Annotated in this window: 58 protein-coding genes and 1 tRNA gene (2 of these 59 running past the window's edge); 37 read left to right on the top strand and 22 right to left on the bottom strand. The window is 41.6% G+C overall.

Annotated features, from left to right (window positions below; genetic code table 11):
- Together RE474_RS06935 and RE474_RS06930 are read left to right on the top strand one after the other, a co-directional pair.
- Nucleotides 1-390, top strand: partial view of a stage II sporulation protein M gene (locus RE474_RS06935; RefSeq protein WP_309309664.1) — the 3' end only. 633 nt of this gene lie to the left of the window's left edge; only the last 390 of its 1,023 coding nucleotides appear in the window; the start codon falls outside the window, past its left edge; its stop codon occupies nucleotides 388-390.
- Nucleotides 391-480: 90 nt separating this feature from the next.
- Nucleotides 481-2,397 carry a S8 family serine peptidase gene (locus RE474_RS06930; protein WP_309309663.1) on the top strand — a complete coding sequence of 639 codons (1,917 nt, stop codon included), beginning with the start codon at nucleotides 481-483 and terminating at the stop codon, nucleotides 2,395-2,397.
- Nucleotides 2,398-2,441: 44 nt separating this feature from the next.
- On the opposite strand, the gene RE474_RS06925 is transcribed toward RE474_RS06930, so the two are convergent.
- From RE474_RS06925 to RE474_RS06915, 3 genes are all read right to left on the bottom strand, one after another.
- Complete coding sequence (locus RE474_RS06925; RefSeq protein ID WP_309309662.1) at nucleotides 2,442-3,476, bottom strand: methionine synthase; 1,035 nt, start codon at nucleotides 3,474-3,476, stop codon at nucleotides 2,442-2,444.
- Nucleotides 3,477-3,628: 152 nt separating this feature from the next.
- A complete protein-coding gene (locus RE474_RS06920) occupies nucleotides 3,629-3,943 on the bottom strand; it encodes a hypothetical protein (RefSeq protein WP_309309661.1) in 315 nt (104 codons plus the stop codon).
- A gap of 225 nt (nucleotides 3,944-4,168) precedes the next feature.
- Entirely contained in the window at nucleotides 4,169-6,100 is a 1,932-nt protein-coding gene (locus tag RE474_RS06915) for a sodium:solute symporter family protein (protein ID WP_309309660.1), read from the bottom strand.
- A gap of 298 nt (nucleotides 6,101-6,398) precedes the next feature.
- On the opposite strand from RE474_RS06915, the gene RE474_RS06910 reads away from it, so the two are divergent.
- The 4 genes from RE474_RS06910 to RE474_RS06895 all read left to right on the top strand — a co-directional run bounded on the left by RE474_RS06910 (nucleotide 6,399) and on the right by RE474_RS06895 (nucleotide 9,958).
- The gene (locus RE474_RS06910) at nucleotides 6,399-7,682 is read left to right on the top strand and encodes a DNA double-strand break repair nuclease NurA (RefSeq protein ID WP_309309659.1); all 1,284 of its coding nucleotides are present in this window, start codon (nucleotides 6,399-6,401) and stop codon (nucleotides 7,680-7,682) included.
- Nucleotides 7,672-9,498 carry an ATP-binding protein gene (locus RE474_RS06905; protein ID WP_309309658.1) on the top strand — a complete coding sequence of 609 codons (1,827 nt, stop codon included), beginning with the start codon at nucleotides 7,672-7,674 and terminating at the stop codon, nucleotides 9,496-9,498. Before RE474_RS06910 ends, RE474_RS06905 begins: the two co-directional genes overlap by 11 nt.
- Before the next feature lie 84 nt (nucleotides 9,499-9,582).
- Nucleotides 9,583-9,656 (top strand) — tRNA-Lys (locus tag RE474_RS06900).
- A gap of 131 nt (nucleotides 9,657-9,787) precedes the next feature.
- Nucleotides 9,788-9,958, top strand: a complete 171-nt coding sequence (locus RE474_RS06895; protein ID WP_023845152.1) for a ribbon-helix-helix domain-containing protein — start codon at nucleotides 9,788-9,790, stop codon at nucleotides 9,956-9,958.
- 65 nt (nucleotides 9,959-10,023) lie between these two features.
- Here RE474_RS06895 and RE474_RS06890 read toward each other — a convergent pair whose 3' ends face one another.
- The 3 genes from RE474_RS06890 to RE474_RS06880 all read right to left on the bottom strand — a co-directional run bounded on the left by RE474_RS06890 (nucleotide 10,024) and on the right by RE474_RS06880 (nucleotide 11,852).
- Nucleotides 10,024-10,797: a sugar phosphate isomerase/epimerase family protein gene (locus RE474_RS06890; protein ID WP_309309657.1), complete on the bottom strand. Its 774-nt coding sequence runs from the start codon at nucleotides 10,795-10,797 to the stop codon at nucleotides 10,024-10,026.
- A gap of 1 nt (nucleotide 10,798) precedes the next feature.
- On the bottom strand, nucleotides 10,799-11,242 hold the full coding sequence (locus RE474_RS06885; protein WP_309309656.1) for an RNA-binding domain-containing protein: 444 nt from the start codon (nucleotides 11,240-11,242) through the stop codon (nucleotides 10,799-10,801).
- A gap of 73 nt (nucleotides 11,243-11,315) precedes the next feature.
- Entirely contained in the window at nucleotides 11,316-11,852 is a 537-nt protein-coding gene (locus RE474_RS06880) for an AAA family ATPase (RefSeq protein ID WP_309309655.1), read from the bottom strand.
- Between the two features lie 126 nt (nucleotides 11,853-11,978).
- On the opposite strand from RE474_RS06880, the gene dusB reads away from it, so the two are divergent.
- The 6 genes from dusB to nth all read left to right on the top strand — a co-directional run bounded on the left by dusB (nucleotide 11,979) and on the right by nth (nucleotide 17,005).
- Nucleotides 11,979-12,935, top strand: coding sequence for a tRNA dihydrouridine synthase DusB (dusB, locus tag RE474_RS06875; protein ID WP_309309654.1), 957 nt, complete (start codon nucleotides 11,979-11,981; stop codon nucleotides 12,933-12,935).
- Between the two features lie 271 nt (nucleotides 12,936-13,206).
- Complete coding sequence (locus tag RE474_RS06870) at nucleotides 13,207-13,755, top strand: pyruvate ferredoxin oxidoreductase subunit gamma (RefSeq protein ID WP_309309653.1); 549 nt, start codon at nucleotides 13,207-13,209, stop codon at nucleotides 13,753-13,755.
- On the top strand, nucleotides 13,752-14,012 hold the full coding sequence (gene porD, locus RE474_RS06865) for a pyruvate synthase subunit PorD (protein WP_309309652.1): 261 nt from the start codon (nucleotides 13,752-13,754) through the stop codon (nucleotides 14,010-14,012). Before RE474_RS06870 ends, porD begins: the two co-directional genes overlap by 4 nt.
- Nucleotides 14,013-15,227 (top strand): pyruvate synthase subunit PorA, encoded by a 1,215-nt coding sequence (porA, locus tag RE474_RS06860; RefSeq protein ID WP_309309651.1) that lies wholly within the window; start codon nucleotides 14,013-14,015, stop codon nucleotides 15,225-15,227.
- Complete coding sequence (porB, locus tag RE474_RS06855; protein WP_309309650.1) at nucleotides 15,224-16,099, top strand: pyruvate synthase subunit PorB; 876 nt, start codon at nucleotides 15,224-15,226, stop codon at nucleotides 16,097-16,099. Before porA ends, porB begins: the two co-directional genes overlap by 4 nt.
- A gap of 252 nt (nucleotides 16,100-16,351) precedes the next feature.
- Nucleotides 16,352-17,005 carry an endonuclease III gene (nth, locus tag RE474_RS06850; protein ID WP_309309649.1) on the top strand — a complete coding sequence of 218 codons (654 nt, stop codon included), beginning with the start codon at nucleotides 16,352-16,354 and terminating at the stop codon, nucleotides 17,003-17,005.
- Nucleotides 17,006-17,058: 53 nt separating this feature from the next.
- Here the strand turns inward: nth and RE474_RS06845 are convergent, their stop codons facing one another.
- Nucleotides 17,059-17,781 carry a flavodoxin family protein gene (locus tag RE474_RS06845; RefSeq protein ID WP_309309648.1) on the bottom strand — a complete coding sequence of 241 codons (723 nt, stop codon included), beginning with the start codon at nucleotides 17,779-17,781 and terminating at the stop codon, nucleotides 17,059-17,061.
- 388 nt (nucleotides 17,782-18,169) lie between these two features.
- Here RE474_RS06845 and RE474_RS06840 point away from each other — a divergent pair, with 388 nt between their 5' ends.
- Both RE474_RS06840 and RE474_RS06835 read left to right on the top strand, forming a co-directional pair.
- The gene (locus RE474_RS06840; protein ID WP_309309647.1) at nucleotides 18,170-18,454 is read left to right on the top strand and encodes a DUF3303 domain-containing protein; all 285 of its coding nucleotides are present in this window, start codon (nucleotides 18,170-18,172) and stop codon (nucleotides 18,452-18,454) included.
- Between the two features lie 132 nt (nucleotides 18,455-18,586).
- Complete coding sequence (locus RE474_RS06835; RefSeq protein WP_309309646.1) at nucleotides 18,587-19,648, top strand: GNAT family N-acetyltransferase; 1,062 nt, start codon at nucleotides 18,587-18,589, stop codon at nucleotides 19,646-19,648.
- A gap of 30 nt (nucleotides 19,649-19,678) precedes the next feature.
- Here RE474_RS06835 and RE474_RS06830 read toward each other — a convergent pair whose 3' ends face one another.
- The 4 genes from RE474_RS06830 to RE474_RS06815 all read right to left on the bottom strand — a co-directional run bounded on the left by RE474_RS06830 (nucleotide 19,679) and on the right by RE474_RS06815 (nucleotide 21,835).
- Entirely contained in the window at nucleotides 19,679-20,386 is a 708-nt protein-coding gene (locus RE474_RS06830) for a DNA alkylation repair protein (protein ID WP_309309645.1), read from the bottom strand.
- Entirely contained in the window at nucleotides 20,383-20,595 is a 213-nt protein-coding gene (locus tag RE474_RS06825) for a hypothetical protein (RefSeq protein WP_309309644.1), read from the bottom strand. The genes RE474_RS06830 and RE474_RS06825 overlap by 4 nt, the downstream gene beginning before the upstream one ends.
- A gap of 489 nt (nucleotides 20,596-21,084) precedes the next feature.
- Complete coding sequence (locus tag RE474_RS06820; protein WP_309309643.1) at nucleotides 21,085-21,531, bottom strand: PKD domain-containing protein; 447 nt, start codon at nucleotides 21,529-21,531, stop codon at nucleotides 21,085-21,087.
- A 148-nt stretch (nucleotides 21,532-21,679) separates the two neighbouring features.
- Nucleotides 21,680-21,835 (bottom strand): hypothetical protein, encoded by a 156-nt coding sequence (locus RE474_RS06815; protein WP_309309642.1) that lies wholly within the window; start codon nucleotides 21,833-21,835, stop codon nucleotides 21,680-21,682.
- A gap of 367 nt (nucleotides 21,836-22,202) precedes the next feature.
- Between RE474_RS06815 and RE474_RS06810 the strand changes: the two genes are divergently transcribed.
- From RE474_RS06810 to RE474_RS06800, 3 genes are all read left to right on the top strand, one after another.
- Nucleotides 22,203-23,864, top strand: coding sequence for a SulP family inorganic anion transporter (locus tag RE474_RS06810; protein WP_309309641.1), 1,662 nt, complete (start codon nucleotides 22,203-22,205; stop codon nucleotides 23,862-23,864).
- An 80-nt stretch (nucleotides 23,865-23,944) separates the two neighbouring features.
- Nucleotides 23,945-25,621 (top strand): SulP family inorganic anion transporter, encoded by a 1,677-nt coding sequence (locus RE474_RS06805; protein ID WP_309309640.1) that lies wholly within the window; start codon nucleotides 23,945-23,947, stop codon nucleotides 25,619-25,621.
- Nucleotides 25,622-25,645: 24 nt separating this feature from the next.
- The gene (locus RE474_RS06800; protein ID WP_309309639.1) at nucleotides 25,646-26,356 is read left to right on the top strand and encodes a 4Fe-4S double cluster binding domain-containing protein; all 711 of its coding nucleotides are present in this window, start codon (nucleotides 25,646-25,648) and stop codon (nucleotides 26,354-26,356) included.
- A 330-nt stretch (nucleotides 26,357-26,686) separates the two neighbouring features.
- On the opposite strand, the gene RE474_RS06795 is transcribed toward RE474_RS06800, so the two are convergent.
- The 4 genes from RE474_RS06795 to RE474_RS06780 form a co-directional block, all read right to left on the bottom strand.
- On the bottom strand, nucleotides 26,687-28,081 hold the full coding sequence (locus RE474_RS06795) for a hypothetical protein (protein ID WP_309309638.1): 1,395 nt from the start codon (nucleotides 28,079-28,081) through the stop codon (nucleotides 26,687-26,689).
- Nucleotides 28,082-28,091: 10 nt separating this feature from the next.
- On the bottom strand, nucleotides 28,092-28,808 hold the full coding sequence (locus RE474_RS06790) for an ABC transporter ATP-binding protein (protein ID WP_309309637.1): 717 nt from the start codon (nucleotides 28,806-28,808) through the stop codon (nucleotides 28,092-28,094).
- An 87-nt stretch (nucleotides 28,809-28,895) separates the two neighbouring features.
- The gene (locus RE474_RS06785) at nucleotides 28,896-30,101 is read right to left on the bottom strand and encodes an aldo/keto reductase (protein WP_309309636.1); all 1,206 of its coding nucleotides are present in this window, start codon (nucleotides 30,099-30,101) and stop codon (nucleotides 28,896-28,898) included.
- A 33-nt stretch (nucleotides 30,102-30,134) separates the two neighbouring features.
- Nucleotides 30,135-31,334 carry an aldo/keto reductase gene (locus RE474_RS06780; RefSeq protein WP_309309635.1) on the bottom strand — a complete coding sequence of 400 codons (1,200 nt, stop codon included), beginning with the start codon at nucleotides 31,332-31,334 and terminating at the stop codon, nucleotides 30,135-30,137.
- Between the two features lie 105 nt (nucleotides 31,335-31,439).
- On the opposite strand from RE474_RS06780, the gene RE474_RS06775 reads away from it, so the two are divergent.
- Entirely contained in the window at nucleotides 31,440-32,141 is a 702-nt protein-coding gene (locus RE474_RS06775) for a class I SAM-dependent methyltransferase (RefSeq protein WP_309309634.1), read from the top strand.
- Between the two features lie 202 nt (nucleotides 32,142-32,343).
- Complete coding sequence (locus RE474_RS06770; protein ID WP_309309633.1) at nucleotides 32,344-33,636, top strand: hypothetical protein; 1,293 nt, start codon at nucleotides 32,344-32,346, stop codon at nucleotides 33,634-33,636.
- Between the two features lie 73 nt (nucleotides 33,637-33,709).
- Here RE474_RS06770 and RE474_RS06765 read toward each other — a convergent pair whose 3' ends face one another.
- On the bottom strand, nucleotides 33,710-34,864 hold the full coding sequence (locus RE474_RS06765; protein WP_309309632.1) for a baeRF10 domain-containing protein: 1,155 nt from the start codon (nucleotides 34,862-34,864) through the stop codon (nucleotides 33,710-33,712).
- A 128-nt stretch (nucleotides 34,865-34,992) separates the two neighbouring features.
- Here RE474_RS06765 and RE474_RS06760 point away from each other — a divergent pair, with 128 nt between their 5' ends.
- From RE474_RS06760 to RE474_RS06725, 8 genes are all read left to right on the top strand, one after another.
- Entirely contained in the window at nucleotides 34,993-35,436 is a 444-nt protein-coding gene (locus RE474_RS06760) for a hypothetical protein (protein WP_309309631.1), read from the top strand.
- A gap of 117 nt (nucleotides 35,437-35,553) precedes the next feature.
- Nucleotides 35,554-36,516 (top strand): serine O-acetyltransferase, encoded by a 963-nt coding sequence (locus RE474_RS06755; RefSeq protein ID WP_309309630.1) that lies wholly within the window; start codon nucleotides 35,554-35,556, stop codon nucleotides 36,514-36,516.
- Between the two features lie 22 nt (nucleotides 36,517-36,538).
- The gene (gene cysK, locus RE474_RS06750) at nucleotides 36,539-37,507 is read left to right on the top strand and encodes a cysteine synthase A (RefSeq protein ID WP_498371326.1); all 969 of its coding nucleotides are present in this window, start codon (nucleotides 36,539-36,541) and stop codon (nucleotides 37,505-37,507) included.
- A 233-nt stretch (nucleotides 37,508-37,740) separates the two neighbouring features.
- The gene (locus RE474_RS06745; protein ID WP_309309629.1) at nucleotides 37,741-38,799 is read left to right on the top strand and encodes a GNAT family N-acetyltransferase; all 1,059 of its coding nucleotides are present in this window, start codon (nucleotides 37,741-37,743) and stop codon (nucleotides 38,797-38,799) included.
- Between the two features lie 96 nt (nucleotides 38,800-38,895).
- Complete coding sequence (locus RE474_RS06740; protein WP_309309628.1) at nucleotides 38,896-39,105, top strand: TOBE domain-containing protein; 210 nt, start codon at nucleotides 38,896-38,898, stop codon at nucleotides 39,103-39,105.
- Between the two features lie 107 nt (nucleotides 39,106-39,212).
- Nucleotides 39,213-40,301 (top strand): DNA polymerase IV, encoded by a 1,089-nt coding sequence (dinB, locus tag RE474_RS06735; protein ID WP_309309627.1) that lies wholly within the window; start codon nucleotides 39,213-39,215, stop codon nucleotides 40,299-40,301.
- 8 nt (nucleotides 40,302-40,309) lie between these two features.
- Nucleotides 40,310-41,164: an ion transporter gene (locus RE474_RS06730; protein WP_309309626.1), complete on the top strand. Its 855-nt coding sequence runs from the start codon at nucleotides 40,310-40,312 to the stop codon at nucleotides 41,162-41,164.
- Between the two features lie 359 nt (nucleotides 41,165-41,523).
- On the top strand, nucleotides 41,524-43,077 hold the full coding sequence (locus tag RE474_RS06725) for an ATP-binding protein (protein WP_309309625.1): 1,554 nt from the start codon (nucleotides 41,524-41,526) through the stop codon (nucleotides 43,075-43,077).
- 47 nt (nucleotides 43,078-43,124) lie between these two features.
- Here the strand turns inward: RE474_RS06725 and RE474_RS06720 are convergent, their stop codons facing one another.
- Together RE474_RS06720 and RE474_RS06715 are read right to left on the bottom strand one after the other, a co-directional pair.
- Nucleotides 43,125-43,922, bottom strand: coding sequence for a ribonuclease HI family protein (locus tag RE474_RS06720; protein WP_309309624.1), 798 nt, complete (start codon nucleotides 43,920-43,922; stop codon nucleotides 43,125-43,127).
- 86 nt (nucleotides 43,923-44,008) lie between these two features.
- Nucleotides 44,009-44,638 (bottom strand): 4Fe-4S binding protein, encoded by a 630-nt coding sequence (locus RE474_RS06715; protein WP_309312188.1) that lies wholly within the window; start codon nucleotides 44,636-44,638, stop codon nucleotides 44,009-44,011.
- Nucleotides 44,639-44,782: 144 nt separating this feature from the next.
- On the opposite strand from RE474_RS06715, the gene cooS reads away from it, so the two are divergent.
- Together cooS and RE474_RS06705 are read left to right on the top strand one after the other, a co-directional pair.
- Nucleotides 44,783-46,687: an anaerobic carbon-monoxide dehydrogenase catalytic subunit gene (gene cooS / locus RE474_RS06710; protein ID WP_309312218.1), complete on the top strand. Its 1,905-nt coding sequence runs from the start codon at nucleotides 44,783-44,785 to the stop codon at nucleotides 46,685-46,687.
- A 24-nt stretch (nucleotides 46,688-46,711) separates the two neighbouring features.
- Complete coding sequence (locus RE474_RS06705; RefSeq protein WP_309312187.1) at nucleotides 46,712-48,928, top strand: copper-translocating P-type ATPase; 2,217 nt, start codon at nucleotides 46,712-46,714, stop codon at nucleotides 48,926-48,928.
- Between the two features lie 61 nt (nucleotides 48,929-48,989).
- On the opposite strand, the gene RE474_RS06700 is transcribed toward RE474_RS06705, so the two are convergent.
- Nucleotides 48,990-49,184, bottom strand: coding sequence for a hypothetical protein (locus RE474_RS06700; protein ID WP_309312186.1), 195 nt, complete (start codon nucleotides 49,182-49,184; stop codon nucleotides 48,990-48,992).
- Between the two features lie 213 nt (nucleotides 49,185-49,397).
- Between RE474_RS06700 and RE474_RS06695 the strand changes: the two genes are divergently transcribed.
- Together RE474_RS06695 and fhcD are read left to right on the top strand one after the other, a co-directional pair.
- Complete coding sequence (locus RE474_RS06695; RefSeq protein WP_309312185.1) at nucleotides 49,398-51,074, top strand: hypothetical protein; 1,677 nt, start codon at nucleotides 49,398-49,400, stop codon at nucleotides 51,072-51,074.
- 107 nt (nucleotides 51,075-51,181) lie between these two features.
- On the top strand, nucleotides 51,182-52,075 hold the full coding sequence (fhcD, locus tag RE474_RS06690) for a formylmethanofuran--tetrahydromethanopterin N-formyltransferase (protein ID WP_091710715.1): 894 nt from the start codon (nucleotides 51,182-51,184) through the stop codon (nucleotides 52,073-52,075).
- Between the two features lie 246 nt (nucleotides 52,076-52,321).
- Here fhcD and RE474_RS06685 read toward each other — a convergent pair whose 3' ends face one another.
- Together RE474_RS06685 and RE474_RS06680 are read right to left on the bottom strand one after the other, a co-directional pair.
- On the bottom strand, nucleotides 52,322-52,852 hold the full coding sequence (locus tag RE474_RS06685; protein WP_309312184.1) for a hypothetical protein: 531 nt from the start codon (nucleotides 52,850-52,852) through the stop codon (nucleotides 52,322-52,324).
- Nucleotides 52,853-52,880: 28 nt separating this feature from the next.
- Complete coding sequence (locus RE474_RS06680) at nucleotides 52,881-53,297, bottom strand: hypothetical protein (RefSeq protein WP_309312183.1); 417 nt, start codon at nucleotides 53,295-53,297, stop codon at nucleotides 52,881-52,883.
- 273 nt (nucleotides 53,298-53,570) lie between these two features.
- Between RE474_RS06680 and RE474_RS06675 the strand changes: the two genes are divergently transcribed.
- From RE474_RS06675 to RE474_RS06665, 3 genes are all read left to right on the top strand, one after another.
- Nucleotides 53,571-53,954, top strand: coding sequence for a hypothetical protein (locus RE474_RS06675; RefSeq protein ID WP_309312182.1), 384 nt, complete (start codon nucleotides 53,571-53,573; stop codon nucleotides 53,952-53,954).
- Between the two features lie 44 nt (nucleotides 53,955-53,998).
- On the top strand, nucleotides 53,999-54,370 hold the full coding sequence (locus RE474_RS06670; protein WP_309312181.1) for a hypothetical protein: 372 nt from the start codon (nucleotides 53,999-54,001) through the stop codon (nucleotides 54,368-54,370).
- 116 nt (nucleotides 54,371-54,486) lie between these two features.
- Complete coding sequence (locus tag RE474_RS06665; protein WP_309312180.1) at nucleotides 54,487-55,320, top strand: hypothetical protein; 834 nt, start codon at nucleotides 54,487-54,489, stop codon at nucleotides 55,318-55,320.
- 55 nt (nucleotides 55,321-55,375) lie between these two features.
- Here RE474_RS06665 and RE474_RS06660 read toward each other — a convergent pair whose 3' ends face one another.
- Nucleotides 55,376-56,185: a winged helix-turn-helix transcriptional regulator gene (locus RE474_RS06660; RefSeq protein ID WP_309312179.1), complete on the bottom strand. Its 810-nt coding sequence runs from the start codon at nucleotides 56,183-56,185 to the stop codon at nucleotides 55,376-55,378.
- 220 nt (nucleotides 56,186-56,405) lie between these two features.
- On the opposite strand from RE474_RS06660, the gene RE474_RS06655 reads away from it, so the two are divergent.
- The 3 genes in view from RE474_RS06655 to RE474_RS06645 are tightly spaced (at most 37 nt apart) and all read left to right on the top strand, a layout consistent with a single transcriptional unit that may run on beyond the window.
- Complete coding sequence (locus RE474_RS06655; RefSeq protein ID WP_309312178.1) at nucleotides 56,406-57,005, top strand: transglutaminase-like domain-containing protein; 600 nt, start codon at nucleotides 56,406-56,408, stop codon at nucleotides 57,003-57,005.
- A gap of 29 nt (nucleotides 57,006-57,034) precedes the next feature.
- Nucleotides 57,035-57,394 carry a nuclear transport factor 2 family protein gene (locus tag RE474_RS06650; protein WP_309312177.1) on the top strand — a complete coding sequence of 120 codons (360 nt, stop codon included), beginning with the start codon at nucleotides 57,035-57,037 and terminating at the stop codon, nucleotides 57,392-57,394.
- Nucleotides 57,395-57,431: 37 nt separating this feature from the next.
- On the top strand, nucleotides 57,432-57,671 hold the 5' portion of the coding sequence (locus RE474_RS06645; RefSeq protein ID WP_309312176.1) for a DUF2238 domain-containing protein. 1,068 nt of this gene lie beyond the right edge of the window; the window shows 240 of its 1,308 coding nt (coding positions 1-240); the start codon lies at nucleotides 57,432-57,434; the stop codon falls past the right edge of the window.

Here is a 57,671-nt window from a genome sequence, read left to right as displayed (position 1 = left end):
TTTGATTTGTTTGGTACCAGAGGAATACTCCTTGGACTATTCTATAATGTAGTGTATTTCTTTATTTCGATAATACCACATGGAATCATTGAAATCCCTACAATCCTTGTGGCAGGAGCAGTCGGATATCATTTTGCTTATATCCAGGCACATGAGGTTATCAAAAACAAGCTTTTTACCGGGGATGAGATTGAAAGTCTTCTGCGAGATTCCAGGTACGTTTTTAAGACAACAAAAGATTACCTTCTTTCAACATATACATGGAAAATGGTAGTATTGATTATTGTGGCGCTTCTTCTTGCAGCTTATATAGAGACCTATGTAACACTTGGAATCGTGGATAAAGTGATGACGACAATTGATGGAAGTCTTGAACCATTTCTTGCATGATAGTTGATAATTATATTTGTAAGCTATAAAATTAGGTATTTATATTTGATTCAACAAATTGCTTAATGAACATCTATTAAGGTGGTAGAGTTGGATAGGTACTTAAAAACATTTTTCATAGCTCTAGCTATCAGCATGCTAGTAGCAGGAACAATGACATCCGCCATGGCTGCCAGTTCCAAAGCGTACAGTTTTGAAGATAATCTTGAAGTTGCATTGCCCAATGTTGCGTATGAGCTGCCTTACGTGCCGGGAGAAATAGTAGTACAGTTCAATCCTGGGGTGTCCGAGGCAAAGATAAACGCTATGAACTCTAAGAACGGAGCAACTGTAACTTACACAAGTCAATATGCAGACTTCAAGGTTCTAAAGATACCAAAAACAAAGTCTGTTGAAGAGATGGTGGAGATTTACAGCAAGAATCCTAATGTGAAGTCTGCTTCACCGAATTCCATTATGTATGCAGCAATGGTGCCTGATGATTCATATTATCCTTATCAGTGGAACTTCAACACAGAATATGGTATTAACGTTGAACCTGCATGGGACATCTCAACTGGTATCGGTGTCATTGTAGCGGTATTAGATACTGGGGTTGCCAAAAATGCTCCTGATCTCGATGGAACTTCATTTGTACTAGAGAAAGATTTTGTTAACAATGATGGTGATGCAAGCGATGACAATGGACATGGAACACACGTCACTGGAACAATAGCTCAGAGTACCAATAATGGAAAAGGTGTTGCAGGAATTGCATATGATTGTTCTATCATGCCAGTAAAAGTCCTTGACAATGAAGGAAGCGGAGAACTCACGCAACTAGTGGAGGGTATAAAATATGCAACCGATAGTGGTGCAGATGTTATAAGCATGAGCCTTGGTTGGTCTCCAGGATACGACCCAGATGGAGAGAATGGTATACTAGATCAGGCACTTGATTATGCACACGATAACGGAGTCACCATTGTTGCAGCTGCAGGAAATGATAAAAAGGGAATAGTAGCCTATCCTGCTGCCGATGAGAACTGTATTGCTGTTGGTGCAACCGATTATTCGGGTCGCCGGGCATACTATTCAAATTATGGAGAAGCTCTTGATGTAATGGCACCTGGCGGAGATATTCGCAAAGATCTAAATAAAGATGGTTATGGCGATGGTATACTCCAAAATACTTTTGGCGTGAATGATGATGAAACCACATATTTCAACTACTTCTTCTATCAGGGAACATCTATGGCAACACCACATGTTGCAGGTGTTGCAGCCCTTCTTATTGCAAATGGAGTTAGTGGTCCAGACAATGTAAGAGCTGCAATAGAGAACACTGCCAAGGATATTTACACGGATGGATGGGACATCTATTCAGGATACGGAATTGTGGATGCTTATGCTGCTCTGAATTATTTCAATGAACTACCCGTTGAAGAAAACCAAGCACCTATAGCATCAATGGCAATCTCAACTACAACTGCAGAAGTTGGTGATACAATCAGATTTGACGCTTCTAATTCAGATGATCCTGATGGAACAATTGCTTCATATTCATGGGACTTTGATGGCGATGGAAATGTAGATACTACTACTGATACCCCAATAATAGAGTATTCATATTCTGAACCTGCAAACTATAATGTAATTCTAACAGTTACCGATGATGATGGTGCAATAGATACTGCAACAGGAACTATAAGCATAAGTGAATCTGGAACACCCCAGCCGGAAGTTATTGTTACTGTTGACGTAGGTGTCCCGATAATAACTAAAAGTGCAGGAACAAATGTTTTTGCTCATGTAGAAGCAACGATCACTGTAAAGGATAATAATGGAAACCCGATTTCAGGTGCAGATGTTCACGGACACTGGGAAGGTTTAACAAGTGATGTCGACGAGGGAACAACAGATGGAAATGGACAAGCAATTGTTATCTCAGATACAGCAAAGTATCCAGATGGAACAGACCCTAATTTCGACTTTGTGGTTGATAGTGTGAACGGAGTGACTGTGTAATAATCCAATAAAACAAGTAGTGTCCAAAAGGGCACTAACTTTTTTTACAACCCTTTCCTGAAATCACTCATTCCTTCTGCAACATTACTCAATAACTGAGCAGCTATCTCCTGGGAAGGCCATGCTCCAAGGCCACAATCCGGACCTGCATATTTGATAGCTTCTCCGAATATGGAATATGCCTTTGAGAGTCTCTTTGAGATAATCTCCGGGGTTTCCATATCAGTTATTATCTCAGGGAAATACTGGGTTTCTTTCCAGACATTTGTGCTGTATTTATCATTAAGTACAGAAACAAGATTGAAAACATCTGTTCTTGCAATTCCAACCCTGAGATAGGAATCGGTGGCTTCAAGTTCTTTTTTGTCTATAAGATCAAGATAAGAAGGTGTAGCTGCTGATTCGACACCTATGACACTGATGTTCTCTGTCTGACAGGCAAGTTTGTAATGCAGTGGTGAATGAAGGTGGATTTCCACGTCGCAACCGGCCTTTTTAGCTGAACTGCATGCAATGTCCATGGCTTTTGTGAGATCATTATCAGAGAACATTACCTGTGGATTTATGCCTATACTTGGCTCGTCAATTGAAACTGTTTTAATATTGAAATCTTTGGCAACAGAAAGTGAGTTCTTAACGAAGCGGTCAACACTTTCTCCAAGAAGGTTCAATATGTCCACATATTCAGTTCCGCCAAACTCCTTAAGATAGAGTTCCAGTGGACCGGTCACACATACACGGACATTGAGCTTTTCTCCGCTTTCTTCCCTGTAGGCTTTTGCAACTTCAGAGATGGCTTCGAGTTCAATTATACGGGCATCTGATACTTTGACTTTGAAAGGTTCTTCTGTACACTCTGGATCCCTGATGATAGAAAGGAACTGCTCGTTCATGTCCTGATACTGTGGATATGTTGGTACCTCTACACCAGCTTCCACTTTCATCATGAAAGCATCATTTATGACCTTAAAAAGATCTGCATCACTTTTCTTCTCAGAGAACTTTCCAGCCATCCACTCTTTGGATGTACCTGCCGGAAGAGGAAAACTGCCAATGTCATCAAAGATAATCTCTGCCATGCCAATCTTATTAGCCAGTATTTAACTTATAAGTTTTGAGTGTAGTTTGTAAAAACAGAGTTTAGAACCAGCATGCAAGCTGTTGAAAATGAGATTTAAAAAGTGAGTTCAAAAATGTAAAATAAAAAGGAAATGAAAATGACAAAAGTCAGTTATTTTCTAAGGGTCGCTGAAATCTTTGACACGTAATAATTGATACACATCTGGGAATAGTCCAGTGATTTAGGTGACATGTGAGAGATAATCTCATCTGCATCTCTTTTTGGAGCCTGGCTGCTGTCTGGCATTCCATACTTTTCACGGTGTTTGGAAACTTTTTGCAGCATTATATTCTGGAAATCGATAACATCGATCTTTTCTTCTGCGTTGAGCTCTTCAAAGCCCTTCTTCATGGAAGTAAACTGTTCCCTGTTCTCTTCGGTCATTTCAATATCTAATATAGGGTTTTTTAGTTCCATAGGTACCACAAAAAAAGATATAAGAGTAACATTAGATATAGTTTTAGTAATTATATTTATTTAATATATACGAAGTAAATATTTACGTAGCATACTGATTTTTGACATAAATACCGTAATTAGGAGAAAATAACCACAGAATATACAATAATAGATGAAATCAATCATGCATGAAAAAATAATTGCTTCGGATAAAAATACCGAAGCTTAATTTTGTTAGAACTATTTGTTCCGTTAATTGTCAGAAGGCAATGTCAGCAACAATCCAATGTTTGCAAATGCCTCTGCAACCTGCTTGAAAGCAATAAGGAACTCTTTTTCACTCAGGTCAAAATCGGTTGCCATTGGTTCTGCTGCAAACCATATCTCTTTCTCACTGTCTCCACGGGTAAGTGAAACACATGCAAGCATATCGGCCTTGGTGAGCCTGTAAACAGAATCCCTACCTGTAGGAGTTACCCATGATGGGTGAATGTTTTTGAGTTCATTTACAAACCTGTCCCAGTTGATCGTTGCAGATGCTTCGAGGTTGAGTTTGACAATTGCACGGTCTCCGGTAACTTCCTTTTCAATCACCTTGACAAGCTTCTTGTATTCCGGATCAGACTCATCAACAATAAGAGCCTCTTTCTCAAGCTTCTCTGCTTCATCAGCAAAGAACGGAGCAAGGTTTACAGTATCAGATGGCTTTGTTGCAAGAGATACACCAAAGAAAGCAACTCCACTGAGCGCCATTCCTACAATAACACCGTGATTTGAGAGTACAGGGTGAATTGTATCAAGATAAGCTGTTGCAAATGGAGCAGTATTTGCAAGATCAATAGCTGTCAGTCCTATCTGTACAACTGCACCAACAATAAGCCCTGCAAGAGCACCCTGCTTTGTTGCACGCTTCCAGTAGAGACCTCCCATAAGAGGGAAGAAGTAGGCTGCACTTGCAATGAAAGTTGCAATATGGATTACATCGATGATACTGTCAATGTAGAATGAAAGAACAGTTGCCAGTGCTACAATAATAAGGACACTTATCCTGTTTATTGTCATCATCTGCTTCATTGTTGCGTCAGGTTTTATGTATCTCTGGTAAATGTCACGTGAAATACATGAACCACCTGATGTTGCAAATGTATCTGCAGAAGACATTGCAGCGGCTGCAAGACCCACTGCACAAAGACCAATTGCTACTGGTGAAAGTGAGCTTACAATGTAGACAAGAAGAGCTGGTTCTGCTGCTGCCATTGCACCCATTCCGATCTCTGAGAACGAAGCTGGAATTTCAGGGTAAATGTGGTTAAGACTTACTGCAATTGCTGTACATGCCACACCGAAAATAAGGAAGATTAGGAAGGAACCAAGGATCATACCGTTCCTTGCAGATTTTTCATCTTTTGCTGCCCAGATTCTCTGCCATGGGTCCTGTTCTGTGATCCATCCAGGAATGATAGCAAAGATTGCGATAAGGACTGCCGGAACACCTACTATTAATGGATTCCACCATCCAGAAGGCATGTCACCGAAAAGGTCTGAAGTTGACATTGCAGAAACATCGGCGGAACCGGATGTTGCTGCACCCACGAGCACGAAGGCAATGATAAGTGAGAATGTAGCAAGCATCACAAACTGTACCACATCAGTCCAGATAACTGCTGAGAAACCTCCAAGTGTTACATATACTGAAATTGCAAGAGCTACAATTGCTGCTGCATAGATAGGTTCCAGACCGAAGAAGATGCTGAGAACCAATGAGAATCCCTTAATGTCAGCAACTGCAAAGAGAGCCATAACAATAGCAATGATTATTGCCACAGGAGCACGGATAGAGCTGCTGAACCTCTGCTCAAGAAGTTCAGGTTGTGTGATCGCAGGCAGATGTTTTATTTTACCTACAAACAGGGCAATCAATAACAGTGCAAGAATGTTAGGTGCTACGAAACTCCAGATGGAACCCATTCCAAGCACCATGTAAAGACCAATTACGGCCAGTATGCCACCTGCAGTCATCCATGAAGATGCTGCTGAGAAACCAATACCTAATGCACTGATCTTACGGCCTGCAAGCCAGAAATCAGTTACAGACTTCTGTTTTTTTGTGAAATATAATCCTATACCTATCAGTCCAAGCAAATAGACTGCCATTAATATAAGGAATATCTGATAACTTTCCATAATAACTACCTCTTATAATGATGAACAGCCCCGACAAAAACTATCAAAGGGCTTTATATACGTGATATTACTCTTATTATGGTAACTATATAAGGGTTTTCAAAAAATCCATTTTATGTTTAATCAATTTTATTTACCTACTATGATTTAACAGAATCTATTGATAGCTATTTTACCAGAAACCAATATGAAATTCAAAATTAAGTTGAGTTAAGATAATGATAATTTGTCTACCTTTAGAGCTATAATTCAATACTCAATCCAAAATAATATTATCATTCAGATACTATTTCCTAGCATGACCCTTGAGCCGGTTCACATAAAAGAGATACATGAAATCGTCGACCGCATCGATAAATGTTTCAAAAAAGATGATAACGACAGCGATGATAATGAAAAAGTGAGAAATATACTTGAAAGGCTCAGGAAACTTGAATACAATGACAAGGTGGTTTTAAAGTCAATAGGACCTGTCAGACGTGGAAAAGCAAGCATAGAGAAAATGCTGCAATCTGAAGACCCATATCCTGTCTCTTATTCCTGCGACAGTGGAAGCACTACTGCCAAGACATTTGATAATGGGCTGTATATCGATTTCTGCCATTGTGCAATAGCCTGTACACCCACTGACCTTGATATCCATAGTAAAAGAACCATTGTTGCAGCGGCTTACACTTTGAGCGATAAGGTATATCTTAATACCAGCCATGACTGGGAATCTTTTGACGGTGGCTGTGGAAGAAAAAAGATAATTCGAGTACAACCCGGACTTCTCAATAAAAAAGTCACTGACATATTACACGACATCGCCCTCTATCTTTCAGAATCTGAGCACATATTATGGATGCTTGAAAGCATTGGAAATGATGATTTTTTCATAATGGATGGTCCCATTTATCCTAAAAGAATAATGTACTGGATGGTGGTCAATTCCGAAGATGTGGATATTAGCATCGATCCCAGCAGCAGGAAGATCATTCAGAATTACATCGACATAATGGACCATCATATTGAGAACATGAAGCCTCTGGTGGGTTTTGTAAAGAACCCGGAGGACATGCAGATCATGCTGGCACTGAGAAAGCAGGAGCCTGAACTTGACCTTCCGTGGCTTGTAGATGCACAATTTTTCAAGAACGCATTGTCACTTGAAAGAACCGGAATGAAGAGGAAAGAAGCTGAAAAATATATCACTTATACCAACTGGTTCGTGCAGCCAAACCAGTTCTATGAAAAGATGTTGAAATCAACATCACCTCTTGTTGCTGAAATGGCCAGCAGCAAATTCGATGCAGAGGATTATGCCCTCAGTTTCTTCATGGCATATGTCCCAAAGCTTAACACGATCTTTAAAATCGAATCACCTTATGGATTGGTGAAGAACGAGGAACTGAGAAACCGGATGACAAGAAAAGTGCTCTACGACCTGGCACTTAACGGAATACCAAAGACACTGTCAAAGGCAGATTCAATAGCAAAGATACCGGTGCCTGAACGGAAGAATATCATAGACAGATTCAGGAATTCAAAGATTGATACTAATTACAACAGCATAAGATGGGATGAGAAGGATGAGAGATAAGGACATACTTTCTTTTGCAGGCGACATGGATGATGAGCTGGATATTGAGATTCCGGCAAACGACAAAAAACCGAGTGCAAAGGAAGAAGATGATTTTGAGGAACTTGTGCCTGAAACAAATAGCAAGACATACATGCAGAATGGAGTTTCAGATGAGGCATTCGGTATAATAACCACAGGAATCGACCCGCTGGAGATCACAGAAGCCGGTGCAAGAATTACCGGATATATTACAACATCACACCGTCAGAAAGTGAGACTTGGAACCTATGTCATGGTTCCATATGGAGATGAAGACCTTTTTGCAAGGATATGGAAACTCCAGTACCTTCAGGAATATGCTGTAGACGATGCAACCGAGATTCACTCACGCAGGATGCTACAATCAAATACAACAGATGAGGTTGACTACAAGTTCCTAGCTTATCTTGACCCTATTTGCATCCTTTACGAGTCAAAGAGCAAAGGAAACAGCCTTGACAGGAGAATGAGCGACAGGATACCACGGCCAAATACTCCCATTTTTCCTGTAACTGATAAAAAGAAGATACAGACAGGTCTCAATATTCCTGAGGAAGGAATTTTTATGGGACAACTGAGTGTTGGTGGGGAACTTGTCAAGACTCATGCTGTTCCTCCTACAGTTCCCTATTACCTTAGAAACGATTACTCAATGGGTGACCCACTGATCTTCAGGCACATGTTAGTCTGCGGAAGCACAGGTACGGGAAAGACTTTCCTCACAAAGAACCTGCTGCGTCAGTTCATGAGTGAGAATAACCGTTACAAGCTCCGTGGTTCTGAGGAGAGGAGAAATCCCTGTCTTGTGATTATGGACCCTCAGGATGAGTATTCTCAGCTTTTTGAGGACAATCCTGAGATCACAGATGATGATGACTTCAAATTCAGAGCTGAAAAAGTTAATTTCGGTGCCTGCAAGAATACAAAAACCTTTGTTGCAAAAATCAATGGTGAAGCTTACACTGGCAGGTCCAGAGCAGAGCAAATAGAGTTTACCATTCCCTTTGAAATGGTGCAGAATAATTCGTGGCTCATAGCACCAGTAGGAATGACAGAGTTGCAGTATGTTGGAGTTGACCTGCTGCTTGAAGATTATTTCAAGAAACCCGGACAACACACTTACAGTGGCTTCATGGACTTTATCGACAACGATGTGACCAGAGACCTGTATGTTGAAAGCGGAAAGATACACGAATCTTCCTATGATGGTATCGTGCGCAGGGTAAAGAACCGTGCTCTTGCAAGAGTGTTTGACCAGCCTGCAAGGCCGATAAGTGAGATTCTCGGACAGATATTCAAGCCCGGACAGGTTAGTGTGTTCCCAACCGAGTATATCACAAACTCACGCATACGTGACATCATTACCCTCACTTTGATGAGTACAATAGTGGATAACAAACTGAACACTTCCGGTGAGGCTGCAGTTAAGGAAACTCCGATAATCCTGGGACTTGATGAAGCTCACCGCTATCTTGCAAAGGCAGGTGGAGAACACTCAAGAAGACTAATCTCCAAGTTTGCAGATGCTGCTCGCCAGGGAAGAAAAGAAGGACTTGGATTATTCCTTATTACCCAGGATCCGCAGGATATTGACGATACCATCTTCAAGCAGATCAACACGCGCATAATCCTCAATCTCAGTAACGATGCGGCAATCAGTACCATGAAGGTTAAAAAAGAATTTGAGAAGCGTATTCCTTACCTGAAAAAAGGACAAATGATTGTGCAGAGCCCTGATAACAGTGATATGGTTGAGATTATGGGACTCTCAAGGTGTGTTGTGAAGCATGTTTGATTTTCATGTCAAACTGCTTTTTACCGAAACGTATATATGAGGCTAGTACGTATGGGAGTCTCGCTCAACTGAGCATGACAACGCGGGCCGGTAGCTTAGCCAGGCAGAGCGACGGACTCTTAATCCGTAGGCCAGGGGTTCAACTCCCTTCCGGCTCGCATCTTACAATCTCTTTTCTGATAGCATCAATTGTCTTATAGCAATTGCTATCTTTTTTGATTGCTGTTCTGATAACATTCCATTAGCCTTATCTATCTTTGAATTTTATTTGATTCAAAAAGGTGAAACAATGCCAAAAGTGAGTCTTGACATTCCCCAGGAGCTTCTTGACGACCTCAACAAACATGTCGGAGATAACAAGAAGTTCGTCACACAAGCTGATGCCATAAGGACAGCCGTGCGCAAAATGCTTGACCAGCTCGACGATATAGACCGCAGGCACGGCAGGCTGGACGAGTAGATTTTAAAAACAGAAAAGAAATTAGCTTATTTTTATTCTTGGCAGGCACTTTTCAGGTTCAGTGATCAGAGACTTTTCAAAAACTCAATACACTGCCTGCCCTCATCGAGATTCATCATTTCAGTGACCATCATACCTTTGTAACCTGAAATGCTTTCCATGAACTTTTTCCAGTCTACGGTTCCCTGTCCCAGAGGAAGGTGCTCATCACGTTTTCCATGGTTATCGTGGATGTGCATGTGTTTGATCTTTCCGAGGCACTTTTCCACGAACTCATCAACAAATCCATTAGTATTGGCGTGGCCTACATCAAGAGTAATTCCGGCATTTTCCCTGTTGACATCTTTCAGAATAACCAGCATCTCATCGGGGTTCATGCCGTAGATCTTTGGCATCCTGGGCATATTCTCAACTGCAATTACGATTCCCATGTCTGCTGCACAATCGCAAAGTTGCTGGATTGACTCAACATTCTTCTTCCAGGCCTGGTCCTGAACCTGACTTCCGTATGGGGAAAGATAACCCGGGTGAACCACAGCAAGGTTCACAAAATCAGAACCCATGTCAAGACATTTCTTCATCTGACGCATAATCTCGTCATGAATGCCCTTATTGAGACCTGCGAGGTTCATATCAGAGAACGGCAGGTGCATTGTAAGAGTAAGGTTTGTTGTTTCGGATATCTCACGTACCAGATGGATATTCTCATCACTAAGGGTCTGTGAGCCTTCCTGGACAATTTCCCAGCCAGCGTATCCCATATCCTCAAGTTCGTAAGCCCAGTTGAACTGGTCACCAACTGCTGCACGTGATGAAAAACTCAGGTTCCTGACATCCATATTAAACGTCCTTTATATTCATTTCAAAATCAGGAACACCATCTTCTGTTGGAGGTGTCAGCCAGTCGTAGAACCTTTGCATTTCTCCTTCATTATCGGCTGTTACGGTAACATTAATAGAACCAAGAGGTTCTTCATGTGCAGGATAATTCAGGCGGCCAACGGTCGCAACCTGCTTGCTGATGATAAAAGAAGTTGACAGGCCGTCCTCTGACCGACCGACATTAAGTCTTGTGCGTGAAGTATCGATTATCTCTTCCTCTCTTATCTTGAAGTGAATATCCTTCAGCGCATAGATATCACTCTCTCCGGTGAACTTACCGCTGTACTCTGAGCTTTCCTCGTAATCAAAATCTATCTCAGGGAAAAGCTGTTCCAGAGCTGAGAAAACTTTGTCCTTGCTCTCTGTAGGGTTCACGACTGCTGAAACTGTAACTTTTATCATGATAACTTTCCTGCCGGTTATTACTGCAAGTTTTATGGAATTATTTCTAAAAACTATTCCTTATACCTGTTCCTTACTTCACAAGTGCCATGATCTTGTCCCTGAACTCATCAAGGGTGCCATTGTTCGCAACAACAACGTCTGCAATTTCCATTGCTTCGCCCATTCCCCAGCCAAGTTCGCGGTCGTCCCTGATCTTAAGTTCACTAATATCTTTCATGTCATCGCTTCTCTTGCGGGCAAGCACACGATTGAACCTTATTTCAAGAGGAGAATCTACGGAAACAAGAGTGAAATCTGAGCCAAAAGCCTCTTTGAATCTCTCTACTTCAGGAACGCTGCGAACTCCATCGATTCCAATGAAATCCTCATTTGCAGCCTGGATCTTCGGGATACATCTTTTTGCAACAGCATCCCTGCCTTCATTCTCACGCAGGTCTGTTCCTACTCCACCTGTATTGGCATCGGTTGGCTCAAGCCCTCTGCGCACAACCTCTTCCCTGATGACATCTCCCATATTGATAACAGTGATACCTTTCTGGCGCAGAACAGATGCTGCCTCTGATTTGCCTGAGGCCGGCATTCCAACAAAAGCTAAAATCTTAGTCATAAATGAACCTGTCTTCTTTTATTAAGTTAGTAAAGGATAAGTGTTAAAAGTCAATTTCCAGTGATTTTATAGATTTTTCCATACATCCTGCTTATATATTAGTATACCCTTCGATAGGACATTCCCATGAAAATTGCTGATATCAAGATTCCCGGAAATATCCTGCTTGCACCAATGTCCAATGTGACAAATCTGCCGTTCCGTCTCATGTGCAAAAAATACGGTGCATCACTCACGTACTCTGAAATGATAAGCTCGGATGCTGTCATATACGAGAATGAGAAAAGCATTAACCGTGGAATGAGCTGCGAAGAAGAACGGCCTCTTGGGATTCAGATCTTTGGGAACTCTGCCGAAAATATGACGGAAGCAGCTCTAAAGATAGAAAAGATATACCAGCCTGAGATCATCGATATCAATTTTGGTTGTCCTGCAAAACTCCTGACAAAAGACGGGTGCGGTTCTGCGCTTCTAAGGTCGCCGAACCTTATTCATGAGATCGTTACAGGACTCGTAGAGAATCTGTCAACTCCTGTGACCGCAAAGATACGTATTCTTGAAGATATGGAAAAAACCCTGGAGATCGCACACCTGATAGAAGATGCAGGAGCAGATGCATTGACTGTTCATGGAAGGACAAGGCAACAGCAGTATTCCGGAAAAGCTGACCATTCCTATGTGAAAAAAATAAAGCAGGAACTCAGTATCCCTGTTATTGCTAACGGCGATATAATTGATGAGACTTCAGCCAGGCAGGTGCTGGATTATACCGAATGTGACGGGATAATGATCGGCAGGGCCGCAATGGGTAATCCTTTCCTTTTCAGGAGAATTTCTCACTACCTTGAAAAGGGTGAAATGCTGGAATATAAGGAATGCAGCCAGAGAATTACTGACCTGAGAGAGTATTTTGGGCTTTTGGAAGAATATGATTTGATGCATACCGTCAACATAAAGGCGCAAGCACAATGGTTCACCCGTGGGATGAGAAATGGCAGACATATAAGGAGAAGTATTGCCAGCTCAAAAACCATTGGAGAGATTTTGGAAAGTCTTGATGAAATGTGCAAACATGCCGTATGATATCATTTATAAATCAATTTATGTGATTTTAATATACTTATTTTTATTAATTTATGGCGTATTAACACCGTAAATTACCGAAAGACTAAATAGTAATTAATCGATTCTACACAATTAAACATTGCATTTAACGTCAGTTGACGAAAAAACTTATCTTTTTATGGTATTGTTTTTCGACACCTAACGCGCGATGTTTGCCGATAAAAACGTACATGAAAATCGGATATATTTGTTATATCTATTATTACACATGGTTTATGGAGAATTCTAGATGAAAGAAATACGCATACACGGTCGAGGTGGGCAGGGCTCTGTCACAGCTGCTGAACTTCTGGCCGTCGCTGCTTTTGCAGATGGTAAATTCAGCCAGGCCTTCCCTGCATTCGGAGTCGAGAGAAGGGGTGCACCGGTCCAGGCATTCACAAGGATCAACAATGAACCAATCAGGCTCAGAAGCCAGATCTACGAACCTGATTACGTTATTGTACAGGACCCTACACTCCTTGAAGTAGTCGACGTTGCAAGCGGTCTCAAGGAAGATGGCATACTTATCATTAACAGTGACTTTGATGCTGACACGTTTGACCTCGACACCAAGGCAAAGATAATGACTGTCAATGCAACAAAGATCGCACTGGACATTATTGGAAGACCTATCGTTAACACAGTCCTTCTGGGCGCTTTTGCAGGGGCAACAGGCGAAATTGAGCCAGAATCAATCATGGAAGCTGTTAAGGAAAGGTTCCCTGGTAAGGTCGGAGAAAGGAACGCTGAAGCTATCCAGGAAGCATACAATATGATGAAGGAGGCTAAGAAATGAAGATTCTTCCAGGTGGAGTCTGCGAGGCAGGCACAACCAGAGTAAACAAGACTGGTGGATGGAGAACTTTCAAGCCGGTTTATGATTACGACAAATGCATTAAATGCAAATTATGTGAGCTTCTTTGCCCTGACAGTTCAATAAACCCAAGAGATGACGGATTCTTTGAGTTTGACTATGAATTCTGCAAGGGTTGCGGAATCTGTGCAAACGAGTGTCCAAAAGACGCAATCACAATGGTTCTGGAGGAGAAGTAAATGGCACCAGAGAATAAACTTGATAAGAGCAAGATGGTCGTTGTCGAAGGATCATATGCTGTTGCACATGCAGTAAAGGTCTGCAGACCAAACGTTATTTCAGCATATCCAATTACACCACAGACCCATATTGTCGAGGACCTCTCACAATTCATGGCAGACGGTGAGATACCAAACTGTGAATACATCAATGTGGAATCTGAGTTCTCAGCACTCTCAGCACTTGTAGGTTCTTCAGCCGCCGGAGCAAGATGCTACTCTGCAACAACATCACAGGGTCTTGAACTCATGCACGAGGTACTCTTCAACGTAGCTGGTATGAGACTGCCTGTAATGATGACAATAGCAAACAGGGCTGTCAGTGCACCTATCAGCATATGGAATGACCATCAGGATGCGATCTCCCAGAGAGACACAGGATGGATACAGCTCTATGCAGAGAACACACAGGAAATCTCAGATATGACCGCACAGGCATACAAGATATCTGAGGACAAGGATATACTTCTGCCATCAATGACCTGTATGGACGGTTTTATCCTTTCACACGTTTACGAACCTGTTGTACTTCTTGAACAGGACCTTACAGATGAATTCCTGCCTACCTATGAACCGGATCATGTTCTTGATCCAAAGAACCCGGTAAGTTTCGGAGCATTTGCAGACCCTAACTACTACACAGAGTTCAGGTACCTGCAGGAGCAGGCAATGCAGAAGGCCCTTAAGAAAATAGAGGATGTAGCAAATGAATTCTACGACGTATACGGAAGATACTACGGAGGACTTATTGACGAGTATCGAACAGACGATGCAGATATCATCATCATGGCAATGGGATCCATTGTCGGAACCATTAAGGACGTCATTGATAAACTCAGGGACAGGAATGTAAAGGTCGGTGTTCTCAAGGTCAGGTCATTCAGGCCATTCCCTGTTGAAGCTATCAAGAATGCTGTCAAGGATGCAAAGGTTGTTGTCGTACTTGACAAGAACATTTCACTCGGACTTAACGAAGGTGCACTCTTCACCGAAACAAAGTCCTCACTCTACAACACAGACGTCAGAATACCTGTTGTAGGATACATGATCGGTCATGGTGGACGTGACATCAAGGTCGACACAATCGAGAAGATAATCGATGAGGCCACAGAGGTCATGAAGACAGGTATCAAGATCGAGAGCCAGTTTACCGATGTGAAGGAGGAACTACTATGAAATCATTGTTAGCCCCGGGACACAGAGGATGTGCAGGTTGCTGTGACGCAATGGCTGCAAAGTTCGCACTTATGGGCGCCGGAGAGGACTGTATAGTCATCAACCCAACCGGATGTCTTGAAGTTATGACCACCCCGTTCCCTGAAACTGCATGGGAGGTACCATGGGTACACTCACTTTTCGAGAATGCAGCTGCAGTAGGTTCAGGTGTTGAGGCTGCCCTAAAGGCACTCGGCAAGAAGGAGAAGACCAAGGTCCTTGTTATGGGTGGAGACGGTGCAACACTGGATATCGGTATGCGTTCCATTTCAGGAGCCTTTGAGAGAGGACATGACCTCACTTACGTCTGTATCGACAACGAAGCTTACATGAACACCGGTGTGCAGAGAAGTGGTGCAACACCATACAATGCTTCAACCACAACAAGTCCTGCAGGAAAAGTTTCATTCGGAAACAACAGACCAAAGAAGAACATGCCAGCAATCATGGCTGCACACGGTGCACCATACGTTGCAACAACTTCAATCGGTTTCCCAAAGGACATGATCAAGAAGGTCGCAACAGCTACTGAGATCGAGGGGCCTACCTACATCCATGCACATGCTCCATGTACAACAGGATGGGGATTCGATACCTCAAAGACAGTAGAAGTTGCAAAGATGGCTGTCCAGACCGGTCTCTGGCCACTCTATGAAATGGAGGATGGCGAGGTCACAAAGGTCAGGAAGCTCGGCAAGAACATCAAGCCTGTTGAGGACTACCTCAAGATGCAGCGTCGTTTCAGCCACCTCTTCAAGATGGAAGGTGGAGCTGAAGAGATCGCAAAGATCCAGGCTATCGCTGACAAGAACATTGAAGTTTACGGGCTCTAAACCCGTATCTCTTCTTTATTTTCTCTTTTTTCATTCGTAATCCTTATATCACAATACTCACTTTCTGTGAGTCCCCACCATGCCTGATTCAGATATGTCATGAAGGGTGTTTATTTCATTGAATTGTATTATAGCAATATTGAAGAGATTTTTATTCGTGAGAAAATATTGTTTCCGTTATTATTTTTAGTTCTAGTGGAAACACTGGGGTTCTCAATAAAGCTAAAAAGCATCATACCATAATTCATCCCCATGACCATGCAATCCCCTGTGCCGGACAATCGAGATAATTTCGACCAGATTTACAAACTTCTGCAAGGTGAATACCCAAATGCAGAACCCATGCTTCATTTCAATAATCCTCTGGAACTGCTGGTTGCAACTATTCTCTCAGCCCAGTGCACTGACAAGCAGGTGAACAAGGTCACACAGGTTTTATTCAAAAAGTATCAAAGCGTGGAAGATTTTGCCAACGCTGACCTCACAGAGCTTGGAAAAGACATCTACACCACAGGATTCTACCACCAGAAAGCAAAGCATATAATCGGAAGTGCACAGCTTATCCTTACAGAATTTGGCGGCAGAGTTCCTGATAACATGGAAGACCTTCTGAAACTTCCCGGTGTCGGCAGGAAAACCGCTAACATTGTCCTTGCCAGAGGATATGATATAATTGAGGGCATTGCTGTGGATACACATGTGACACGGCTTTCACAGAAACTTGGATTTACTAAGAACAACGACCCGAAAAAGATAGAGGTAGACCTCATGACCCTCGCTGAGAAGAAAGACCTTGAGAATCTTTCCATGACATTGATCCTTCATGGCCGGAATGTGTGTATCGCAAGAAGACCGAAGTGCGGGGAATGTGTTGTGAGTGAGTTGTGCCCTTCAAGTGAAGTATAGCTAAAAAGAAAGCTTTTAGCATCACAAATGATGCTGAAAAGAGAACTGTAATCTTAGTTTTCCAATGCTTCCAGAATCTGGCTGGTAGCCTCGTTGGCACTTTGCAAATACATATCCTGCGGTAGAAGTTCACGACCAACAATATCAAGTTTCTCCTGTGATATCCTACCTTCGTTTATGAGCTGACGGCCAGCATCCTTTGCTGCCTCAAATATATCATCGAGTGGCATACCCATCTTAATCATTTCTGGCATTGCCATACCATGAGGACGCAGGAGAGCTCCTGCATATTCAAATGATGCGTTCTCGCAAAATGCCTTCATGTGAACGATCAGTGGATCGAAGTTCTCCTTCTCCCAGAAACCACAATTGGAAACCAGAACCATCTTACGTTCCCTGGCAACACCACGTACCGGATGACGGGAGCGGCCATCACGCAGTTCAATAAAAGGTTCAATTCTTGGAAGCATCCTGTCAATCAGATTTTTCATGGGACCATTGACACCATCCACATATAGAGGGGAAGCAAAAACAAACACATCTGCTTCATCTATCTTTGGATAGAGTAATTTCATGTCATCATCCTGATAACACTCTCCTGGTGTCTTGTACCAGCAGTTGAATTCCCCTGTACAGGGTTTGATATCGAGTTTTGATGTATAGAAAAGGTCCACATCTGCTCCTGCTTCTTCCATACCCTTAAGGAATGGATCCAGTATCATGGCAGTATTGCCGTTTTCCATTCTGGGACTTGAATTTATTGCTAAAACTTTCATTTCCTCCCCATCTCCTAAACTTAAATGTACTTAATAGTGGGAATAAAGGCAAAGACCGAAAGCTACTGTTATTTCATCTACTCCCTGATCATCTGGCCTACCCAGCAGACCAATGTACCAAAAAAATACCCCATAAATAAAAATTACTTAGCTGGATTTAATGATTACGATGTTTAATCTATTTTATTATGATGTAACGGGATAAAATGTTAGTTGTTCAAAGTCTCAAATGAAATTATCAGATAAATGAGGATGCGCTATAATACATCAATTATAGTATCATTGAGATAATATATTAAGTAAGATTTTCATGATAGCAGGTAAATATTTTCGACACATATAATATATTGTCAGGAAATATCCTGGATAATGGGAAGGAGTGTGGAAAATGTTATTCATGGACATAATGACATGGGAACCAAAAGACGATGAAGAAATAAACAAACGATATATGACATGGGAATACCCAAAAGGCTACAATGTAATATCAGAATGGCTTGACTTATCATCGTGCAGGATTTTCATCGTTTACGAACTCGATAATGAGGAAGCATATGCGAGGGCTGTATTCCCATGGAAAGGTATCTCAAAACTGGAGACCATTCCTATAATGACTCCAGAGAAAGCTATTGAGATCGGCGAAAAGATGGAAGCTGAAATGGCAAAGGCTTGATCGGTTAGGAGAAAGGATATCCTGACATCCCCGTCAGGACCCTTTTTGATTTTTGGTGCCTTTCACTGAATTAGAAGATTAACATCAGAGGCAGTACTTGATAGTAATTATGGCTTTAAGGGGGGGACACTTATGGTTCTGTTGAGACCTTTTGCAGAGGAAGACAATGCTACTTTACTGGAAATTGAGAAGTTGTGTCCACAAGGCAATGACACGATAGCTGAGGCCATGGATAAGAGTCCAAATGCCGTAGCAAGATACAAATTGTACGACAACTGGAAAGTATTTGTGGCTGAAGAAACAGGACAGGTTGCGGGCTGGACTGGTTGGACACTGAAAGAAGATCAGGCCGGGAAAAAATATGGTTATCTTGCAGAAGTAATAGTCCATCCTGATTTTCAGAGGAAAGGGATTGCTACCGAACTTATGAGGAAATCTGAGAGTGATCTCAAAGAAAACATGGCTTCTTATGTATATTGCTATGTTTTGGATGCGAATGATGCTTCAAATGCTATGTGTGCAAAGAACGGGTATCAAAATGTTGGAGAGATGCAAATGCAGGCACTGCCTGTCTATAAAAAAGCACAGATTGCTCCTGAATTTGAAATAAGGACTGCCATGGAAAATGAGATCTCGGATATTGTCAACCTAATTAACAGTTACAATTCAGGCAGGGCTCATTTTGTACCGTTTACTGCAGAGAGTTTTAAAGCTCACTTGGAAAACATACCCCATTATGGTATGGAAAATCTCTGGGTGGCTTTGTCAGATGACAGGATTGTTGCATGTGCTGGATTATGGGATCTTGCAGGAATGGCTAAAATATACTATGCCAGAGAACCGACTTCCATGAGAATGTTCAGAAGAGTGCTTAATTTTATTGATCATTTTACCAGCATGCCAAAAATACCTGGAGAAAATGAGCTTTTTGATATATATTACCTGACAGATTACGCATTCGCCCCAGATAGTGAGAATGCAATGCTTAACCTTGTAAGATATCTGAATAATTTAGTGCTTGAAGCAAACAGATACTATATTACAACACTTCTGTCACCACACGAACCTATAGTTCCAATATTGAAAGAGCTGAAACCTGATGTCGAGCACTGGAACGTACTTGCTAAGTCATTAGATGGTAAAGCTGTCAACATCGAACAATTGTACATCGATATACGCGATGGTATCATGTAAGAAGAAGTGAGAAATGAGGAAAAACGATTTTTATTTTTCCATCGCCTTAGCTCTCAATTCCTTCGGCATTTTCTCAATAGCATACCTGAGTGCTGTCCTTGGCATGACTTTCCTGTTCGCCACCACGTAGTCAAATACTTCCTGTTGATGCTGCTTGCTCGCTTCCTTGAGCATCCAGCCATAGCCTTTCTGAACCAGATCATCTTCATCTATCAGCAGCATATCAGCAATCTCAAAAATATCATCCAGAAACTCTCCCCTGCGAGCCGCTAAAACAAGTGTTACAGCAGCAGCACGCCTGTACCAGCGATTCTCAGAAGCCGTCCACTTTTTGAGTGAATCAATAAACTGAGGATACATGTCGATGAATGTACCTACGGTGTGATTGCAGAGAGTATCACATTTTGCCCAGTTGTTGACATAATCCCCAACCCATCTCTCAAATATAATAAAATCCTCAGGTTCATACTGTTTTCTCAGGTTGTACGACCATTCAAATGCAATGAACGCTTCCTCCATGTAATCAGAACTGAGGAGTTCTTCACATAGTGAAAATATCTCCTGCTTGCTTTTGCCGGATACTTGCTTGTAATAGTCTTTTGCTATTTTTCTGGCAACCGGAGTTTTCATACCATAGCATTTTATTGGTTCTTTGAAGAAGCGGTTTGAGCTTTCTCTGGCTTCTTCGTCAGAGTTTTGCTTAAGCTCGGCTCGGAGTTGGGAGATTATTGGGTTCATAGGATTTTATTGGTAGGATTGGGAGATAATTTTGATTGATAGAACGTGTTGAATAGTTCATATTTTAAGAAGTTTTTAAACCTATTGTTAATACTTACTATTGATAGAATAGAAAAGTTAAAGCTTCTTTTGTCATCTGCAATTAGAGAGTCCACAGTCACAACTTCTAATTCATTATCGGTCAACATACCCGCTGCTTCATCATACATTAGTTCATACGGACCTTCTTCCCAAGATATACATATCTCTGGATGGAAGTTGAGTTCTCGGATCCTTGTAAAAAGTTCTTCGTGGTTCCTAGGGCAAGTATTGTTGAATTGGGTGAAGTATAAATCAATTTCTATGTCACTGATCGAAGATATACCATGTATCTTTATACCTGTGGAAAAGAATGGCTTCTAAAAGACAAAATTAAAATCACAACATGCTTAAACACTGTGTCAACTACCTTTTTTATATCCCGCAAAAATTATTCATTCCCCCCTGAACATATAATATATATTATTTAATAATTTGTTATGAATATATTATATATCATTGGTGCATATGTGTAACCATCATATTGTTTTTTCAAACAAAACGTACCACCCAAACCCCCCACGAATACCGGTTTACTTTACCGGTGTTCATCTTTTTACCACGCAAAATGTGACTCTATGTATTATAAAAAAGAAGAGTAATGGAATATCACTCTTCAATTAATTCTTCCTACGCTGCATTATGAATGCAAGTCCAAGAACTGCAACTACTGGGAGAGCAATTGTTGGGAATTCAGGGATTCCACAGTCATTGATTGTTACATAGGCAGAAGCAAAATCAGCGTTTCCAAAAGCATCGGAAACTTTAACTTCAACTACATAAGTACCGGCACTACCCCATGTCCACATAACAGTCTCCCCTGAAGCATCATCGTATTGTCCATCACCATCTATATCCCAATGCCAACCAACAATGGCATCACCATCTGGATCATAGGAACCCGAAGCATCAAGTGTTATGGCTGAACCTACGCAACCTTCATACGGTCCATTGGCATCTGCTACCGGTGGATTATTTATTATTTCACCATTGGCAGCAACAATTCCCGAAGACATTATCAGAAACATCAAGGCTACGCCTATAAAAATTACTATATTTTGTTTCATTCTCGTACCCCACACAAACACACTCGTCACAGTATGCTTATATAATATTTCGATTTGCCTGCATAAATAGCTTTGTTTTATCTCTCATTGTTTCAACTTTCCTATCAGAATAAACATGCATTTAAGTTAAATTAGCAACTGGTAGCAATTATACTTCTTTCTGAACAACTGCCAATATCTCTCTTACCTTCTCACTCTGCATTACTAACTGCAATATCTCAGGCAATGTAGATTCATACTTCCCTTTCTCTTCCTTCGTGGTTTTGGGAATCAATATTTGAGCCCACTCTTGCCAATCGTACATATTCATCACATCAAACGTGTGACGTTGGACTATATAATGGAAAGTTGAAATACTGATATATTCCAATTATTCTCCTCAAAAAGAAAGAAATAAAACAGGAAGACTTAAAAATATGGCTTTGTAGAATTCCTCATTTTGACAATAAGTATAACCTTGACATACCTGTTAAGGTTATGCATAAGTATCTGAATTTGATTTCTTTCAGTTGATTCCAATCTTTTGCAGATTTAAAAAATATAGAAAAGATAATTACTCATAAATTCCAATAACATTTGTAACTTATTTTCATTATCAATCGGTTTTATATATTTAATAACACTTTAAGCCAGCATCAAAACATTTTTGACGCGAGTCAGCTGGCTTTCAAATGGATATTCAAAACAGAGTCTCAAATTATCTTAAAGAATCGTTTACGAGTGATTTAAAGGCCGGATTTATCACGGCTGTTGTGGCATTGCCACTTGCTATTGCTTTTGCTATTGCTTCAGGTGTAGAGCCCCAGATGGGGTTATACACGGCTGTCATCGCAGGTATGCTGGTAGCATCAACCGGAGGCTCACGGTATTCCATTTCCGGACCAACCGGAGCGATGACCGTAATCATACTTTCAACACTGCACAGCTTCGAGCTTGAAGGACTGCTCCTTGCAGGTTTCCTCGCCGGTGCGTTTCAGATACTGTTCGGAGTCCTGAAACTTGGCAAAGTTGTCAAATACATCCCTCTACCCGTCATATCAGGATTCACGAGCGGTATCGGTGCAATCATTCTCATAGGCCAGATACCTAACGCACTTGGACTTGTCATACCTTCAAAAGAACACGTATGGGATACACTATACGCCATAATCTCCAGTGCAAATCTCATCAGCACAACAGCAATAACAATCTGTTTCGCCACTATTCTGCTTCTCTTATTCCTGCCGGGACTCATGGCCAGAATAAAATACATCAACAGCCTCCCACCTTCAATTATCGCACTCATTTTCTCAGTTCTCATGGTATTCTACTTCAAAATAAACATACCACTCGTAGGCAGCATCCCTGCTGGCCTTCCACAGATCCAGATGATCAACTTCAATTTTGAACTGCTCATGAAGGTCCTGCCAGCAGCTCTCACCATAGCACTTCTCGGTTCCATCGAAGCCCTGCTCTGTGCAGTGGTCTGTGACGGTATGACCAACAGTAAGCATGACAGCAACAAAGAACTCGTAGGTCAGGGAATCGCAAACATGGCGCTGCCTTTCTTCTCAGGAATACCATGTACAGCTGCCATTGCAAGAAGTGCAGTCAACATCAGGGAAGGCGCAAAGACCCAGATGTCAGGAATAATCCACGCCCTGATACTACTAATGATACTAGTTTTCCTTGGTCCTGTTGCTGCTTTCATCCCAAAGGCATACCTTGCAGGTGTGCTAATTCTGGTTTCCCTGAGAATGATCAACGTAACCGAGTTCAAGACCACCATGAACATTAGCAAGATGGACACGGCCGTCCTGCTTGTAACTTTCCTGCTCACCGTACTCACAGACCTCGTATTTGCTGTCCAGATGGGTATGTTCCTGTCCATAATACTGCTCTTCATTAGACTTACAAACGTCATCGACATCCAGAGTATGGAGAGCTACGACAGGACAAAAGGCATCAATGCCACCATCTTTGCCGACCCTTATCTTGAGAAGAACGTCTCGGTCTACACCATAAACGGCCCATTCTTCTTCGGAGCCATGAACGTGTTCGAGAGCAAGATCAACGAGCATATGACTATCAGCAAGCCCCACATAATCCTGCGTATGCGCTATGTCCCGTTCATCGATACAACTGGAATCGAGCGCCTCAAGAGCTTTATCAAGGCAAGCAGGAAACAGCACCAGAGGGTATATCTCACTTCAGTACAGCCTGAGGTCATGAAGAGGATGGAAAGCGACCTGGAACTGACAGAACTCATGGAAAAGCAGCACGTACATATTTGTGACAGCAGTCAGGATGCTCTGACCTTTTTGAAAAACAAATACGGAAAAAATGAGATTTAAATTCTGGTGTTGAGTTATATATGTGATAACTTACTTTTATTCCCAGTAAGAACCTCTGATCCAGATCAGATGGCTTTCACATGGAAATTCAAAACAAAGTCTCAGAATACTTCAAAAATTCACTCGCAAATGATCTTAGGGCCGGAGCAATCACAGCAATTGTGGGCTTGCCGCTGGCCATTGCTTTTGCCATTGCTTCAGGCGTAGAACCCCAGATGGGTTTATACACAGCCATCATTGCAGGTATGCTTGTATCAGCAACGGGTGGCTCAAAATACTCCATAAGCGGCCCAAGTAGTGCAATGACGGTCATTACACTCTCTACACTCCATAGTTTCGGGCTTGAAGGAATCCTCCTTGCAGGATTCGTTGCTGGTGTATTTCAGGTATCTTTCGGACTTCTGAAACTTGGAAAATTCGTCAAGTACATCCCCCTGCCCGTGATCTCAGGATTTACAAGCGGTATCGGTGCAATGCTGCTCATCGGACAGATACCCAATGCCTTCGGACTTGTCATTGAATCAAAGGAACAGGCATGGGAAACGATCTATGCCGTTATATCTAACATAAATAACATAAGCAGAACAGCAACAGTAATCTGCATCGGCACAGTCCTGCTTCTTCTATACTTCCCCGTACTTGTTTCAAAGATCAGGATTATCAGAAGCCTGCCACCATCCATTATCGCGCTGGTACTTTCAACCCTTGTCGTTTTCCGACTGAATACCGATATACCGCTAGTAGGTAACATACCTTCAGGACTTCCACAGATCCAGATGCTGAATTTCGATCTGGAACTTCTCATTGATGTCCTGCCAGCAGCTTTCACAATAGCACTGCTTGGAACCATCCAGTCCCTGCTCTGTGCAGTGGTCTGTGACGGAATGACAAACAGCAAGCATGACAGTAACAGGGAACTGGTGGGTCAGGGAATCGCAAATATGACACTGCCCTTTTTCTCAGGAATAGCCGGAACCGGAGCAATTGCAAGAACTGCCATCAACATACGTGAAGGTGCAAAAACCCAGATGGCAGGTATCTTCCAGTCCCTGATCCTTCTCATAATCCTGCTTTACCTCGGACCCATTGCAGCTTTCATTCCAAAAGCATACCTTGCAGGTGTCCTGATCGTAGTCTCCATGAGAATGATAAATGTAGATGAGTTCAAAACCACTATGAACATAAGTAAGATGGACAGCACTGTCCTCCTTGTTACTTTTGTGCTGACAGTACTCACAAACCTTGTATTTGCTGCCCAGATCGGAATGTTCCTCTCCATCGTGCTGCTCTTTGTAAGACTCACAAATGTGATCGACATTCAGACTATGGAGAATTACGACAAAACAAGTGGAATAAACGCAACCATCTTCGCTGACCCTTATCTTAAAAATAACGTTCTGGTCTACACCATAAACGGACCTTTCTTTTTCGGAGCCATGAACGTTTTTGAAAGCAAGATCAACGAACACATGAACATCAGCAAACCTCATATTATCCTTCGTATGCGTTATGTTCCTTTCATTGATGCAACAGGTATGGAGCGTTTGAAAAGTTTCATCCGCTCAAGCAAAAAACAGCGTCAGAAAGTATATCTTACATCTATCCAGCCTGAGGTCATGAGAATTATGGAAAATGATTGGGAACTCACTGAGCTTATGAAAAAGCAGCATGTGCATGTGTTTGATAGTACGCAGGAAGCTCTGGAGTTTGTGAAAGAAGAAAATGAAAATAAGAAAAACAAAAACCAGATAGAGTAACATAATCTGAGTAGAGGTAACATTATGAGTCTTCAGGATGAATTGAACAGAATTGCACTTGAAAACGGTGTCCAGTATTTTGGCGTCGCAAATCTCTCAGAAGCCACTGATTTCATTGTTGATCAGGGTGGCGGTGACCTGTCTGAATATCCTTATGCCATCTCAATTGGAATAAGACTGATGGACCCTATCGTTGACAAACTCTCTCACAGAAATGAGAGGTCTGCATTATTAAATTACAAACACCATGCATACGATGTTATCAATTCAAGACTTGACATGGTAACTTCGATCCTGAGCAGCCACATTCAGGATAATGGATATGCAGCACTTCCTCTTCCTTCATCAAAAAGGATTGATGACGAACGAATATGCGCCCAGTTCTCCCACAAACTGGCGGCTCACCTGTCAGGATTTGGCTGGATAGGAAAAAGCTGCCTCCTGATAACTCCTGACAATGGACCAAGAGTAAGATGGGCAACAATCCTAACAGATGCACCTCTCCAACCTACCGGAAGCAGTATGGAAAGCAGATGTGGAAGCTGCAGCGAATGTGTGAAGATATGTCCTGTCCAGGCTTTTACCGGAAGGAATTTTGTTGAAGGCGAGAGCCGGGAAATGAGATATAATGCCAGGAAATGTGAGAATTATTTCAAGGAAATGGAGAACAATGAACAGCTGGCAGTGTGTGGATTGTGTGTTTATGTGTGTCCTCATGGAAGAAAGAAGAATTAAAGCTCAACTGCCATCCCATACCCATAATCTCCAGATGGCTTTATGAAAATACACACTCAGCCGTACGCAAAGAGAAATAAAAATTGTCTCTGTAGAAATCTTTGAAATTCATATTCACGGAACTACAATTATCTATATTGGTGTACGAACAGATACTTGCTTAACTCGCCGATATTGATCTCATCAGAATTTCTACAGAGGCGAGTAGTTACATGTTAGTTTTTGATTAAAGAGATTAAAGCGTTTTCCCTTGTTAATTTTTAATATCCTAGATTTTTAATTAGATACTAAAGGTTAGATGAATGTTAAAACCAGATAGATGATAGACACTCAAACTTCCAATTTATCCCATTTAACAAAGCTCTTTTTCAACACAAACAAAGACACAGGAATCAGCAACACAGATACAAGCACCAGATTGAAGTTAAGCTGTGCAAGCAAGATCATCCCCAGAACCACAGGACCAATAGCCAGCACATAACTTGCAAACGTGCCGGCGCTGTATAGTGAAAATGTAGTGTTGAGACCTGTTAGGTAAACAGTCACCGAAACAACATACATGGAAATTGCAACAAACAGAATTACCATGTGAACAATATCAAACAACCTTCCTGCATATATTGTAGCTGCCACAACCACCAGAAAAGGAACAACATTGAGCAGTGAGTAGCTGTTGAGCTTACTTCTCAGAACATCAGCAACCGTTAGCGGAAGGAAAGAATATGAGCTGAACATGTCAAACTCAACCAGCCAGTTATACATCGAAGAAGCCATCATGCCTACAACCACTGCAAATACCACGAGAATATCAAGTCCGGGAACTGCCTTCAATAACTGCGGAAGGAAAAGCCATACAAGAATGACAGGAACAAGGAATGAGAAAACTATTTTCCCGACTCCACCCTCGCTGCGGCTGAAATCCAGATAATCCTTTGTCATAAAGTGAGAGTAAGCATAGAAATTCAGTCTGGCAGAAATTTCACTGAATTGGTTTTTGTAATGTTTCTGGGATTGCGGATAATCCACTTTCAGGAATATCAGGGATATTATCGATGGCACTAGAACGAGAAAAAGGCAGGTTATTAGAACATTCAGGGAAGGCTCAGTATATAGAACAAATGACTGAAGCCCGTAGAAAACATCAATTCCGATTCCCTGGAAGAAAATCAGGAACAATATCGGAATCAATAGTAGCAGGAAAAGAGCCTTCTTGCCAAGATTAGCATAGATAGTTGATAGTAAGAATACAAGCGACAGGCCGATACAGAATGAAAGGAACAGTGTTATCAGCAACAGGAAGAACGAATAATGCATATCAATTATGATTGCTCCTGCCACAAATCCCACGGTGAACGGCAGCACATACAGGAAGAAATAATAGATTACATCCTTGACAATGAAATTAGCAAAAATGGTTATCTCAGATATCGGAAGTGTCCTTGAAGAATAAGCCAGCAGACTTGCCTGTCCGAATCTCCTGTTCATAACCTCCCTGCCAAGCAATCCAAAACCTCCAACCATTGAACCCATGAAAAGCAACAGGTAATGGATTCCCAGCAGCACATCGGTCTGGCTGATAATTCTCCAGAATATTATCATGGAAAGTGAGAGTAACATGGAAACTGCCGCAATTACAACCGGAAAGAGAGCAAATCCCCTGTCTCCGAAGAATGCGGAATGCATCCTCCATTCTTCCTTCATCATGCTCCTGAACAGCTCGAACATTACCGGCACCTCAGTTCACAAGTTCAAGGAAGAAATCTTCAAGCGGTCTGTCACCAATTGCAGGGTCGTCCATATTTCCTGAAAAGACCAGCTTTCCCCTGTAGATTATTCCCATGCTGCTGCATATTTCCCTGGCAATTTCCAGAATGTGGGTAGATATGAAAACAGTGCCTCCCTTACTTACATAATCCCTGAGATAATCCTTGACCTTACGCTGCATCAGAGGATCAAGATTAATGAGAGGCTCATCGATGATCACAAGTTCAGGCTCATGCAAAAACGCCTGTGCCAGCATCAGTTTTTGTCTTGTTCCACGGGAAAGGTCTTTGCATAATACATCCTTCTGGCCTGCAAAATCAAGATATGAGAACCACCACTCACACTTATCTTCAAAACCTTCAAGCTTCCTGATTTTAGCAACAAAATGCAGGTATTCTTCAGCGGTAAGGAAACTTGGCGGTGTTTCCTGCTCAGGAATGATACCTGTCAGCTCCTTTACTCTCAAAGGATTAGCAAGAACATCGATCCCATGAACTGAAACCTCTCCTCCACTGGGCTTTATCTGACCGGTGAGCATCTTGATCATTGTTGTTTTGCCGGAGCCGTTTGGCCCCAGAAGGCCGAACAATTCACCTTTTTTGACTTCAAGGTCAAAGGCATCCACAGACTTTAGGTCACTGAAATTCTTTGAGAGATTCTTTACTTTTATCAAGGTATCTACCTGCAAATATTGGGTCGTTTCTCTGTATCTTATAATTATAGTTTTAAAAAGTATAAATAACTAGAGAAAAGAAAAAGTTCCCGAAAGAGAACTTCAGCAACTATCATCAGCAAATAACTGCTTTGCAAAAGCAATCCTTTCTCCAAGACCCGGACCTTCAAATTCTTCTGCAACATTCTCAAGCATATCAGGTATTGGAATCTGCTGAGGACATCCATCCAGACACTGACCACATTGCACACACTGTGAGGCAAAGTTTGTCTCGGCACCTCTGAGAATTCCACCCATCTTCGCAGCATACATCATCTTAAGTCGGTCTTCACCACCGAACATGTACAGGTTGTTGTAGACGTCAAAACATGCAGGAATATCGACTCCTTCAGGACATGGCATACAATATCTGCATGCCGTACAGTTGATCTTCATGAGCTCACCGTACTTCTCTGCGGCTCTTTCCACGAGCTGAAGCTCTTTTTCGGTCAATGACTTTGCAAGACCATCCTCTGCAATCCTCAGGTTCTCTTCAACATGTTCCGGTGCACTCATACCTGAAAGCACAACAGTAACTTCCGGATGGTTCCATACCCACCGCAGAGCCCATTCAACCGGACTGCGTTTGATATCAGCCTCGTTCCAGATATTCAGGATTTCCTGTGGAACCGGGTCTGCAAGATTCCCGCCACGCAGAGGTTCCATAATAACAACACCAAGACCTTTGGATGCAGCATATTCCAGACCTGCTGTCCCTGCCTGAACATTGGTATCCAGGAAATTGTACTGAATCTGGCAGAAATCCCAGTCATAAGCGTCAACTATCGGTGCAAGATCCTCTGGTGCACCATGATATGAAAAACCTGCATTGATTATGCGACCATCAGCCTTTGCTTTGTCAAGGAACTCTCTTATGCCAAGTTCATTGATCGTTTTCCAGCTACTGCCCACAAGACTGTGTACAAGATAGTAATCAATGTGGTCGGTGTTGAGTTTCTCAAGCTGTGCATTGAGGAACTTATCCATATCCTCTGGCTTTTTAACCATCCACTGAGGTAATTTTGTGGCAAGCTTTACCTTTTCCCTGTATCCGTCTGCAAGTGCACGGCCAAGGAAAGTCTCACTTTCTCCCATATGATAAGGCCATGCGGTGTCAACATAGTTCACTCCATTGTCTATGGAAGTTCGAACCATGTCAGTTGCTGTTTTTTCATCTATACTTCCATCTTCATTTACTGGCAGACGCATGGCGCCAAAACCCAGTATTGAAAGCTCATCACCGTTTTTTGGCATTTTTCTGTATAACATCAAATTTCTCCTTTTTCTGAAAACAAATGAATATCAAGTCCTAAAAAACATTTCCTTTACCATCTCGACCCTTAACCCCAGGTCATCTCCTTCAAGGTCTTTAACCACTTCTTCCAGAAGATCAGGTATAGGCAGATGCTGCGGACACCTGTCAAGACATTCACCACATTTTACGCACTGGGAAGCGAAGTGTGCTTCATCAGCACTTACTATACCTGCAAGTCTCATGGTATACATCATCTTTGATTCCATTTCTTTTTTGAACATATGCAGGTTGTTGTAGACCTCCAGACAAGTTGGAATATCAACCGCTGCCGGACATGGCATGCAATACCTGCATCCTGTACAGCCTGCTTTCATTATTTCACGGTATTTCCGCTCCGCTTTTCCCACAAGCTGCAGTTCACTTTCCGTAAGAGTATTCGGCTTGCCCTCATCTGCAATCCTGAGGTTCTCTTCAATATGTGATTCCTCATTCATGCCGGAAAGCACAACTGTGACTTCCGGATGATTCCATATCCAGCACAGAGCCCACTCCGCAGGACTGCGCTTTATCTTTGCCGTATTCCATATCTCTTCAATTTCAGGTGGCACGGGGTTTGTGAGATTTCCACCACGAAGCGGTTCCATAATTATGATTCCCAATCCTTTTGAAGCTGCATATTCCAGTCCCTCGGTTCCTGCCTGGTTCCGTTCATCCATGTAGTTGTACTGGATCTGACAGAAATCCCAGTCATAACCATCAACTATCGGTGCAAAATCCTTACCGTTGCCATGGAAAGAAAAACCTGCATTGATGATACGACCATCTGCTTTTGCAGTATCAAGGAACTCAGTTACACCAAGCTCTTTCATCTGGATCCAGCTTTTCCCGTTCAGACCGTGTATAAGATAGTAATCGATATGATCCGTATTAAGTCTCTCAAGCTGCGCGTTGAGGAACTTATCCATATCCTCCCTGCTTTTAACTATCCATATAGGGAGCTTGGTTGCGAGTTTTACTTTTTCCCTGTATCCATCTGCAAGTGCACGACCAAGGAAAGGCTCACTTTTTCCCATGTGATATGGCCAGGCGGTATCCACATAATTCACACCATTGTCGATGGCACAGCGCACCTGCTTCATGGCTCTTGGTTCATCTATTGTCATATCTTCTTTCAAAGGCAGGCGCATGGCACCGAAACCCAGTATTGAGAGCTCGTCCCCGTTCTTTGGCATTTTCCTGTATAACATCCTCTTAGCTCCTTATCTTTAAGTGACTAATCAGTCATTTGGCAGTCGGATTACTTAAAGGCTCTGCAAAGGAAATATAAATAATAAAAAAGTCCATTTTGCTATATGCCTTCTGACCAAACTCATGAGAACAAAACTCCTCATCTTCCCGAGGATTATGATTCCAAGATATCTACAGTTCTCCCTTACTACAGATCATTTCACGAAGAGACCATAAATCTTGTCGAATCACTCCCGGAACCACCAAAAGTATGGATGGATACAGGATGCGGGACAGGGACATTCATCGCAAAGGCCATAGAACATTTTCCTGATACAAAATTCCTCATGCTTGATCCGTCAGAAGGAATGCTCACGCAGGCAAAGGAAAAACTCTCATCATATAACTGTAATAAAATTAAAATCCTTGAAGCTTCTGCAACCCAGGATTTCACCCAGGAACTCAGCGAACAGCCGGATATCATCACTGCGATCCAGTGCCACCACTATCTTGACCTGGAAAACAGGAAAAAAGCAGTTCTAAAATGTTATGAACTGCTGAAAGAAGGAGGTATTTTCATCACCTTTGAGAATATCAGTCCGCTTACAGAAGAGGGTATTTCCATTGGAAAAAGTTACTGGGGAGATTTCCAGTCCAGACATGGTAGAACGGAGGAAGAGGTTGAAGCACATCTCAAGCGTTTTGGAACAGAATATTTCCCCATCACAGTTGAGGAACATCTCAAACTGCTGAGGGAAACAGGATTCAGGACCGTGGAACTGTTCTGGTACTCTTACATGCAGGCAGGGTTTTACTGCATTAAATGATTAAGTTTTGTTTTGCAGAAATCTTAAATCAAATGTAAGTCAACTTTTAATGGGGAGCAGGAAAAAATATCATACATAATCCCTGCAGAGAATCACAATGAGGGAATATGCTTTTTTCCTTATACATGGATCTGTTATAACGGTATTTCCATGAAGAAAACCTTCTGTATATGAAATGTGGGTCTATAGAGGAGGAAATAATGTGGGAGAAACAGGAAAATTACCACCGGGATTCGAAGATGTATTGAACTTCAGACTTTCAGACGCAATTTTCGGAAGAAGAGCACGCAGGTTCTTCATGGGGGCATCTATACCTGATGGTTACTTCAAGTACACATCAAAGTATAAGCCAAAACCACTTTCAGAGCTTGAGCAAATGACATTACTGACGTCTATGGGTGGAAACACAGGCTGGCACAACCTTATCATGCGAGGAGAACGCTATGCACCGTATCTGTCGAACTATGCAGGCAGTGCCGGTGGAAGAACATTCCCTTCAGCCGCCGGTTTCCACACAAGTGAACTGTTCTTTACTGACGACGAGGGAGTGTACATATTCAAAACCAGAGATGCACCGGCAATGGCTGAAAGGGACGAGGACGGGATGTTCAATGTGGATGAGCTTCTGGAAGCACACCGGAGCTGTGTACACAAAATATATGACGGTCGTCTGAAGATACCACCTGAGACACCACATATAGAGGCACATAATACATGGGTGGTCAACCATCCGGGCACTACAATGGTGATTCCAGTTGGAGATCTTGCTCAGCACATTCTTGCAGGTATATGTTATTTCGTTCAGAACGGTATCTGCTTCTATGACGATGTGAACGGGAAACAGATGGATGGAATAGAACAGTTCTCGGATATCGTGGATGTGAAAGAACCCTATCCTCTCACTTTTCTGGAAATGTGGTCCCTCTCAGAACTGACAACAGAACTTGGTATCTCATGCTATGCAGGTATGCTCATGCTGCAGGCCATGGGTCTGGGTGGATGGTTGTTCAATGGTATGGACCCGTTCTCAGTTCTTGGTGCAAGTGGTGACCCGGAAGTTCCCGGACTTGGATTCAGGTATGACACCGATGAACGCTGGTCCCTTCCAAATCCTACAGGACTTGAAGGTGTCTTTGAGGGATTCACACCACCTCACTATCGTAATATGCGACATGCTGTGGACGCACTAATGGAAAGGAAATTCGGCCCGGGAGGACCATATAACCCTGAAACACCCGGATACTACAAGGATACGGCAGGAGTACGCAGCAGTGCGCAGGTCCCTGATGAGCATTTCAAAGAATGTGCCGCGCTCCAGGCTCAGTATATCTATGATACATTCGGGAAGTTCCCCGGAACCGTACCCAGCATGTTTGTACTGCCATACCTGCAGGCTCATCATCTGGACCTTGATTTCTATGACAGGTTCTATGGGAAAGGAGCTTACTTGAAAACACATGCAGAGCATATGAAGAAATGGCATCCGGACGAATGATGATATAGTATTGAGAATTCAATGGTTTTCCTGATAATCGATTCAGGAAAACCTGTTTTCAATTTTGTATATATTAGTATCTTAGAAGCGCACCCACAACATCATCAGAATCCAGAAAATCCTCTTTTTCCACGAAGACGACCTTCGCATCTGTGCGCTGGGCAAGTTCATAGAGTTCCTCAATAACATTCACAGAAGATGTTGGTCCTCCACACCTGTCACACTCCTTTGGAGCATTGGCACTTGCCTGCAGGTTCTGGCATCTCTCACAGATCCAGCCTGGAACCGATGAATCCTTCAGGATCAGCAGGATGTTCACCCTTGCCTGTTCCAGAGCATCCTTTACATCATCAATCCCATGTGCTGCAAGACCACCTTTTAACAGAGCTGTCTTGAGTTCTTCAGCAGCATGTCTGGCCTCAGAATGTTCACTTTCCTGAAGTACAGCATCTCCGGCTTCCACCAGTTCATCTCTTGGAATAGCAATGGGAACATCAATCACGCCCAGAACCTTCTGCTGGACTTCATATGGCAGCATTTCCATAAGCTGCTGCTTTGCTTCCCCTGGTCCTGCAAGAACAAAACCTCTTGTCTCTAACTGGTTACATGTTCCCTGGACATTTTCAGCAACTTCTGACAGGAAGGATTTGATGGCTCCTTTTCTCAGGTGGTTGAAACGCATCTGGCTCCAGCCTCCTTTTTTGTGTTTGTTCATAAGGTCAGTTGAAAGGTGTTTCTTTTCTTCTGCGATATCGGAACGTATGCATGTGAACTTAGCTTCCTGTGAATCAACCAGAAGCACACCATAATCCTCATAATCTGCTCTCAGTCTTGCAAGCGGAAGCATATAAGGTGAGGTATCAAGAACAAATGACTGCTCCGGTTCCACTGCAAGCCTGTAAACATGAAGGAAGGATTCCTTTGAGTTTGCAAAAATGATTCTTCCTTTTTCACCTGAAATTGGCTCCTCAAAAACTGAGGATCCTGCCAGCTCAAAGGTCTTTTCAAACTCAGAGCGAAGTTCAGGGTTCAAAGCTTTTTTGATAGCACTCACTCTTGAGTCCACAAAAATACGGTTCAAATGCTCATTTTCCCTTCTGGATACCGGCAGGTAAACAGAAAGGTAAACAGGTTTTTCATCATATACCTCAGCCAGTGCCCTGATATCAATATCCGTGACTGGAAGCAGTTCCTCGCTAATTATCTCTTTTTGACCTTCGGATTGCATAAAATATCTAATAGTGTGTACTATTTAAAGATGTGTGCTTAAGAAAAAAAACTCTGCAAAAGGTAGGTTTCAGGAAATAATTGCAGCTATCAAAAAGAGTAAATAATTGTCATGACAGATTTTTATCTATGCCAGCAGCTCCGATTCAGGTATCGTTCCTCAGGACAGAGATTCCAGTGGAAAGAAACGAGTATCTGCTTTTCAGTCTGAATTTGATTCAATTGCAGATATCTGGAGAGAGAAGAGAGGGTGTGGAACTTATTATAATAAAGTTTTCATCCCAGAATAATGCGAAATATGACATTACATGGAAAATACCCTGGTTGGATCTCTCTACTGGAAATAAAGAGGTCTTAAATCATCCAGATTCTGAAAAAAAGCCTCTGGAAATAATATTTCCTTATTCACCTGGGTGGAACCCGTATATACAAATTCATTCGCTCCCGAAGGAAAAAAGGCGGCTGAAAACCTTATTCACAAAACAGAAACAATGTTTCATTAGTAGCTTCAAAGATTTTAAATGGGATTATCTTCAATCATATTATAGGTTTACTGAAAGTGGGCAGTGCTGAATTATAGCTGTGCCTTTTGGAATGGAAATTACGCAAAAAAAAAGAGAGTTTGTAAATGCAAGTATTGTTAACAGCGTTAACATCATGAAGAAATAGAATATTAAAGACGGGATAAATATGACCAAAAAATTATCAGGACAAAAAAGATGCACGATACTGAATTCCATGGTCGACAATACATATCGCCCGGAAATTCCGGAAATCATAGACCTTGTCGTCAATAGTTGTTCTGAGAGAGGCTGTTTTGACCACCTTGAAGCTGCTGTTATCCCGTCCAAAGAAGCACTGATCGAAATCATCGACCTGATAAAGGATATTCTCTTCCCGGGTTACTTTGGAGACCAGACAGTCGACAGGAATACCTTGCCGTATCATCTGGGAAATGAGATAACCGAATTGTTTGGCAAACTATCAGAACAGATAACCAACAGCATTATCCATGAATGCAACCGCCGTGACGAGGAATGCACCGAATGCATTGACCGTGGACATGAGGAAACCATACGTTTCCTGAGAAAGATACCTGAAATAAGATCCATGCTGGCTTCGGATATCATTGCCACATATGAGGGTGATCCGGCAGCCAAGAGCCACGACGAGATCATCTTCAGCTATCCTGGGATATTTGCAATGACCGTGTACCGCTCAGCACATGAACTGCACAAACAAGGAATATCAATTATTCCCCGTATCATGACAGAGTATGCGCATAGTGTTGCAGGAATCGATATCCACCCCGGTGCTAAGATCGGTAAAGGATTCGTTATCGACCACGGTACGGGTGTGGTTATTGGTGAAACCTGTGAGATTGGGGACAATGTCCGTATCTATCAGGGAGTTACCCTGGGTTCCCTGAGCTTTCCAAAAGATGAATCCGGAAAACTTGTACGAGATAAAAAAAGGCATCCTACCATTGAAAATGATGTTATCATCTATTCCAATGCAACTATTCTCGGTGGAGATACCGTGATTGGCACACGGTCAGTTATAGGCGGTAATGTCTGGATCACAAAGTCAGTTCCACCTGATACAAAGGTGATTATCGAAGAACCGAGACTCATTTTCAAGGAAAAAAAATGAGAGTATCTGTCATCTGCTTTGAATCTTAAGAAACAAATTAATTTTAAAGGGAGCTGGTAAAATCAGAATTTATGAAGACATAACAAAGACAGTTGGAAATACACCTCTTGTTCGCCTGAACAGGATCACTGAAGGATGTCATGCAACTGTGATCGGTAAGGTTGAATCCTTTAATCCATTAAGCTCAGTTAAGGATCGTATTGCTCTGAATATGATAGAAACGGCTGAAAAAGAGGGGCTTCTCAATAAAGATTCAATCGTGATAGAACCAACATCAGGCAACACAGGAATAGGACTTGCTTTTGTTTGTGCAGCAAAGGGGTATCGTCTCATCCTCACGATGCCTGAAACCATGAGCATTGAAAGAAGGAAGATACTCAGTATGCTTGGCGCTGAAATAGTTCTCACACCGGGAAGTAAAGGCATGAACGGAGCCATCAGTGAAGCTGAGGAGCTGGCAAAGAAAACTGAGAACTCTTTTATTCCGCAGCAGTTCATGAACCCTGCAAATCCTGAGATACACCGCCGTACAACAGCCGAAGAAATATGGAAGGACACAGACGGTAAAATAGATTATCTTGTGGCAGGTGTCGGTACAGGAGGAACTATTACCGGAATCTCTGAAGTTATTAAAGCCCGGAAGCCTTCTTTCAAGGCAATAGCCGTTGAACCGGAGGATTCGCCTGTACTTTCCGGAGGGAATCCCGGACCTCACAAGATACAGGGGATTGGTGCCGGTTTCATTCCTGATGTGCTGAATACGGAAATCATCGATGAAATCATCAAAGTCAGCAATGAGGATGCTTTTGAAACTGCAAGACAGATAGCAAAAAAAGAGGGAATACTTGTCGGAATCTCATGTGGTGCAGCTCTTCATGCAGCATTACAGGTTGCCAGGCGAGAGGAGAATGCAGGAAAAATGATAGTTGTGATATTACCGGATACAGGGGAAAGATATCTCAGCACAGCACTTGCTGAATATGAGGAATGAAGATTGATCAGGAGGATAAATAGGAGCAGCTTTTCACTTATCAATTTGATAGCTGCTCTTGAATATTTTATTAATTAGCTTTAATTTAAATCCAAAACCTATATATCACATCGAATTCAATTTTTATTTGGGAGTCGTATAATTTAAAAACCTGTGATGCGGAGTTATGGCTCTGTTTTTTCCGGTGTTTCCTTGTTACCGGAATCGTAAATAAATGATACCGGAGTGATTGCATGATCAATATAAGACCTTTTAGGGAAGAGGACAACGATGCTCTGTTGAATATTGAAAAGTTGTGCCCTCAGGGAAATGAAGAATATGCAATGGTCATTGACAAAGGACCGGATATAACGGCAAGATATGAGCTTTATGACAACTGGGAGATCCGTGTCGCAGAAAAAGATGCCACCGCTGTGGGATGGATAGGGTGGACAATTAAACAGGGAACGGATGAACCATACCTTTACATTGCAGAAGTTATGGTTCATCCTGACCATAGAAGACAGGGGATTGCAGTTGAGCTTGTCAGGGAAGCAGAAAGAGCTGCAGCAGAAGTAAAGGCTTCTCACATCTATTCTTATGTTTATGAACCAAATGAAGCATTCATGAACCTTTTTGATAAGATGGGGTACATGAGGGAGAAGAACATACAGGTCATTTCGATGTCGGCTTATAAAAAGGAAGATGTTAAAGCCGGATATGAGCTTGAGAGAATCAACCCAGAAGATATTCATGAAGCTGTTAAACTCCTCAATGATTATTATCATGGAAATACTCATTTTACACCATTCTCAACAGAGAGTTTCAGGGACTACGCTGAGAAAATACTTGGATACGGACTTGAGAATTTCATTGTGGCAAAATGGAAAGGACATATAGTTGCATGCGCAGGCCTCTGGGACACATCTGTTCTTATGGAAGTTACCTACACAAAGGAACCAATGATGTGGAAGTTCATGACAAATACTTATGGAATACTAAGACACTTTGTCAGCATGCCAAGAATACCAGGTGAAGGTGAAGTCTGCAAGCTACATTCCATTGTTGACCATGCGTTTGAGCAGGAACACAGTCATGCAATGGAAGATATACTGAAGTATTGCAACAATCTCATGTATGATACAAATTGTGAGTTCTTCGGAGCCTATACCGACCCTGATGATCCGATCATTGGAATAATGAAGAAGTTCAAGCCAATGTACGAGAAACTCTATCTCTACGCAAAACCAATCTCAGGAAAAGTGCCTGATTTCAACCGTATGCACGTAGATTGCAGGGATACGATACTCTGATACACCGTTATCACCAGACGAATATTTCAAAAAATATCGCAAAGTATATACATCTTCAAAATAATTTCATCCTGAAATCTAAAGGAGGTTTCATGGATGGAAATTAGTGCAAGAAATAATCTTAAAGGAAAGGTAAAAGAAATCGTTCTGGGTGCGGTTAATGCAGAAATAGTAATTGAACTTCCAGGTGGCTCAGAGATAACATCCATTATCACAAAGAGTTCAGCAGACAGACTGGGTATTGAAGTCGGAAAGGAAGTATACGCAATCGTAAAAGCATCAAATGTCATCGTAGCCACAGATTAAGTGGCTTAATCTTTTTTTCTCAGACAAAAACAGCTTTTTATACTTCTATATTTGATTTCTGCCGTGTCAGTTAACCATAAAAAGCTCCTGAGCATACTTACTAACTGATGGAACGTGTGATAATTCATGTGGATATGGACTATTTCTATGCTGCAATTGAAGAGAGGGAAGACCCGACACTTAAAGGAAAAGCTGTTGTTGTCTGCATGTATTCCAACCGTGGTGAATCAGGCGGAGCTGTCAGTACTTCTAATTATATTGCAAGGGATGCCGGAATACGCTCTGCAATGCCATGCAAGCTTGCAAAATCCAAAAAGCCTGATGCTGTTTTTCTGCCGGTACGCAAAGCGTTCTATGAAGAGGTTTCAGCAAGTGTAATGGAAATCCTCAGGTCCAATGCAGACAGTGAGGAAGCCTTTGAAAAGATCAGTATTGATGAGGCTTTTCTGGAGATAACCGAATCCTGCAATTGTGATTATGATCTTGCAAAGGAAATCGGTCTCAGGATCAAAGAAGAAGTGAAATCACAGGAAAGAATTACCTGCTCGGTTGGCATCGGCCCCAACAAACTCATTGCCAAGATGGCATCATCTTTTCGCAAACCTGATGGAATAACTGTAATAAGACCAGAAGAAACTGAAGATTTTCTTAAACCGATGCCGGTGAAGAAATTATGGGGAATTGGCAAGGTAACTGAGGATAAGCTGGCCGAAATGGGAATCACAACTGTTGAAGAACTGGCTGCTTTTGATGTTATGGAACTCATTTCCGTTTTTGGAAAGAACAAAGGCATGTGGTTGAAAGGGGCTGCATCGGGTCAGGATGATAGTCCTGTGAAAGAAAGAACTGCAAGTGACCAGATAGGCAGGATGGCTTCACTTAAAAATGACAGCAGGAATGAGAATATGATATTCTCTTTGCTGGATGAGCTTATGGATGATGTTATCGGCAAGGTCAAAAAAAGGAAAGTTTCATTTCGTTCTGTAACAGTAACCGTTATATTCTCAAATTTCAAAACTTCAACAAAAAGCAAGACCTTCAACCATGCTGTAAGTGACAGGGAGATCCTTACCGAGAATGCTGTGGAACTGATGAAACAGTTCCTTGAAGAAAGCACTATTAACTTCAGGCGTATTGGAGTAAGAGTTGGCAACCTGCAGGAAAGTACAGGACAAAAGAGCCTTTTTGATTTTTGAGGATAGTAATGGCTGCAAACGAGGATAAGTATTCAGATAACAAACCGGATGGGAATAACTGGAGAAGCCATCTTTACGAAATAATCTTTGAGGCAGACACTCCGGCCGGGAAAAATTTCGATATAATCCTGATAGTAAGCATCCTCTTGAGTGTGCTGGCTGTCATGCTGGACAGTGTGAAATCATTCCGGCTTGCACATGGTGACATACTCTTTAATATAGAGTGGTTTTTCACTATACTTTTTACAATTGAATATGCTCTTCGAATGCTTTGTGTTAAAAGCAAGACCAGATATGCAACCAGCCTTTTAGGAATAATAGACTTGCTGGCCATCATGCCTACATACTTGAGTCTCATTTTGCCGGGAAGCCAGTTCCTGCTTGTGATCAGGATACTCAGGGTGCTGAGAATATTCCGTATCCTCAAACTTGTCAAATTCCTCAATGAGGCTGAACTATTGGTAACCGCTATGAAAGCCAGCCGAAGAAAGATTACTGTTTTTCTTTTCACGGTGCTAACTCTTGTAGTTATCCTGGGTTCACTCATGTATCTTATAGAGGGAGAAACGAACGGATTTACAAGTATACCATTCAGTATATACTGGGCTATCGTGACCCTGACAACTGTCGGATATGGTGATGTTGTGCCGAAAACTCCGCTTGGAATTGCACTTTCTTCGGTTATTATGATAATTGGTTACAGTATAATTGCCGTTCCTACAGGTATTGTAACAGCGGAAATTAGTTTTGCTTCCATTGAAGAAAGAGAAAAGAAAAGATCTGAGAATATCTGCAATAATTGCGGAAATGACAAAAACGATAGCGATGCCCGTTTTTGTAAGCATTGCGGAACAAAATTATAAGATAAATATCAGATATTGATTTGTAGTAAATATATGAGATTGGATATATTATGACTTTATAATATTATTGATTCGCCTCATATAGATTCCATTCCTATTTTTTGAGAAGTATACAAATAATGATACAATATATCATGCTCATTCTCATCATCATATGTGAAAAACCCGGATACATATAAATAGCAGAATTCTAGAGAGTTTTCATCTTGATTCGGTCTTATAATATTATACTACTAGTATAATGTTTTGGTAATAAGCTATCCGTTCCCGAATCATAATAACTGAAAGTTATCCGGGGGATTCACATTTCAATCTGTGACACAAAAAACGATGAGCTGAATAATAGTCAGCTCAATCTCTTGAAAAAAACCCTGTCATCAGTACAGGATCTCATAGTTGTAATAGACCGGGATATGCGAATTGTAACAAGCAACTGGAAGAATTGTGATTCTATAGCTGCAAATGAAAAAATGGGTAATCCATTGTGTTACAGTTGCCTCATGAAGCAGACCAAACCCTGCGAATCATGCCGTTTGCTAGAGGTTTTTGCAACAGGAAAATGCTGTAAATTCGAGATGGAAGATCCTCTTGACAATAAAACAAAACTCATCGAGCTTTCACCTCTTTTTGATGATAACGGCAGTGTCTCAATGGTAGTGAGACACGCAAAGGACATCAGTGAATGCAAATCCATTGAAAATACCCTGAAAATGAGAGAAAAACAACAGGCTGCCGTTGCAAAGCTTGGACAGGAAGGACTTGCAGGAGCAGATCTTGATGAGCTCATGCAGGAGTCGGTCAGACTTGTGACAGACACTCTTAATGTCGAATATTGCCGAATCATGAAAAAAGAAGGCAATGATGCTGTCATGGTTGCAGGCGTTGGCTGGGAAGAGGAAAACAATAGCAAAAATGAAGGTGAAGACAGCAAGAATGACATTGTCTGCTACACTTTGTACTCTGACTGCGAAAAAGACACAATTATTCAGGAAAACAATTCGCAGGATAAATTCAGCGGATTATCTTTACTAAGAGAAAATGGTATCGTCAGTGGAATGGATGTTACCATCGGAAGCAGGGAAGACCCTTACGGTGTAATGAACGTACATACAACGCAGAGAAGGATGTTCTCTAAAGACGATATGCACTTTATGCAATCTGTGGCCAATGTGCTTGCAGAAGCTCTAAGCAGGAAAGAAGCTGAAGAGAATCTCAAACGATATGCAAAGCGTCTAGAGGATGCAAACCACCTGAAAGTGCTTTTCACAGACATACTGACACACGACCTTCTCAATCCTGCAAATATAATACGCGGCTTTACTGAAGAACTGATAATTGTCGAAGATGAGGATAGCAAACAGAACCTGCTGGATAAGATTCACAAGAACAATGAAAGAATGATCTACATGATAGAATCTGCTTCAAAGTTCATTAAACTGGAATCTATCGATGATATCAAATTTGAAGAGCAGGACTTTTTGCCTGTTCTTGAAAAAGTTATCAGGAATCTTAGTTCTGAAATGAGTAAAAATGGGATTCATTTCGATATCAAAGCAGTAGGACCATATTCCTCTTTTATCAATCCAATACTGGAAGAGGTGTTCCTCAACCTTCTCTCTAATGCTATAAAATTCACTCCTCAAAATGGAAGAATATCAATATCCATTTCAGATGCAATGGACAAATGGAAAATACAGGTCACTGATACCGGCTCAGGAATCAACAACAGTGACAGGGAAATGATATTCGAGCGTTTCAGACGTGCAGACAAAGGTAGCATAAAGGGAAGCGGCCTTGGTCTTGCCATTGCAAAAAGGATAGTGGAACTTCACGGTGGAGAGATTGGAGTTGAAAATAATCCGATTGGCCGTGGAAGTGTTTTCTGGTTTACCATCAGAAAAGCCCCATTCTAAATATAGAACTTTGGATAATCTGTAACCCCAATAAATTGATGTTTCTATTACTTTTTTCTCTTTTTACTGAGTTCAATATCTACTTTGACCTTTTTTACTGCAAGGTCAGTGGAAAGTCCCCGAAGCATCCACCTGAGTGCTGAAGCCTGTTGAGTTGGATTGTTTGAAAACTCCTTTTCAGCAATGGCTGAAGCTTTGGAACCTGCTTCCTTCTGCAAGGTCTCAAGTTTCTTCCTTGAAAATGAGTCGAATCCACCAACCTTAAGCTGTGCAAAGGATTTGAAACCTGGAGAGGGAGAGGTGTTAAGTTCATTGATCTGAAGTCTTAGTTTTGAAGAAACCGAAGATGAATTCACATCTGCAACGAACTTCCTGTTCTCAGGTTTTACAGAACCTGTATTTGAATCCGTATTTGATTCTGTTTTCGAAATTTTGTTTCTTCTGGATTTAGGAAGTGCAAGCCTGTCAGCAATGGTGTTCTGTTCCCTGGGAACCCATGTGAATTTAACCTTCAGGTTATGTTTTTTGATTATGGAATCAGTTTCCTCTTTGATCTTTGCAAGATTTTCGTTATTGACTTTCCATTTCCCTGACATCTGGCTTATTACAAGTTTACTGTCACCACGAACGTGGAGAGGACCCTTTCCTCCGAGTTCCAGGTAATTGGAAATACCTTCTTTCAGGGCTGTGTACTCGGCAACGTTATTGGTATTGGATTTTGAAGGTTTCTTTTCCTTACTACCTTCAGTTGCTTTTTTGCCGCTACTCCAGTTGATTATCCATCCGAATCCCATTATTCCTCCGGGATTCGGGTCGCATGAGCCGTCAAAATTCAGTGTGTCCATATTTACTTTAAAAAGTTAGTCATTGCTTTTGTATCTGCTGGAAGAATAGAATTAAAAGATAAAAAAGAAAAGGTAGAGAGGAAAAATCACGCGCTTTTCACTGATTTTTTGAAACTAAGTGCATCCTTTGGACAAATATCAATGCATCTTCCGCATTTGATACAATCAGGATTATGTGTCATTTCCACAATATTCAGGTGCATAGGACATATCTTTTCACATTTGTGGCATTTGATACATTTTTCTATGTCCATTTGCAGCGGATACTTATTCACACCCACTATGCTCTGGAGTGTTCCCATTGGACAGAAAGTACACCATGTCCTGGGAGCTATTGTAACTCCCAATACAACTGCAATGGAAGACGTTACCAGACACATTATCACAAGCACCATTCCAATCTGGTTGATGAGTCCATGAGTATTCATGAGCCTGTAACCCATAAAGACAATCATCAGCATGAAAAGAGGAACTCTTATCCAGTAGCTTTTGAGAAACTTAGGTATCTTTCTTTTTTCAGAGACTTTACCCACCCAGAAATCCATGAAGCTACCCCTTGGGCAAAGGTTTCCACAGAACCAGCGGCCTCGGAATGGCGCTATCAGGAAAATAGCGCCAAATACCAGCAACATAAAATAACCAAGCAGCGGGAACCATAGCCCTGCTATTGAAACGATGATAACAAGCGGTCCCATATAGGGAGTTATCTTTAACATAATTTCACCAGGGTATTATTTTTACACTTTTATAGATATTAACTTTTGGCTATTCTTTTCAATTTTATAATTTCCAAAGAGTTTTAAAGTCTGCCGTACCAAATACATATGGATGCAAAATCCGAACACATATGGGGAATTAATGTGGAAGATGACAGAATATCGTATCATGAGTCAGTGCGTACAGTGTATAAAAGGATAAAAGAAGACGGTATAACCAATATCTGGGACCGCTATGAAGCCCAGGGTATGGGTAGCAGTCCGGACAGAAGATGTAATTTCTGCCAGGGAGGTATGCGTTGTGACCTTTGTTCCAATGGACCTTGCCGCGGCGATGCACTGAAGGACAAAAGGGGAGTTTGTGGAATAACTGCCGATGGAATGGCCATGCGCATGATGCTTTTACGTAACGTCATGGGTGCCTCGACCTATCAATATCATACCAATCAGACAATCAAGACACTTCGAGCCACCGCAAAGGGTGAAACTCCTTTTAAGATCACCGAAGAGGAAAAACTGAGAAACTTCGCCGGAAGACTTGGAATAGATCTCAGTGGAAATATAGGCGATGTTGCCCTGAAACTCTGTGACTTTGTAGAAGAAGATTTTACAAGGGAATACGGACAGCCAAGCAAAATCGTAGAATTGCTTGCTCCAAAGGAGAGGCAGGATTTATGGAAGAAGATCGGTATCTTCCCCGGAGGAATCCAGACAGAGATCCTGAGATCAACAAGCTCATCCCTGACCAATGTAGATGGAAATTACGTCAGTCTTGCACTGAAGGCCATGAAACTTGGTGTGGCAATGGCATACCAGAGCCAGATAGTCAATGAATACTGCCAAGACATCATATTCGGATTGCCCAAACCTCACAACATGAGAGTAGATCTCGGAGTGCTTGATCCTGATTATGTAAATATCCTTCCTAACGGTCACGAGCCATTCCTGGGATTTGCCATGGTGCAGCTTGCAAGAACACCTGAGTGGCAGGATAAAGCCAAGCAGGTTGGAGCAAAAGGTCTCAGGGTGATCGCCAACATTGAAACGGGACAGGAAATGATCCAGCGATGGGAAATGGATGATGCTTTCTACGGATTTACAGGAAACTGGATCATGCAGGAAGCTGTGCTTGCAAGCGGTTGTGTGGACATCTTTGTTGCAGATATGAACTGCTCCATGCCAATAGACCCGATATATGCTGAAAAATACAAATTCAAACTTATCCCCGTAAGCGACCTTGTTTCATTTGAAGGAGTCAGTGACCGTTTGGACTACATTCCTGAAAAAGCCAGTGAGCAGGCAGCAAAACTGCTTCAGATGGGAATTGATAATTTCAAGGAACGGAAGGCCAGTGTTAAGCCTGTTACAGATCTGCCGATGAGTGAAGCTGTGGTGGGCTTTTCCACAGAAAGCATACTGGATGCTCTTGGAGGAAAACTTGACCCGCTTCTGGATGCCATCAAAGACGGTACTCTGCGTGGTGTAGCAGGACTTGTTTCCTGTACAACCTTAAGAGACACAGGTCAGGACAGTCACAGTATTGCCGTTGCAAAGGAATTGATCAAAAGGGATGTACTGGTGCTTTCCATGGGATGTGGCAATGCAGCCATGCAGGTTGGAGGACTCTGCAGTCCCGAAGCAAAAGAACTTGCAGGACCGGGACTAAAAGCTATCTGTGAAGCACTGGGAATTCCTCCGGTGCTCAGTTACGGAACCTGTACCGATACTGGCAGAATTGCTGACCTGATAGCTGCTGTATCTGCAGCTCTTGGCGATGTGCCTGTGCCTGATCTGCCAGTTGTTGCCACTGCACCTGAGTATATGGAGCAGAAAGCAACGATAGACGCTATATTTGCACTGGCATTCGGACTTTATACACATGTAAATCCTGTTCCAACCGTTACAGGAGCACCAAATCTTGTGAAACTCCTCACCGAGGACTGTAAAGACGTTACAGGCGGAGTAATGAATGTGGAAACTGATGCCGTAAAAGCAGTTGAGCTCATGCTTGAACATATTGAGAACAACCGTAAGAAGCTCGGAATCTAAAAAAGGATTTACCGGTGAAAGAAAATGGACCATGATGATTCTGCCATGAAAATGGAAAATGGAATGCATGAACATGAAACTGAGAATGAGGGTGGTCATGCAGAACATCATAAAATGAATCATGGTATGCATCATGAAATGACAGAGAAAGCTGATGGTGAGCATGAAAGTCATACTTCTCATAGTGAACATGATGGACATTCAGGACATGGAAAACACGAATCCCATCAGGTACATGAAGGTCACCAGAGTCATGGAGACCATTCAAACCACCATGCAATGATGGTTCAGGATTTCAGGAAAAGGTTCTGGATATCAATTCTCCTGACGATACCAATACTTCTCCTGTCTCCGATTATTCAGATTTTCCTTAACTCAGGTCTTGGAATTACCATTCCATCTTTTTCCGGTGACACATACCTGCTGTTTGTGTTCTCAACTACAGTTTTCTTCTATGGTGGCTGGCCTTTCCTCAAAGGAATAAAAGACGAACTCTCAGCAAAAAATCCCGGCATGATGACACTTATCGCGGTTGCCATCACCGTTGCCTACGGATACAGCAGTCTTGTTGTATTCGGGCTTGAAGGTAAGCTCTTTTTCTGGGAACTCGCAACCCTGATAGACATCATGCTCCTCGGGCACTGGATGGAAATGAAATCTGTGATGGGAGCATCAATGGCCTTGCAGGAACTGGTCAAACTCCTGCCATCGGATGCTCATCTCCTGAAACCTGATGGAAAAACAGATGACTTCCCGATTGACGAACTTAAAATTGAAGATAAAGTCCTTGTCAAACCCGGAGAGAAGATTCCTGTTGATGGTATTGTGGTTGACGGACAGAGTTCTGTAAATGAGGCAATGCTTACAGGCGAATCAAATCCGGTTCCAAAGGAAAAAGGGAACGAAGTTATTGCCGGTGCTATCAACGGTGAAGGTTCTCTTACAGTTGAGGTTCGTAAAACAGGAAAGGATTCTTTCCTGTCACAAATGCTTGACCTGGTCTCACAGGCACAGCAAAGCAAATCAAAAACCCAGAATCTTGCTGACAGAGCAGCATTGTGGCTCACAATAATCGCTCTAACAGCAGGTACACTCACTTTTTTTGCATGGTTCTGGCTGGCAGATACCGATCTGGCTTTCTCAATTGAGAGAGCGGTGACTGTTATGGTTATCACCTGCCCCCATGCTCTGGGACTTGCAATCCCACTCGTGGTTGCCGTCTCCTCTGCCATAGGTGCACGTAACGGACTGCTTATCAGGAACAGGGGACCATTTGAGAGAGCAAGGAATATTGATGCAATTGTTTTTGACAAGACAGGAACTCTCACAAAGGGAGAATTCGGAGTCAGTGACGTTGTTGTCTTTGATGAGAACATGCAGGAAGAAGAAATACTCAGTTATGCAGCATCCATTGAATCTGATTCCGAGCATCCGATAGCAAAGGGGATACTGAATTCTGCTGAACCTGAATATAAGGTTGAGAATTTCAGTGCCATTTCAGGAAAAGGTGCACAGGGAACTGTTAATGGAAAAGATGTGAAGGTCGTAAGTCCCGCATATCTGGAAGTAGAAGGAATTGGTTATCCTGAAAAGAAACTGAAGGAAATAAGCAGTCAGGGGATGACCACGGTTTTTGTTCTTATCGATGAGAAGGCAGTGGGAGCTATTGCACTTGAAGACGTGGTCAGGCCTGAATCAAAAGAAGCTGTGAGCAAGCTGAAAGAAATGAGCATCAAATGTTTTATGCTTACAGGTGACCAGAAGCAGGTGGCTGAAAGAGTTGCAGACCAGATCGGCCTTGATGAGTACTTTGCAGGTGTCCTGCCAGATGAGAAGGCTTCCAGAATAAAGGAGGTTCAGGAAAGGGGACTCATCGTTGCGATGGTGGGAGATGGAATCAATGATGCACCTGCCCTTGCACAGGCTGATGTGGGTATAGCCATTGGAGCAGGAACTGATGTTGCAGTGGAAACAGCGGACATAGTACTTGTAAAAAGTAATCCGCTTGATGTGCTGGCGATCATGGAACTTTCAAAGGCAACGTACAGTAAAATGGTGCAGAACCTCTTCTGGGCAACGGGTTACAATGCACTGGCAATACCGCTCGCTGCAGGAGTGCTGTACCAGCAGGGAATATTGCTTTCACCGGCAGCAGGAGCAGTGCTTATGTCAATGAGTACGATCATAGTTGCCATAAATGCCAGGATGCTATCCATTGGCAAAGATGACAAGTCTGATTAATTTCAATATTCCGATTTACTTATTTTTCTATGCAGAGAAAATCTTTTTCTGCATTGTTAGTTTAACTTTTTGTATATTTATCAGCTATTTTTGTAACCGACACACCAAGTAAAAGACCCATAAATAATCCAATATGAAATGTAAGTTCACCGAATCCTGATTTGGCATGTATTTCCCATTCACTGAGTTGCAAAGATATAAAAAGCTGAATTGCAAGCAAAAAAATAGCAATTGTTTTCCATGTTTGTAATCTCATTTATTTGTTCCCCGGACGGAAGAAATACGATCTAATCATCGAATTTGACCATGCTTCTTCCTAATATAACTAATAAATTAAGATTAAATATAAAGAAATTATGCTAAAACCTGCTTTTTTTAATGTTAGAGATAATAAAATAATCTGGAATGAATCTCAGACCGTTTATTTCAATAAATATATATATAAATACAAATCAACAATATAAAAGCTATGGAGATCCTCATACCTGATATTGTTGATACAGCTCTTATAAGTGGAGTAATATCACTCTTCCTTATTGCAGACATCCTGATCAAAAATTACCTGAAAATCAATCTCAGGGATGTTGGAGCTGATCTTGCTATCGGTTCAGTGGTCATCCAGTTTGGATATATTTCCATTATACTTGTAAGTCAGCAGATGGATATTTTTGGAATTAATGTTCTTCTTGCTATCTTTTTTGGGATTTTCTGGGCAGCCAGCCTCTGGCTTGCCGGTAAGAGGGACGCACTCACCGACATGTTCTCCTACACGATCGGCACATTCGCCCTTGCGGCATCCATCATGCATTTTCTGGGAACATTCAAACCCATGGGAATGATAATACTGTTTGTATATTCACTCATTCTCTCTGTATTAGCTTTTCTGCTGGCTGATTACCTCAGAACTGAAGCTGTGAAAAAGACCTTTGAGGAACTGACCAAAGACCTGCAGATATATGATATGAATGAAAGTTACAGAAAACTGGAAGCAGGGAAAGAAAATATCGATCCGCTCCAGCCTGTGATCGATAGAATACGGGGAGCTGTGAGGAATAATGATGATTTCACTGCAATCGTGGGAGTAAGGACAATCCCATATGTGTGCTTAAAAGTTCTCAGTTCCGGTGGAAAAAAGAACCTCATTATAAAGTATATCAACATACATCTGTACCAGCTTGCCATCCTTGCAAGGGAAGAAAAGAACAGGTTCGTATTGATGGAAGTTATCGATGCTTTCGGTTCCATTGGAAAAGAATGTTCACAAGCCGGTATGGAAAGCTTTAGTCTGCAAACCCTTGATAATATGACTGGTTTCTTCGAACTGCACAGGGAAATAGAATACTTCCCTCCGGTAGACAAACTTGCACTCATCAAACACTCAAAGGATATTACGGATATAGTTGATATTTTCAGGAACAGGAGAGTCTCAAGTCCTCTTCACAAACTTGCAATTGCTACCGGTGATATCGGAGTCGCAGCTGCTAAGAAAGACATGCTCGAAAGTACTGAAAAGTCAGTTGTCCTGCTTAAGAAGATAGCACTTGATGCAGCAGTTAACAGGGATACTGCAACCCTGAGCAACATCCGGGAAGTCCTGCTTGAACTTGCAAGGACAGTTGATAATAAAGACCAGAAACATCTGAAGAAACTCATTATCTATTCACTGAGAGACATCGGAATTAAAACTGTGCAGGAATCTCCTGGAAGAGAAAGACATGACTGCCTCGATAAAGTGATAGAAGCACTTGAAGAGGTCGGGCAGATATTCGGAGAGGAATCCCTTGCTGATGTTACAGCTGCATTGAAAGACATAGGAGTTGTTGCCGCAAGAAAGCATTCAGATGAAAAGGTCTCAAGGATAATTCCTGTGATGGAACATTTCTGTACTGTTGCGGCATCAGATAATCAGGCAGACAACGTTTCACTTGCTGTCAATGCCATTGTCGAGGTATGTGAGATCTCAATAAAGGAACAGATGGTTGAATCTACAGCCAGTTCATCAAAGAGCCTTGCAAACCTTTCGAACATCGAATCTATTTCAGTTGTTGTCAGTGAAGCTATTTTTGAGATCGGCAAGTATCAAGAAATTGACAGGGAAATGTTTGCCCTTTTTGATAAGACATACCGCAAGTCAGGCGGAAGATAGTCTTCTTTTCGAAGAGTATATGTATTGTAATTGTCTTGTATTACTGCTATAGTTAGTGCAACATTTGATGTTGGCTACTTAATTTTAACTTAAAACAAGGGATTATTATGGAAATCAATGGAGTAGAAATCGAAGATACTTTTGCAGAAGCGTTCCCGATCAAGATCTCAAGAGTACTTATCACCGCAGCAACAAAACGCTGGGCAGAGATAGCTGCACTTGAAGCAACAGGATTCGGTACCTCTGTTATTATGTGCCCTGCAGAAGCAGGTATTGAAAAGTTCGTTGGTCCTGATGAGACTCCTGACGGAAGACCTGGTGTATACATCCAGATCTGCACCTTCGGATACGAATCACTTGAACACCAGTTACTTGAGCGCCTTGGCCAGTGTGTGCTTACAGCACCAACAACAGCTGTTTTCAACGGTATGCCAGAAGCTGAGAAGCAGTTCAACGTAGGTTTCAAACTCAAATTCTTCGGTGATGGTATGGAATCCGAAACTGAGGTAGCAGGCCGCAAGATGTACAGCATCCCTATCATGGAGGGTGACTTCCTCGTAGAAGAGAACATCGGCGCTGTAGCAGGTATTGCAGGCGGTAACTTCTTTATCTTCGGTGACAGCCAGATGACAGCACTTACAGCAGCAGAAGTGGCAGTAGACGCTATCAAGGACCTTGAGGGTACAATCACTCCATTCCCAGGCGGAATTGTTGCAAGTGGTTCCAAGGCTGGTTTTAACAACTACAAGTTCATGAAGGCAACTGCAAACGAGAAGTTCTGCCCATCCATCAGGGACAAAGTCGAAGGTACCGAGATCCCAGAAGGTGTAAAGGCAGTTTACGAGCTTGTCATCAACGGTGTCGACGAGGATGCTATCCAGAAGGCAATGAAGGCAGGTATCGAAGCAGCTATCGCAGTTCCTGGTGTATCAAAGATCACCGCAGGAAACTACGGCGGCAAACTCGGTAAGTACCAGTTCCACCTGAAAGACCTTTGCTAAAAAGGCTCTTTCATTTTTCATATTTTTTGTTTTTTAGTCATATTGTGATTTCTGAGTTTTTTTCACTTGCTTTTAGCTGTGCATTTTTTGTTAAACTGCAGAAATTATTGGCAAACAAAGAACAAGGCAACCACCCGCTGCAGGCGGCACGTTCCTGTGCTGCCATCTTGATGACTTTTGAAACAATGCAGTTGTTTAAAATTGCTATGTTAAAGTTGCAATTAGCAGGATTTCTACGAGCCGAAATTATGGAAACTCAAAAGGAATCTCTTCTGCATATGCTTTCTGGAATCTCAATTTCTTTTGCTCATAGTCTTCCTGATCTTCAATCAAAAGGTTACCATATGTAGGAGCAAAAGTGTAGCCTCTTTCATCATCTCCTTTAGTGACAAAAAGATAGATTTCCCCCGGTCGGAGTAATTCATCTCCATCCGCAAGAGTAAGAGACCTCCAGATGAACACATGTTCATAGCCACCGAACTGCTTTACAGTGACATTTCCGGTAGAATTTCCTTTTATCGATTCTATGATTTCTACACTGAAATGCGTTTGAAGATTTGGTTCGTTTGACGAGCCAGTCTGTTCGATTACTTTACCAATGAATACATCGCTGGAAAAGCCAACCAGTTCTCTGTCATCAGAAACATTGATTGCATAATCTATCTGAGCCATTCCATGTTGGGTGTCGAAATAGTAAACTTGGATGAAATAGGCAAAAGCTCCTAGAAGTGCTGCAACGATTAAGAAGACTAAAAGAACATTGGGTTTGTTTGTCATGATGGAGACCTCTATCCTTAGATAGATACTATGCGATGGTCATAGAGAGTTCCAATGCTTCTTCCGGATATCCATTAATATCAATGAACAGAAACTCTAAGCTGAGATCTTCAGGGTATTCTCCTGTAATCTGTCTCTTTGTTATATTACCATCCAGAGTGACTTCATATGTGTATGTAGCTTTTTTAAGTTCAACCGGGGTTGGCCAGATATTTTCACCCGGAGCGAGATCATATTTCTGATTGAATTTAGAGACATTTGCACTATCGAGTAGTTTCACTGTTATTGTATGGATTACGTTGTCATTGTTTTTGATTCGAAAAGCTGCTGTGCCGTTTTCGCTATCATCTGTATTTAGTATATTTAGCAGGATCAGATATGTCAAAAAACCAATTGTCAATAATATAAAAGTAATTGTAAATGCTGCAACGTATCTTTTCTCCATTTCCTTTCCTCTGTTTCAGTGACTTTCACCTGTTATCGCAAATCGATATTATCAGAAAATTGGTTTAACTTTGCATTAATTTTTTAGTAAACTATATATTTCTTATGGCCAATGCATCCAACCAATCTGTTTGCCGGTCCTGACTTTACCCTGTTGAAAATATTAGTTGGATTGTATGACCACAATCAATAAATAAATTACATATAATTTTTAATTAATTTATGAACTAATTTTAGAATATAGTAATTTTAGTAAAAAATATGGAGTAATTAAATGACCGAAAACCGAGGGAGATACCTGGCAATAATTGGTGGAATTTTAGGTATCTGTGTAAGTTTAGGACTATTTAGCATAATTAAAGGAATAATACCTACCAATGGTATAGGCTTTATTTATGGTGTGACACCAGTACTGGGAATATCTGACCCAGACACAGTGCTGGCAATCTATACATTTTCATCAACAGCACTTGCAGTTATTGGAATCATAGCAGCTTACAGATTATCGAAAAATGTACGTAATTCTGCATTAATTATAATTGCATCGGGTTTGGCTGGATTTCTATTCATGAGTTATTTATGGTTTCCAGCAGGATTTTTGCTTGTACTTGGCGGGATACTATTAATGAGAGATAGGAAGATTGGTACCCCAGCCTAGAATTATACAAATTGAGAACTGCTTGAGAAAAAGAAGTGGTACTAATGCCAATTGAGAAAAAAAAACTCGATGAAAATAAGAATAATCCATATGTTTCGATAGCAAAAGCACTTGGATTGTTGATTGTCGTATCTTTCCTGCTCTTTGCAGCCTTCTTTACATTGGGTGCTTACAACCACATGTATTCAAAAGCGATAGATGCCAGACTGCTGGATACTGTTCCCGACGAGTTCGTCATAGTTACGGAAGAAGAACTAAATAAATATCCAGCACTCAAAGAAGCGATAGATACTCAGAGTTATGTAAAAGCAAATCCTCATGAATGGAGCAAAACAATAGATTTTCTTGACGAAAAGGGGTCTTATGTAGTCAAATTCGAGGATGAATATTATGAAATTGGGTTTATGACTGCATAAAGGAGACTGAAATAATGAAGTTGAGGGGTTTTTATAGTGAACATGAAAATCAGTAAAAACAGATTGTTGATATTGCTCGCAATATTAGTTATTGCATGCATAGCCTTATACTCACAGTGACTTCGTACTCTGGAAACACTAAGTATGAGCATCCTGAAGGATATATTCAAAACATTGACCCTGCATCATATGAAGAAAGCAGCATTGAAATTCCATCAACAATAACAAAATATGAACTAATCACAATAGATCCTGCAGAATTTAAACAAACCGCAGACACAGGAACAATGGAACTCAATCTTGCAGGAACAGGTTTCGTTTTAGAAATGGATCCTGGTATCTGGGTTAACGAAGGAATGAATGAATCATTCCAAAATGAAGACGGAATCGATGTTGAAAGAGAAATGGAACCTATCTACCAGTACAATGGAATAGTCAGGGACCAACAAGAAACAAGTAACGTCCTTTTTACTATGGACAATCAAACTGTTCTGGGAACCGTTTATTCAAACACTGAAACATACGTGATTGAGCAAGTAGGATGGGTAATGGACAACAATACTAAAAGAACAGTGTATGTGGCCTATAAAGAATCAGACATTGAATATACAACAAACAGTTCATATCCTTCTGGAAAAGAGTTACCTCTGGAATTTATAGTCTTTAATGGTGACGAATATCCACATATAATCTCAGTTGAATTATTTGATTCAACAGGAACACTACTATACACGAATATATATGCATTGGATCCTCATGAATATGTACACCCTCCAGAGATGAAAAACACTGATGAAAGTTACATATTCAAAGTAACCCTTGATAATAACATCACTGGTACGTACAGTTTTATACCTGATACCTATGACTATTCTGCAGCTGATATATACATCGATAACGACTCAGCTAACGGAGGAGCATACATAAGCTTTGGAATGGCAATAGCTTGATTTGAAGAAACTCCATCCTTTTTGGATGGAATCTCTTTTTTATGAAAAACTCATTTCAATCAACATCATCAGATAAAATCGAAACATGTGGATAGTACATTTTATAACGGCCATTCTTTTTGAAATCAATCAAATCATCCTTGTGAAGTTCTTTGATGTGCCAATGAACCGTGCTTTTATCAATCTTGAGTAAGTTCGCAAGCTCCTTTCCTGTAATACCCGGTCTTTCAGTTATGATCTCGATTATCCTTTTACGATTCTCGTTCTTCTTATGAAGATGAAGCACTTTTTGCTCTTCTGTTTTAGAATAAGTGATATGAAAAAGTCTTTTTAGCTTGCCTTTTTTAAATTTCTGTATTCTATTATCAGAGGACAGTCTTGAAAGATGGTACCTTAGAGTACCTCTCTTTAGGTCAAGATCATGAGCAATCTCAGATTCCATACAACCAGGATTCTCAGCTATGTAAGAGGCAATTTCCTGCATTTTTGGATTGGTACCTCTTGCTAGTATTTTTCCGAGAAGAAGTGGAAGACATTTTAGTAGTGTTACCGTGGAAAATACAGCTCCGCTTATGACAGATAGTTGTATCCACAAAGGTAATTCCCAGAAAGTGATTTGCTTGTCTGCACCGCTGTCATCAACTACATCACCTTCTTCAAGGGGCAAATGCCCCGGAGTGACAATATACTCGTGCTCATCACCACCGCCAAATGGATGCAACAATGCAGAAGGATGGTATAGATAGAAAAATGGACTTTTTTTAACACGGTAGCCATCATCACCATTTAAAGTGCAGACTGTCAATATCGTTCCAAAAATAATAATCAGGATTAATCCTGCTCTAATCAATGAACCAATTCTCATAATTCTCTAAGTTTGTCCAAATGTCACAGCTTAGCATATAGTGACGATCAACTAATCTCATCAAATGTTGTTAGAACCTTTTTGAATAGCTTGCTAAGAAAATTTCTTATCCAAATATATTATTTATTCTTTATGGCCATATTGTTCAACTGTTCTCCAGATTCCTATTCATCCGTGCATTTTTTCTCAAATAACAGAAATCTCTACAATAGTTGAAACTATGACAGCAATGCAGGATTACTTAAGACCAACACCAATCATCGACTTTAACCACCTAGCCGTCATGAAAAAAGCAAAGGAACTCGCAGACAACAGTCAGAACCCAATAGAAATATCCAGAATCTGTTTCGAGTTCGTCAGGGATGAGATTAAACACAGCCATGACTACCGTATGAATCCTGTCACCCTAAAAGCATCCGAAGTCCTTGAACATGAAACCGGTTACTGCTATGCTAAAAGCCATCTGCTTGCAGCACTTCTCAGAGCAAACTCAATTCCAGCGGGAATATGCTACCAGCGTTTGAGCAGGGATGACAATGCAGAAGGTGAACCATTTTGTCTGCACGCCTTGAATTCTGTTTATCTGGAAGAGTTTGGTTGGTATCGTATGGATGCGAGAGGAAATAAGGAAGGAGTGAATGCCCAGTTCAACCCACCCTATGAACAACTTGCATATGAAATCAGAATTGAAGGTGAAGCTGACCTACCTGAAATATGGGCTGACCCGATACCACCTGTAATTGAAGTTCTTAGTAAATACAAGAACTATGATGAAGTTTACGAAAACCTGCCAGATGTTCCGTTGATCAGCAAAAAATGAGAGGAACAGAGAGTTAAGGATTTGAATACATGCGTTCAAGAGAACTTATAGAAAAATGGGTTGAAGCCTTTAACAATGCAGATTCAGGCGTGCTTGCTGAGATGTACAGCGAGACAGCCGTGAATTACCAGATACCAGAAGAACCGGTGGAAGGTAAAGAAGCTATCAAAAAGATGTTCAAGGAAGAGTTTGCAAGAGCTGAAATGGTCTGCATAGTTGAGAATATTTTTCAGGATGGTGAATGGGCAATTCTGGAGTGGAAAGATCCTCTTGGACTTAGTGGATGTGGATTTTTCCATGTCGTAAATGATAAGATAGTTTTTCAGAGAGGATACTGGGATAAGCTATCATTTTTGAGACAGCATGGGCTTCCGATACCCGAGGAATAAATACCACTAATTCTCATACATATCATAAGAAACAATTATGGTCCAGATAGACAAACTCCGCAAAATCCTGAAAAATACTTCTCTTAATGCATTTGTCGGCTGGACAATGATCCTGCTTCTTGCACTGCTTGGAATAGGTAACTTCATCTACGGCAGGTTCATGTGGACCATACTGATCGCTTTTGTCATAAGTATAATAATAACACCTGCCATCAGGATGCGTAAACTCTCAGTTATGCCGTCATGGTATTTTATTTTCCTGGTCATCCTGCCAATA

This window comes from Methanolobus sediminis (assembly GCF_031312595.1).
Classification (GTDB): domain Archaea; phylum Halobacteriota; class Methanosarcinia; order Methanosarcinales; family Methanosarcinaceae; genus Methanolobus; species Methanolobus sediminis.
Note: the sequence above shows the minus strand (reverse complement) of the source record. Positions and strands in the feature narration are given on the sequence as shown.

What these genes read in the sequence shown, in the direction of transcription:
- RE474_RS06925 (WP_309309662.1), bottom strand. Translation starts at nt 3,476, where the DNA reads ATGGCAGAGATTATCTTTGATGACATTGGCAGTTTTCCTCTTCCGGCA.
- RE474_RS06915 (WP_309309660.1), bottom strand. Translation starts at nt 6,100, where the DNA reads ATGGAAAGTTATCAGATATTCCTTATATTAATGGCAGTCTATTTGCTT.
- RE474_RS06910 (WP_309309659.1), top strand. Translation starts at nt 6,399, where the DNA reads ATGACCCTTGAGCCGGTTCACATAAAAGAGATACATGAAATCGTCGAC.
- RE474_RS06905 (WP_309309658.1), top strand. Translation starts at nt 7,672, where the DNA reads ATGAGAGATAAGGACATACTTTCTTTTGCAGGCGACATGGATGATGAG.
- RE474_RS06895 (WP_023845152.1), top strand. Translation starts at nt 9,788, where the DNA reads ATGCCAAAAGTGAGTCTTGACATTCCCCAGGAGCTTCTTGACGACCTC.
- RE474_RS06890 (WP_309309657.1), bottom strand. Translation starts at nt 10,797, where the DNA reads ATGGATGTCAGGAACCTGAGTTTTTCATCACGTGCAGCAGTTGGTGAC.
- RE474_RS06885 (WP_309309656.1), bottom strand. Translation starts at nt 11,242, where the DNA reads ATGATAAAAGTTACAGTTTCAGCAGTCGTGAACCCTACAGAGAGCAAG.
- RE474_RS06880 (WP_309309655.1), bottom strand. Translation starts at nt 11,852, where the DNA reads ATGACTAAGATTTTAGCTTTTGTTGGAATGCCGGCCTCAGGCAAATCA.
- dusB (WP_309309654.1), top strand. Translation starts at nt 11,979, where the DNA reads ATGAAAATTGCTGATATCAAGATTCCCGGAAATATCCTGCTTGCACCA.
- RE474_RS06870 (WP_309309653.1), top strand. Translation starts at nt 13,207, where the DNA reads ATGAAAGAAATACGCATACACGGTCGAGGTGGGCAGGGCTCTGTCACA.
- porD (WP_309309652.1), top strand. Translation starts at nt 13,752, where the DNA reads ATGAAGATTCTTCCAGGTGGAGTCTGCGAGGCAGGCACAACCAGAGTA.
- porA (WP_309309651.1), top strand. Translation starts at nt 14,013, where the DNA reads ATGGCACCAGAGAATAAACTTGATAAGAGCAAGATGGTCGTTGTCGAA.
- porB (WP_309309650.1), top strand. Translation starts at nt 15,224, where the DNA reads ATGAAATCATTGTTAGCCCCGGGACACAGAGGATGTGCAGGTTGCTGT.
- nth (WP_309309649.1), top strand. Translation starts at nt 16,352, where the DNA reads ATGACCATGCAATCCCCTGTGCCGGACAATCGAGATAATTTCGACCAG.
- RE474_RS06845 (WP_309309648.1), bottom strand. Translation starts at nt 17,781, where the DNA reads ATGAAAGTTTTAGCAATAAATTCAAGTCCCAGAATGGAAAACGGCAAT.
- RE474_RS06840 (WP_309309647.1), top strand. Translation starts at nt 18,170, where the DNA reads ATGTTATTCATGGACATAATGACATGGGAACCAAAAGACGATGAAGAA.
- RE474_RS06835 (WP_309309646.1), top strand. Translation starts at nt 18,587, where the DNA reads ATGGTTCTGTTGAGACCTTTTGCAGAGGAAGACAATGCTACTTTACTG.
- RE474_RS06830 (WP_309309645.1), bottom strand. Translation starts at nt 20,386, where the DNA reads ATGAACCCAATAATCTCCCAACTCCGAGCCGAGCTTAAGCAAAACTCT.
- RE474_RS06825 (WP_309309644.1), bottom strand. Translation starts at nt 20,595, where the DNA reads ATGTATGATGAAGCAGCGGGTATGTTGACCGATAATGAATTAGAAGTT.
- RE474_RS06820 (WP_309309643.1), bottom strand. Translation starts at nt 21,531, where the DNA reads ATGAAACAAAATATAGTAATTTTTATAGGCGTAGCCTTGATGTTTCTG.
- RE474_RS06815 (WP_309309642.1), bottom strand. Translation starts at nt 21,835, where the DNA reads ATGTACGATTGGCAAGAGTGGGCTCAAATATTGATTCCCAAAACCACG.
- RE474_RS06810 (WP_309309641.1), top strand. Translation starts at nt 22,203, where the DNA reads ATGGATATTCAAAACAGAGTCTCAAATTATCTTAAAGAATCGTTTACG.
- RE474_RS06805 (WP_309309640.1), top strand. Translation starts at nt 23,945, where the DNA reads ATGGAAATTCAAAACAAAGTCTCAGAATACTTCAAAAATTCACTCGCA.
- RE474_RS06800 (WP_309309639.1), top strand. Translation starts at nt 25,646, where the DNA reads ATGAGTCTTCAGGATGAATTGAACAGAATTGCACTTGAAAACGGTGTC.
- RE474_RS06795 (WP_309309638.1), bottom strand. Translation starts at nt 28,081, where the DNA reads ATGTTCGAGCTGTTCAGGAGCATGATGAAGGAAGAATGGAGGATGCAT.
- RE474_RS06785 (WP_309309636.1), bottom strand. Translation starts at nt 30,101, where the DNA reads ATGTTATACAGAAAAATGCCAAAAAACGGTGATGAGCTTTCAATACTG.
- RE474_RS06780 (WP_309309635.1), bottom strand. Translation starts at nt 31,334, where the DNA reads ATGTTATACAGGAAAATGCCAAAGAACGGGGACGAGCTCTCAATACTG.
- RE474_RS06775 (WP_309309634.1), top strand. Translation starts at nt 31,440, where the DNA reads ATGCCTTCTGACCAAACTCATGAGAACAAAACTCCTCATCTTCCCGAG.
- RE474_RS06765 (WP_309309632.1), bottom strand. Translation starts at nt 34,864, where the DNA reads ATGCAATCCGAAGGTCAAAAAGAGATAATTAGCGAGGAACTGCTTCCA.
- RE474_RS06760 (WP_309309631.1), top strand. Translation starts at nt 34,993, where the DNA reads ATGCCAGCAGCTCCGATTCAGGTATCGTTCCTCAGGACAGAGATTCCA.
- RE474_RS06755 (WP_309309630.1), top strand. Translation starts at nt 35,554, where the DNA reads ATGACCAAAAAATTATCAGGACAAAAAAGATGCACGATACTGAATTCC.
- RE474_RS06745 (WP_309309629.1), top strand. Translation starts at nt 37,741, where the DNA reads ATGATCAATATAAGACCTTTTAGGGAAGAGGACAACGATGCTCTGTTG.
- RE474_RS06740 (WP_309309628.1), top strand. Translation starts at nt 38,896, where the DNA reads ATGGAAATTAGTGCAAGAAATAATCTTAAAGGAAAGGTAAAAGAAATC.
- dinB (WP_309309627.1), top strand. Translation starts at nt 39,213, where the DNA reads ATGGAACGTGTGATAATTCATGTGGATATGGACTATTTCTATGCTGCA.
- RE474_RS06730 (WP_309309626.1), top strand. Translation starts at nt 40,310, where the DNA reads ATGGCTGCAAACGAGGATAAGTATTCAGATAACAAACCGGATGGGAAT.
- RE474_RS06720 (WP_309309624.1), bottom strand. Translation starts at nt 43,922, where the DNA reads ATGGACACACTGAATTTTGACGGCTCATGCGACCCGAATCCCGGAGGA.
- RE474_RS06715 (WP_309312188.1), bottom strand. Translation starts at nt 44,638, where the DNA reads ATGTTAAAGATAACTCCCTATATGGGACCGCTTGTTATCATCGTTTCA.
- RE474_RS06705 (WP_309312187.1), top strand. Translation starts at nt 46,712, where the DNA reads ATGGACCATGATGATTCTGCCATGAAAATGGAAAATGGAATGCATGAA.
- RE474_RS06700 (WP_309312186.1), bottom strand. Translation starts at nt 49,184, where the DNA reads ATGAGATTACAAACATGGAAAACAATTGCTATTTTTTTGCTTGCAATT.
- RE474_RS06695 (WP_309312185.1), top strand. Translation starts at nt 49,398, where the DNA reads ATGGAGATCCTCATACCTGATATTGTTGATACAGCTCTTATAAGTGGA.
- fhcD (WP_091710715.1), top strand. Translation starts at nt 51,182, where the DNA reads ATGGAAATCAATGGAGTAGAAATCGAAGATACTTTTGCAGAAGCGTTC.
- RE474_RS06685 (WP_309312184.1), bottom strand. Translation starts at nt 52,852, where the DNA reads ATGACAAACAAACCCAATGTTCTTTTAGTCTTCTTAATCGTTGCAGCA.
- RE474_RS06680 (WP_309312183.1), bottom strand. Translation starts at nt 53,297, where the DNA reads ATGGAGAAAAGATACGTTGCAGCATTTACAATTACTTTTATATTATTG.
- RE474_RS06675 (WP_309312182.1), top strand. Translation starts at nt 53,571, where the DNA reads ATGACCGAAAACCGAGGGAGATACCTGGCAATAATTGGTGGAATTTTA.
- RE474_RS06670 (WP_309312181.1), top strand. Translation starts at nt 53,999, where the DNA reads ATGCCAATTGAGAAAAAAAAACTCGATGAAAATAAGAATAATCCATAT.
- RE474_RS06660 (WP_309312179.1), bottom strand. Translation starts at nt 56,185, where the DNA reads ATGAGAATTGGTTCATTGATTAGAGCAGGATTAATCCTGATTATTATT.
- RE474_RS06655 (WP_309312178.1), top strand. Translation starts at nt 56,406, where the DNA reads ATGACAGCAATGCAGGATTACTTAAGACCAACACCAATCATCGACTTT.
- RE474_RS06650 (WP_309312177.1), top strand. Translation starts at nt 57,035, where the DNA reads ATGCGTTCAAGAGAACTTATAGAAAAATGGGTTGAAGCCTTTAACAAT.